General features: G+C 45.6%; 56 protein-coding genes, 1 other RNA gene and 1 riboswitch (1 of these 58 cut by a window edge). Of the genes, 29 read left to right on the forward strand and 28 right to left on the reverse strand.

Features of this window, described 5'->3' with window-relative positions; translation table 11 throughout:
• Both NF543_RS10150 and NF543_RS10155 read right to left on the reverse strand, forming a co-directional pair.
• A protein-coding gene (locus NF543_RS10150) for a hypothetical protein (protein ID WP_257668020.1) crosses the window boundary here: on the reverse strand, nucleotides 1–514 show its 5' portion. 56 nt of this gene lie to the left of the window's left edge; 514 of the gene's 570 nt are visible here — the first part of the coding sequence; its start codon is at nucleotides 512–514; the stop codon falls past the left edge of the window.
• 107 nt (nucleotides 515–621) lie between these two features.
• Complete coding sequence (locus NF543_RS10155) at nucleotides 622–2,013, reverse strand: type III PLP-dependent enzyme domain-containing protein (RefSeq protein ID WP_257668279.1); 1,392 nt, start codon at nucleotides 2,011–2,013, stop codon at nucleotides 622–624.
• Nucleotides 2,014–2,207: 194 nt separating this feature from the next.
• Here NF543_RS10155 and argS point away from each other — a divergent pair, with 194 nt between their 5' ends.
• From argS to NF543_RS10180, 5 genes are all read left to right on the forward strand, one after another.
• Entirely contained in the window at nucleotides 2,208–3,992 is a 1,785-nt protein-coding gene (gene argS / locus NF543_RS10160; RefSeq protein WP_257668021.1) for an arginine--tRNA ligase, read from the forward strand.
• 22 nt (nucleotides 3,993–4,014) lie between these two features.
• Nucleotides 4,015–5,088: an oxidoreductase gene (locus NF543_RS10165; protein ID WP_257668022.1), complete on the forward strand. Its 1,074-nt coding sequence runs from the start codon at nucleotides 4,015–4,017 to the stop codon at nucleotides 5,086–5,088.
• Nucleotides 5,089–5,101: 13 nt separating this feature from the next.
• Nucleotides 5,102–6,313, forward strand: a complete 1,212-nt coding sequence (locus NF543_RS10170) for a BaiN/RdsA family NAD(P)/FAD-dependent oxidoreductase (protein WP_257668023.1) — start codon at nucleotides 5,102–5,104, stop codon at nucleotides 6,311–6,313.
• Between the two features lie 87 nt (nucleotides 6,314–6,400).
• Nucleotides 6,401–6,787: RNase P RNA component class A (gene rnpB / locus NF543_RS10175), an RNA gene on the forward strand.
• A gap of 45 nt (nucleotides 6,788–6,832) precedes the next feature.
• Nucleotides 6,833–8,239, forward strand: coding sequence for a sigma-54-dependent transcriptional regulator (locus tag NF543_RS10180; RefSeq protein ID WP_257668024.1), 1,407 nt, complete (start codon nucleotides 6,833–6,835; stop codon nucleotides 8,237–8,239).
• Between the two features lie 48 nt (nucleotides 8,240–8,287).
• Here the strand turns inward: NF543_RS10180 and NF543_RS10185 are convergent, their stop codons facing one another.
• The 4 genes from NF543_RS10185 to NF543_RS10200 form a co-directional block, all read right to left on the reverse strand.
• Nucleotides 8,288–8,470 (reverse strand): hypothetical protein, encoded by a 183-nt coding sequence (locus NF543_RS10185; RefSeq protein ID WP_257668025.1) that lies wholly within the window; start codon nucleotides 8,468–8,470, stop codon nucleotides 8,288–8,290.
• Between the two features lie 127 nt (nucleotides 8,471–8,597).
• Complete coding sequence (locus tag NF543_RS10190) at nucleotides 8,598–9,779, reverse strand: homoserine dehydrogenase (RefSeq protein WP_257668026.1); 1,182 nt, start codon at nucleotides 9,777–9,779, stop codon at nucleotides 8,598–8,600.
• Nucleotides 9,780–9,858: 79 nt separating this feature from the next.
• A complete protein-coding gene (locus tag NF543_RS10195) occupies nucleotides 9,859–10,917 on the reverse strand; it encodes a homoserine O-acetyltransferase family protein (RefSeq protein ID WP_257668027.1) in 1,059 nt (352 codons plus the stop codon).
• Nucleotides 10,918–10,949: 32 nt separating this feature from the next.
• Nucleotides 10,950–12,254: an O-acetylhomoserine aminocarboxypropyltransferase/cysteine synthase family protein gene (locus NF543_RS10200; protein WP_257668028.1), complete on the reverse strand. Its 1,305-nt coding sequence runs from the start codon at nucleotides 12,252–12,254 to the stop codon at nucleotides 10,950–10,952.
• Between the two features lie 257 nt (nucleotides 12,255–12,511).
• A riboswitch (SAM riboswitch) is annotated at nucleotides 12,512–12,626 on the reverse strand.
• Nucleotides 12,627–12,732: 106 nt separating this feature from the next.
• On the opposite strand from NF543_RS10200, the gene NF543_RS10205 reads away from it, so the two are divergent.
• Nucleotides 12,733–13,194 (forward strand): DUF2721 domain-containing protein, encoded by a 462-nt coding sequence (locus NF543_RS10205; RefSeq protein WP_257668029.1) that lies wholly within the window; start codon nucleotides 12,733–12,735, stop codon nucleotides 13,192–13,194.
• A 33-nt stretch (nucleotides 13,195–13,227) separates the two neighbouring features.
• On the opposite strand, the gene NF543_RS10210 is transcribed toward NF543_RS10205, so the two are convergent.
• On the reverse strand, nucleotides 13,228–15,414 hold the full coding sequence (locus tag NF543_RS10210) for a glutamine synthetase III family protein (protein WP_257668030.1): 2,187 nt from the start codon (nucleotides 15,412–15,414) through the stop codon (nucleotides 13,228–13,230).
• Nucleotides 15,415–15,618: 204 nt separating this feature from the next.
• The gene (locus NF543_RS10215; RefSeq protein ID WP_257957464.1) at nucleotides 15,619–18,438 is read right to left on the reverse strand and encodes an alpha/beta hydrolase family protein; all 2,820 of its coding nucleotides are present in this window, start codon (nucleotides 18,436–18,438) and stop codon (nucleotides 15,619–15,621) included.
• Nucleotides 18,439–18,699: 261 nt separating this feature from the next.
• Here NF543_RS10215 and NF543_RS10220 point away from each other — a divergent pair, with 261 nt between their 5' ends.
• Both NF543_RS10220 and NF543_RS10225 read left to right on the forward strand, forming a co-directional pair.
• Entirely contained in the window at nucleotides 18,700–19,395 is a 696-nt protein-coding gene (locus tag NF543_RS10220) for an ABC transporter ATP-binding protein (protein ID WP_257668032.1), read from the forward strand.
• Nucleotides 19,396–19,397: 2 nt separating this feature from the next.
• Nucleotides 19,398–21,953, forward strand: a complete 2,556-nt coding sequence (locus NF543_RS10225) for an ABC transporter permease (protein WP_257668033.1) — start codon at nucleotides 19,398–19,400, stop codon at nucleotides 21,951–21,953.
• Between the two features lie 2 nt (nucleotides 21,954–21,955).
• Here NF543_RS10225 and NF543_RS10230 read toward each other — a convergent pair whose 3' ends face one another.
• Complete coding sequence (locus NF543_RS10230; protein WP_257668034.1) at nucleotides 21,956–23,728, reverse strand: M14 family zinc carboxypeptidase; 1,773 nt, start codon at nucleotides 23,726–23,728, stop codon at nucleotides 21,956–21,958.
• 122 nt (nucleotides 23,729–23,850) lie between these two features.
• Between NF543_RS10230 and NF543_RS10235 the strand changes: the two genes are divergently transcribed.
• From NF543_RS10235 to NF543_RS10255, 5 genes are all read left to right on the forward strand, one after another.
• Nucleotides 23,851–24,033, forward strand: a complete 183-nt coding sequence (locus NF543_RS10235; protein WP_257957465.1) for a hypothetical protein — start codon at nucleotides 23,851–23,853, stop codon at nucleotides 24,031–24,033.
• Nucleotides 24,034–24,060: 27 nt separating this feature from the next.
• Nucleotides 24,061–24,207 (forward strand): putative oxidoreductase C-terminal domain-containing protein, encoded by a 147-nt coding sequence (locus NF543_RS10240; protein WP_257668036.1) that lies wholly within the window; start codon nucleotides 24,061–24,063, stop codon nucleotides 24,205–24,207.
• 1,050 nt (nucleotides 24,208–25,257) lie between these two features.
• Entirely contained in the window at nucleotides 25,258–25,479 is a 222-nt protein-coding gene (locus tag NF543_RS10245) for a hypothetical protein (RefSeq protein ID WP_257668037.1), read from the forward strand.
• Nucleotides 25,469–25,804, forward strand: a complete 336-nt coding sequence (locus NF543_RS10250; RefSeq protein WP_257668038.1) for a type II toxin-antitoxin system RelE family toxin — start codon at nucleotides 25,469–25,471, stop codon at nucleotides 25,802–25,804. The genes NF543_RS10245 and NF543_RS10250 overlap by 11 nt, the downstream gene beginning before the upstream one ends.
• Before the next feature lie 166 nt (nucleotides 25,805–25,970).
• Nucleotides 25,971–26,465 carry a TlpA family protein disulfide reductase gene (locus NF543_RS10255; protein ID WP_257668039.1) on the forward strand — a complete coding sequence of 165 codons (495 nt, stop codon included), beginning with the start codon at nucleotides 25,971–25,973 and terminating at the stop codon, nucleotides 26,463–26,465.
• A gap of 51 nt (nucleotides 26,466–26,516) precedes the next feature.
• Here the strand turns inward: NF543_RS10255 and NF543_RS10260 are convergent, their stop codons facing one another.
• From NF543_RS10260 to NF543_RS10275, 4 genes are read right to left on the reverse strand one after another with little or no spacing between them, the layout of a single operon-like run.
• Nucleotides 26,517–27,959, reverse strand: a complete 1,443-nt coding sequence (locus tag NF543_RS10260) for a serine hydrolase domain-containing protein (protein ID WP_257668040.1) — start codon at nucleotides 27,957–27,959, stop codon at nucleotides 26,517–26,519.
• A 24-nt stretch (nucleotides 27,960–27,983) separates the two neighbouring features.
• Nucleotides 27,984–28,727 carry a LytR/AlgR family response regulator transcription factor gene (locus NF543_RS10265; RefSeq protein WP_257668041.1) on the reverse strand — a complete coding sequence of 248 codons (744 nt, stop codon included), beginning with the start codon at nucleotides 28,725–28,727 and terminating at the stop codon, nucleotides 27,984–27,986.
• Nucleotides 28,724–29,767 (reverse strand): sensor histidine kinase, encoded by a 1,044-nt coding sequence (locus tag NF543_RS10270; protein ID WP_257668042.1) that lies wholly within the window; start codon nucleotides 29,765–29,767, stop codon nucleotides 28,724–28,726. Before NF543_RS10270 ends, NF543_RS10265 begins: the two co-directional genes overlap by 4 nt.
• Nucleotides 29,768–29,810: 43 nt before the next feature.
• Nucleotides 29,811–30,704: a LiaF transmembrane domain-containing protein gene (locus NF543_RS10275; protein ID WP_257668043.1), complete on the reverse strand. Its 894-nt coding sequence runs from the start codon at nucleotides 30,702–30,704 to the stop codon at nucleotides 29,811–29,813.
• A gap of 354 nt (nucleotides 30,705–31,058) precedes the next feature.
• Between NF543_RS10275 and NF543_RS10280 the strand changes: the two genes are divergently transcribed.
• A complete protein-coding gene (locus tag NF543_RS10280; RefSeq protein ID WP_257668044.1) occupies nucleotides 31,059–31,394 on the forward strand; it encodes a DUF3276 family protein in 336 nt (111 codons plus the stop codon).
• 78 nt (nucleotides 31,395–31,472) lie between these two features.
• Nucleotides 31,473–32,333: a KPN_02809 family neutral zinc metallopeptidase gene (gene ypfJ, locus NF543_RS10285; RefSeq protein ID WP_257668045.1), complete on the forward strand. Its 861-nt coding sequence runs from the start codon at nucleotides 31,473–31,475 to the stop codon at nucleotides 32,331–32,333.
• 3 nt (nucleotides 32,334–32,336) lie between these two features.
• Here the strand turns inward: ypfJ and NF543_RS10290 are convergent, their stop codons facing one another.
• Nucleotides 32,337–33,317, reverse strand: coding sequence for a long-chain-fatty-acid--protein ligase (locus NF543_RS10290; RefSeq protein WP_257668046.1), 981 nt, complete (start codon nucleotides 33,315–33,317; stop codon nucleotides 32,337–32,339).
• A 60-nt stretch (nucleotides 33,318–33,377) separates the two neighbouring features.
• Nucleotides 33,378–34,121, reverse strand: a complete 744-nt coding sequence (gene fabG / locus NF543_RS10295; RefSeq protein ID WP_257668047.1) for a 3-oxoacyl-[acyl-carrier-protein] reductase — start codon at nucleotides 34,119–34,121, stop codon at nucleotides 33,378–33,380.
• Nucleotides 34,122–34,385: 264 nt separating this feature from the next.
• Between fabG and NF543_RS10300 the strand changes: the two genes are divergently transcribed.
• Both NF543_RS10300 and NF543_RS10305 read left to right on the forward strand, forming a co-directional pair.
• Nucleotides 34,386–35,243 (forward strand): energy transducer TonB, encoded by an 858-nt coding sequence (locus NF543_RS10300; protein WP_257668048.1) that lies wholly within the window; start codon nucleotides 34,386–34,388, stop codon nucleotides 35,241–35,243.
• A 4-nt stretch (nucleotides 35,244–35,247) separates the two neighbouring features.
• Nucleotides 35,248–35,427: a hypothetical protein gene (locus NF543_RS10305; protein WP_257668049.1), complete on the forward strand. Its 180-nt coding sequence runs from the start codon at nucleotides 35,248–35,250 to the stop codon at nucleotides 35,425–35,427.
• Between the two features lie 104 nt (nucleotides 35,428–35,531).
• Here NF543_RS10305 and NF543_RS10310 read toward each other — a convergent pair whose 3' ends face one another.
• Nucleotides 35,532–36,179, reverse strand: coding sequence for a hypothetical protein (locus tag NF543_RS10310; protein ID WP_257668050.1), 648 nt, complete (start codon nucleotides 36,177–36,179; stop codon nucleotides 35,532–35,534).
• A gap of 177 nt (nucleotides 36,180–36,356) precedes the next feature.
• Here NF543_RS10310 and NF543_RS10315 point away from each other — a divergent pair, with 177 nt between their 5' ends.
• Nucleotides 36,357–36,992 (forward strand): hypothetical protein, encoded by a 636-nt coding sequence (locus tag NF543_RS10315; protein ID WP_257668051.1) that lies wholly within the window; start codon nucleotides 36,357–36,359, stop codon nucleotides 36,990–36,992.
• 66 nt (nucleotides 36,993–37,058) lie between these two features.
• The gene (locus tag NF543_RS10320; RefSeq protein WP_257668052.1) at nucleotides 37,059–37,847 is read left to right on the forward strand and encodes a M48 family metalloprotease; all 789 of its coding nucleotides are present in this window, start codon (nucleotides 37,059–37,061) and stop codon (nucleotides 37,845–37,847) included.
• A gap of 21 nt (nucleotides 37,848–37,868) precedes the next feature.
• On the opposite strand, the gene NF543_RS10325 is transcribed toward NF543_RS10320, so the two are convergent.
• The 5 genes from NF543_RS10325 to NF543_RS10345 form a co-directional block, all read right to left on the reverse strand.
• Entirely contained in the window at nucleotides 37,869–38,306 is a 438-nt protein-coding gene (locus tag NF543_RS10325; protein ID WP_257668053.1) for a c-type cytochrome, read from the reverse strand.
• On the reverse strand, nucleotides 38,306–38,953 hold the full coding sequence (locus tag NF543_RS10330) for an SCO family protein (protein WP_308378736.1): 648 nt from the start codon (nucleotides 38,951–38,953) through the stop codon (nucleotides 38,306–38,308). Before NF543_RS10330 ends, NF543_RS10325 begins: the two co-directional genes overlap by 1 nt.
• A 43-nt stretch (nucleotides 38,954–38,996) precedes the next feature.
• Nucleotides 38,997–39,440, reverse strand: a complete 444-nt coding sequence (locus NF543_RS10335) for a transposase (protein WP_257668054.1) — start codon at nucleotides 39,438–39,440, stop codon at nucleotides 38,997–38,999.
• Between the two features lie 82 nt (nucleotides 39,441–39,522).
• Nucleotides 39,523–40,149, reverse strand: a complete 627-nt coding sequence (locus NF543_RS10340; RefSeq protein WP_257668055.1) for an AlbA family DNA-binding domain-containing protein — start codon at nucleotides 40,147–40,149, stop codon at nucleotides 39,523–39,525.
• Nucleotides 40,150–40,166: 17 nt separating this feature from the next.
• Nucleotides 40,167–40,655, reverse strand: a complete 489-nt coding sequence (locus NF543_RS10345; protein ID WP_257668056.1) for a DUF4442 domain-containing protein — start codon at nucleotides 40,653–40,655, stop codon at nucleotides 40,167–40,169.
• Nucleotides 40,656–40,820: 165 nt separating this feature from the next.
• Here NF543_RS10345 and NF543_RS10350 point away from each other — a divergent pair, with 165 nt between their 5' ends.
• The 4 genes from NF543_RS10350 (at nucleotide 40,821) to NF543_RS10365 (ending at nucleotide 43,903) form a co-directional block, all read left to right on the forward strand.
• Entirely contained in the window at nucleotides 40,821–42,056 is a 1,236-nt protein-coding gene (locus tag NF543_RS10350; RefSeq protein ID WP_257668281.1) for an MFS transporter, read from the forward strand.
• Between the two features lie 2 nt (nucleotides 42,057–42,058).
• Nucleotides 42,059–42,322, forward strand: coding sequence for a hypothetical protein (locus NF543_RS10355; RefSeq protein ID WP_257668057.1), 264 nt, complete (start codon nucleotides 42,059–42,061; stop codon nucleotides 42,320–42,322).
• Nucleotides 42,323–42,514: 192 nt separating this feature from the next.
• A complete protein-coding gene (locus NF543_RS10360; protein WP_257668058.1) occupies nucleotides 42,515–43,213 on the forward strand; it encodes a CoA transferase subunit A in 699 nt (232 codons plus the stop codon).
• 30 nt (nucleotides 43,214–43,243) lie between these two features.
• Entirely contained in the window at nucleotides 43,244–43,903 is a 660-nt protein-coding gene (locus tag NF543_RS10365) for a 3-oxoacid CoA-transferase subunit B (RefSeq protein WP_257668059.1), read from the forward strand.
• Between the two features lie 11 nt (nucleotides 43,904–43,914).
• Here NF543_RS10365 and NF543_RS10370 read toward each other — a convergent pair whose 3' ends face one another.
• Genes NF543_RS10370 through NF543_RS10380 form a run of 3 tightly spaced genes read right to left on the reverse strand, consistent with a single transcriptional unit; the run spans nucleotide 43,915 to nucleotide 46,250 of the window.
• Entirely contained in the window at nucleotides 43,915–44,550 is a 636-nt protein-coding gene (locus NF543_RS10370) for a uridine kinase family protein (protein WP_257668060.1), read from the reverse strand.
• Between the two features lie 15 nt (nucleotides 44,551–44,565).
• Nucleotides 44,566–45,477 (reverse strand): DPBB and LysM peptidoglycan-binding domain-containing protein, encoded by a 912-nt coding sequence (locus tag NF543_RS10375; RefSeq protein ID WP_257668061.1) that lies wholly within the window; start codon nucleotides 45,475–45,477, stop codon nucleotides 44,566–44,568.
• 17 nt (nucleotides 45,478–45,494) lie between these two features.
• On the reverse strand, nucleotides 45,495–46,250 hold the full coding sequence (locus NF543_RS10380; protein WP_257668062.1) for a DUF4905 domain-containing protein: 756 nt from the start codon (nucleotides 46,248–46,250) through the stop codon (nucleotides 45,495–45,497).
• Between the two features lie 75 nt (nucleotides 46,251–46,325).
• Here NF543_RS10380 and NF543_RS10385 point away from each other — a divergent pair, with 75 nt between their 5' ends.
• A complete protein-coding gene (locus NF543_RS10385) occupies nucleotides 46,326–47,681 on the forward strand; it encodes an NfeD family protein (RefSeq protein WP_257668063.1) in 1,356 nt (451 codons plus the stop codon).
• A 72-nt stretch (nucleotides 47,682–47,753) separates the two neighbouring features.
• A complete protein-coding gene (locus NF543_RS10390; protein ID WP_257668064.1) occupies nucleotides 47,754–48,233 on the forward strand; it encodes a Dps family protein in 480 nt (159 codons plus the stop codon).
• Between the two features lie 236 nt (nucleotides 48,234–48,469).
• On the opposite strand, the gene NF543_RS10395 is transcribed toward NF543_RS10390, so the two are convergent.
• The gene (locus NF543_RS10395) at nucleotides 48,470–50,011 is read right to left on the reverse strand and encodes an OmpP1/FadL family transporter (RefSeq protein WP_257668065.1); all 1,542 of its coding nucleotides are present in this window, start codon (nucleotides 50,009–50,011) and stop codon (nucleotides 48,470–48,472) included.
• 115 nt (nucleotides 50,012–50,126) lie between these two features.
• Nucleotides 50,127–51,311 carry a hypothetical protein gene (locus NF543_RS10400; protein WP_257668288.1) on the reverse strand — a complete coding sequence of 395 codons (1,185 nt, stop codon included), beginning with the start codon at nucleotides 51,309–51,311 and terminating at the stop codon, nucleotides 50,127–50,129.
• A gap of 183 nt (nucleotides 51,312–51,494) precedes the next feature.
• Here NF543_RS10400 and proS point away from each other — a divergent pair, with 183 nt between their 5' ends.
• Nucleotides 51,495–52,967 carry a proline--tRNA ligase gene (gene proS, locus NF543_RS10405; RefSeq protein ID WP_257668066.1) on the forward strand — a complete coding sequence of 491 codons (1,473 nt, stop codon included), beginning with the start codon at nucleotides 51,495–51,497 and terminating at the stop codon, nucleotides 52,965–52,967.
• Nucleotides 52,968–52,978: 11 nt separating this feature from the next.
• Here proS and trhA read toward each other — a convergent pair whose 3' ends face one another.
• Nucleotides 52,979–53,605 carry a PAQR family membrane homeostasis protein TrhA gene (gene trhA / locus NF543_RS10410; protein ID WP_257668067.1) on the reverse strand — a complete coding sequence of 209 codons (627 nt, stop codon included), beginning with the start codon at nucleotides 53,603–53,605 and terminating at the stop codon, nucleotides 52,979–52,981.
• A 192-nt stretch (nucleotides 53,606–53,797) separates the two neighbouring features.
• Between trhA and NF543_RS10415 the strand changes: the two genes are divergently transcribed.
• A complete protein-coding gene (locus tag NF543_RS10415; protein ID WP_257668068.1) occupies nucleotides 53,798–54,943 on the forward strand; it encodes a cystathionine gamma-synthase in 1,146 nt (381 codons plus the stop codon).
• A gap of 38 nt (nucleotides 54,944–54,981) precedes the next feature.
• On the forward strand, nucleotides 54,982–55,854 hold the full coding sequence (locus tag NF543_RS10420) for a TIGR02757 family protein (RefSeq protein WP_257668069.1): 873 nt from the start codon (nucleotides 54,982–54,984) through the stop codon (nucleotides 55,852–55,854).
• A gap of 188 nt (nucleotides 55,855–56,042) precedes the next feature.
• Here the strand turns inward: NF543_RS10420 and NF543_RS10425 are convergent, their stop codons facing one another.
• Nucleotides 56,043–56,342: a hypothetical protein gene (locus tag NF543_RS10425; protein ID WP_257668282.1), complete on the reverse strand. Its 300-nt coding sequence runs from the start codon at nucleotides 56,340–56,342 to the stop codon at nucleotides 56,043–56,045.
• A 121-nt stretch (nucleotides 56,343–56,463) separates the two neighbouring features.
• On the opposite strand from NF543_RS10425, the gene NF543_RS10430 reads away from it, so the two are divergent.
• Nucleotides 56,464–57,621 carry a tetratricopeptide repeat protein gene (locus NF543_RS10430; protein ID WP_257668070.1) on the forward strand — a complete coding sequence of 386 codons (1,158 nt, stop codon included), beginning with the start codon at nucleotides 56,464–56,466 and terminating at the stop codon, nucleotides 57,619–57,621.
• Nucleotides 57,622–57,671: the final 50 nt, after the last annotated feature.

Consider the following 57,671-nt stretch of genomic DNA (forward strand, 5'->3'; position numbering starts at 1 on the left):
TGGTGAATGAGGCATTGTTGCTTGCATCTTTTTTCGCAAGATCGGCAAAGTCGGTTTCAGTTTTTTTAAGTGTCACGGTAGCTTTAGCTCGGTTTTTTCCCGTCTGCTCCACATGTACGCCACCATTGTCATCTAACGTGTATTCGAAGGTTTTCACTGTTGCCTTCTTGTCTGTTTTTTCCAAGACAAAAGGAATGGATTTATCGGTTAGCTTGACGAGATACATAAACGTACTATCTTTGGATAGGAAGCGTTTTCGCTCTTTAAGGAGTTCCAATGTGATATACCCGCCTTTTTCCAATTCCCGATAGACGATCAGTAGGTCGGTGTCCGATTTTTGGCTGAACTTCACTTCGCCGTATTCCATGTCTGCCGTTTCATAAACCGGATTGGACTCCAGGTGGTGGGCCACTTCGCTTAACGCCACGTGTTCACTGATGGATTTGTCGCTGCCACAAGCGATGAATGCCGCCATAAAGAATATAGCTATTGATAGGCGTATATATATTGCCATAAGCGTAATTTATTTTTCAAAGATATTACTTTGCAAAAGTTATTCCAATAAGAAGTTTTTATCGATCCGTACCGCGCTTTTTGTTGATTATCAACAATTACAATTAGCTACTGATACCCCAATAACCTAAGCACCTGTTTGCTGTTCTGTTCTTCCCCGAATACATCAAAGTTGAATGTCTCGTCGCGGTTGCGGCGTATCAGTACATGCTTGGGCGAAGGAAGCAAACAATGATGAATACCCCCATACCCGCTCAGCACCTCTTGGTAAGCGCCTGTATGGAAAAAACCAAGGTATTGCAGCTTGCGGGTTTTGGGCATAAACACACTATTGATATGGGCCTCCTGGCTGTAGTAATCTTGTCCATCACAAGTGATGCCGCCAAGGTTGATCCGTTCGTATTCGGCATCCCAATTGTTGATGGGAAGAAGGATGTACTTTTGGTTGAGTGCCCAAACATCGGGTAGGTTAGTGATGAATGAACCATCAAGCATCAGCCATTTTTCACGGTCGTTTTGCTGCTTGCGGCCGATAACCTTATATAGGATGCCCGATGCCTCTGCCACGGTATGCTTGCCGAACTCCGTGATGATGTCCGGTTCCATAACCTCATTCACCGCGCAGATTTGCTTGATACGGTTCACGATTTCGGTAACCATGTATTCATAATCAAAATCATGTACCAGCGAATCCTTGAAGGGCATGCCACCTCCGATGTCCAACGTGTCTAAGTCGGGGTTAATTTTCTTGAACTTGCAATAAAGTGTCACATACTTTTCCAACTCATTCCAATAATAAGGTGTGTCAGAAATGCCAGAATTGATAAAGAAGTGAAGTAATTTGACCTTGAAATTCGGATTAGGGGCGACTTTATTGTTGTAAAAGTCGAGGATGTCTTCCATCCGGATGCCCAATCGCGAGGTGTAAAAAGGTGAGTCGGGCTGCTCCTCTGCTGCTATACGGATACCAAGATTACAAGGTTCCTCCAGCTCCACCTCATCATCATATATATTGAATTCTTCTTTGTTATCCAATACGGGAACGATGTTTTTGTATCCATCATGCAGCATATCAATGATATATTGCTTATATTGGTACGTCTTGAACCCATTGCAGATGACCGTGATGTCTTTGGTGACAGCGCCTTTCTTTTCCAAGGCATCGATCATAGGCATATCAAAGGCCGATGATGTTTCCAAATGGATGTCGTTTTTCAACGCTTCTTCCACCACATGCCTGAAATGAGAACTTTTGGTGCAGTAGCAATATTTATATGAACCTCGGTAATTATGCTTTAGTATCGCGGTCTGGAACAGGATTTTCGCCTGCTGGATCTTCTTGCTTACGATGGGCAAATACGTAAATCGCAGGGGGGTCCCGTAAGTTTCGATCATTTCCATCAGGTTGAGGTCATGGAAATACAATTCATCGTCGATAATTTCAAATCCGTCCTGCGGAAAACCCACGCTAAGGTCGAGAAATTCCTGATAGCTCTGCATTTTTCTATTTTTTTCTTCTTTAATTACGTGCTCTTCAACGGCGGAAGAGAAATCGATAAGCATGCACTTGCATATTAGTGCGTGTTTATCTAAGTTTGGCAAAGATATGCTTTCGGCATGAAAACGTATATACCTCTGATGTAAATTTACGATTTCGTTTACCGAAGTTAATGGATTAATGCTTAAACACTTACATGGCTCAAACAATACAACAACAACTCGTTTATTATACCAAACAGGCAGTCAAGGAGTTATATGGTGCCGATATGCCGGAAAACCAAATTGCTTTGCAGGAGACAAGGAAGGAATTTGACGGACAGATTACCATCGTGGTATTCCCCATAACCCGTTTTTCAAAAAAAGCGCCCGAAGCCACAGGTACCGAAATCGGCGTGTATTTGCAGCAGCGGATACCTGAAATGACCGCATTTGGAACCATCAAAGGGTTCTTAAACATCAGCCTTTCTGATTCCTATTGGATCAGTTTATTCTCAACACAGATCGTTCAGGAAGGTTTTGGGATATTTCCTGCCAATGGAAGGAAACTGATGGTGGAATATTCCTCCCCTAATACCAACAAACCCTTGCACCTTGGCCATATCCGGAACAACCTGTTGGGCCATTCCGTTTCCGAAATTCTCAAGGCCTATGGCTATGATGTTATCAAAGCCAACCTTGTGAATGACCGTGGCATCCATATATGCAAATCCATGTTGGCCTGGCAACGGTGGGGAAACGGTGAGACACCGAGTAGCAGCGGGCTTAAGGGCGACCACCTCGTAGGTAAATACTATGTGGTATTCGACAAGGAGTATAAAAAAGAAATCAATGAATTGAAGGCGCAGGGCCAAAGCGAGGATGAGGCCAAGAAGAATGCGCCAATTATCCGAGAAGCCCAACGCATGCTCCAGAAGTGGGAAGCTGGCGACCAGGAAGTGATAACCCTGTGGAAAACCATGAATGGTTGGGTATATGCAGGATTCGAGCAAACATACGGTCGGCTAGGCGTTAGGTTTGACCGATATTACTACGAGTCCGATACCTATCTTTTAGGTAAAGATATTATTCAGGAAGGACTGGATAAAGGCGTATTTTTCAAAAAGGAAGATAACTCAATATGGATTGATTTGACTAATGAAGGACTTGACGAAAAATTGGTGTTGCGTGGAGATGGTACCTCTGTTTATATAACCCAGGATTTGGGTACTGCTCAGTTGAAGTATGACGATTTCGGGATGGATGAGTCTATCTATGTGGTAGGCAATGAGCAGGACTACCATTTCAAAGTGTTGTTCCTGATCCTAAAAAAGCTGGGGAAACCTTGGGCCAATGGGTTATATCACCTGTCGTATGGGATGGTTGATTTACCCACGGGTAAAATGAAATCACGCGAGGGTACAGTGGTGGATGCCGATGATCTGATGGATGAAATGACCGATACAGCTAGAAGGCGGACCGAGGAGCTGGGTAAAACCGAAGGATTGTCTGAAGATGAGAAGGCACAGCTATACCATATGATTGGTATGGGTGCGCTTAAGTATTTCCTGCTTAAAGTGGAACCGAAAAAACGCCTGCTCTTTGATCCAAATGAATCCATCGACTTCCAAGGTCATACAGGCCCCTTTATCCAATATACGCATGCGCGTATTAAATCCGTACTGTCCAAAGGTGCATTTACGGATAGCCTACCCCTGCTTTCACCACCATCATTGGCACCCAGCGAGCGTGATCTTATACAAGTGTTAGGCAATTACCCGATGATCATTGAGGCCTCAGCTAAGGAATTCAGTCCAGCACAATTGGCAAATTACGTGTATGAAGTGGCCAAGCAGTACAATAAGTTCTATCACGAGGAGTCGATAACCAAGGCTGAAGATGCGGAGGTGCGAAACTTCAGGCTGTACCTATCCGAGACAACAGCCCGAACCATCGCGAAAGGGATGGGCTTGCTGGGTGTCGAGGTGCCGGAACGGATGTGATGATTTTTTTTGGATTTAAGATATGACTAAAACATTAAATGTTGGCCTAATCGGTTTTGGAATGGCTGGTCAGGTATTCCACGGTCCGGTAATCACCGCAGTGGATGGCCTTCTACTGCATAAGGTAAGCGCTCGCAGACCCGAACAGCAAGAAATCCTGCGTAAACGATACCCGCAAACCATCCCCGTTGGCAATGCGGATGAAATCATTCATGCAGATGACATTGATTTGGTAGTAGTGGCCACTTCCAATAATGTACACCATTCATTTGCCAAAGCCGCACTGTTGGCAGGCAAACATGTGGTTGTTGAAAAACCCTTTACCAATGCCACCGCTGATGCGGATGAGCTTATTGCGTTGGCCAAAGCGCAAAATCGGATATTGAGTGTGCACCACAACGCCCGCTGGAACAGCGATTACCTTACGGTACGCAAAGTCATCCAAAGCGGAAGGCTGGGCAGGTTGGTCTCTTTTGAGGCACGGTATGACCGTTTTCGCAATGCACTGAAGGAAAATGCATGGCGCGAAACGGATTTGCCCGGATCGGGTATCCTCTATGACCTGGGAGCCCATCTCATTGATCAATCCCTCCAGCTGTTCGGCTTGCCAGGGGCCATCAATGCCGATTTACGCAAGCAGCGCCCAGGAGCAGAAGCGGTGGATGACTTCGAACTGATTTTGCATTATCCGCAACTTAAGGTATCCCTCAAAGGGGCGATGTTGGTGAAGGAGCCTTCGCCCCGTTACACGTTGTATGGGTTGAATGGTGCATTTGTGAAATATGGCATTGACCCACAGGAAGCTGCCCTAAAGGCGGGTGAGTCACCAAAAGAAAACCCCGATTGGGGCAAGGAACCTTCAGCAATATGGGGAAAGCTGAATGTGCTGGAAAACGGGCAAGATTGCATCGAACACATCCCGAGTGAGCAAGGAAATTATCCTGCGTTCTATCAAAACATATATGAAACCATTGTAGATAAGCAGGAGCTAGCTGTGAAACCAGCGCAGGCACGCAATGTTATCCGCATCATCGAATTGGCGGAAAAGAGCTGGGATGAAAGACGGACTGTTGATCTCATCGGGGAACTGATATGATTTTAGATTGACGATGACTTTCAATACGGATAACCAATACGATGCCATCATTATCGGTGGTGGGGCCTGTGGGCTAATGTGCGCTGTTCAAGCAGGTATGCTGGGCAAACGGACATTGGTGCTGGAACGGAATGATCGTCCGGGAGCCAAAATACTTATCTCGGGTGGCGGGCGTTGCAATTATACTAACCTATACACCACCGATGAAAATTTCGTGTCATCCAATCCAGCATTCAGCAATCAAGCATTTTCGACGTGGACAGTGGAGGATACTGTTGCTTTCTTTGAACGACAGGGTATTGTAGGCAAGGAAAAGACATTAGGACAGCTTTTCCCCGTGAGCGATAAAGCCAAGGATGTGGTGGCTGTATTCACCCGGTTGATGCTACACCATGGGCAGGAGTTGCGAATTAATAGCAATGGGGTGGCGGTTAAAAAATTGGAAGACGGCCGTTTCCGTGTGTCCTATGAAGATAACGGAACCATTAGCACGGTAATGTCTAATGCCGTGGTGATGGCGAGCGGGGGATTACCCGTAGCAAAACTAGGTGCCAGTGATTTTGCGTTACGGGTTGCCCGGGAGTTCGAATTGGATGTGGTGCCCACCGCTCCGGCGCTGGTGCCCCTTACCATCACAGGAAAGGATGCTGAATGGTTTGCCACGCTCTCAGGCAATAGTGTCTTTTGCCGGGTGTATAATGAAAGCATCAGCTTTGAAGAAAATATGCTGTTCACGCACTGGGGTTTAAGTGGCCCAGCCATTTTACAGATTTCCTCGTATTGGAAGCCGGGTGAAACGATTACGCTCAATCTGCTTCCCCACCACACGATGGAGCAACTTATCAAAACCGAAAGGCAGTCCGGAGGTAAACGGTTGGTGTCGCAGCTGTTGAGTGATTTTTTTTCACGCAAATTGGTGGAGTCCATGGGTAAATTTTTACCTATTGATACCAAAATAGCCTCTTTAAGTAAGGCTGATGCGAATCAGATTGCCACGACGATCCACCGGTTCAACATAAAACCGGCGGGTGATAAAGGTTATGATAAAGCGGAGGTGATGCGTGGCGGGGTTGCCACACACGAACTGAATCCCAAAACGTTGGAATCCAAAAAAGTACCTGGATTGTATTTCGGTGGCGAATGCGTGGACATGACGGGCTGGCTTGGCGGTTACAACTTCCAGTGGGCATGGGCCAGTGGATACGTGATTGCGCAAGCGATTTAAAAAATGCCGTTGACCATGGCATATGGCCGTGATTTTCGGGAAATGCAAAATATAGACATACCAAACTAAAGTAGTATCTTTGCCTGGAAGCAAACCTGTTCTATCGCCCCGACGAATGTCGGGGAGGAAAGTCTGGACAACGCAGAGCACCCCGCTTCCTAACGGGAAGGGTTCCGGTGAAAATTGGGATACGGAAAGTGCCACAGAAAATATACCGTCACGCCACCGGCGTGATAAGGGTGAAAACGTGGGGTAAGAGCCTACGGCTTTGTATGGTGACATGCATTGCGGTAAACCCCGGGGGTTGAAAGGCCAAATAGGTTGCGGATACCAGGGAACTGCTCGTTCCCATCCTGCAAAGGAACCGCAATGGGTAGGCCGCTGGAGCTTGCTAGTGATGGCAAGCCAAGATAAATGATAGAAATCCCGATTTATATCGGGATACAGAATCCGGCTTATAGGGTTTGCTTCTTTTTATATAGGCAGTTGGCAATGGTCTCATGTCTCAAATCTAATTAAATGACCAAGATATTAATTATAGACGACGAACGGGCTATTCGAAGCACATTGAGAGAAATTCTGGAATACGAAGGTTATAAAGTGATGGATACGGATAATGGCATCGATGGATTGGCCATTATCAAAAAGGAAGAAATAGATCTCGTACTCTGCGATATCAAAATGAGCAAGATGGATGGTATGGAAGTACTCACGGAGGCCCTTACCATCATGCCGGATTTGCCCTTCATCATGATATCTGGCCATGGGACGATAGAGACAGCCGTTGAGGCCAGTAAGAAAGGGGCGTATGATTTCATCTCCAAACCACCCGACCTGAATAGGTTATTGATTACTGTCCGCAATGCATTAGAACGCGGCACATTGGTCACCGAAACCAAGGTGCTTAAACGTAAAGTAAGCAAAACTAGAGATATATTGGGTGGTTCAGAGGCTGTCCAACGTATCAAGGAAACAATTGAACGGGTCGCACCTACGGAGGCAAGGGTACTGGTGACAGGTGCCAATGGAAGCGGTAAAGAATTGGTAGCAAGGTGGTTGCATGAGAAATCAGGAAGGGCAAACGCTCCGCTCGTTGAAGTAAACTGCGCAGCCATACCGTCTGAACTGATTGAAAGTGAGCTTTTTGGTCATGAAAAAGGATCTTTCACCTCTGCTGTAAAGCAACGTATCGGCAAATTTGAACAGGCACATAACGGCACCCTGTTCCTTGATGAGATTGGCGATATGAGCCTTTCAGCTCAAGCCAAGGTGCTTAGGGCGCTGCAGGAAAATAAAATCACACGGGTAGGAGGTGAGAAGGAGATAACCGTAAATGTGCGTGTGATTACAGCTACCAATAAGGATTTACTGAAGGAAATAGACGCGGGCAACTTCCGTATGGATTTGTATCATAGATTGAGTGTTATCCTCATTCATGTACCGCCGTTGACCGAAAGAAAGACAGATATCCCTGTGTTGGCTGAACATTTTTGCGAGGAGATCTGCGCCGAATACAGCATGCCCGTAAAGAAAATCACAGAGGAGGCAATCGAAGTGCTGAAATCGCTATCATGGACGGGAAATATCCGTGAATTGCGCAACATGGTGGAGCGCCTGATTATCTTAAGTGATAAATCGATCACGGATAAAGATGTGCGAGCTTTCGCCAATCCTGGTTCTTTTGGTGCAAAGGAAGAAGTAAAAGTCATTGGGAATACGCGTATTGTGCCAACCAATGGGAGTTTGGCCAATTATGATGAGTTTTCCTCCTTTCAGGACTTCAAAGATTACACCGAAAAGGAATACATCAAATACAAACTGGAGAAGAATGCCTGGAATGTATCCAAAACGGCTGATGAAATCGATATCCAGCGTAGCCACCTATATAGCAAGATCGAGAAATACGGGCTGAAAAGAGAGGCATAGCCTATCCCATGTTTAATGCAGGCCCCACAGGCAGCTGGCCATGGTCAATTATTCATTGAATTTGCGATATTGTTTTCGGATTAATACCACAACGACAATAACCAATACGATTACACCCAAACCAACATAACCATAGGTAGGCCAAGGATCCTCCTCAGCGATATCATTTTGTTTAGCGATCAGGGTCATGTTAACTAAAAAAGTTAATAATAAGGTTACTATATTGTACATGATATTGGTTTATATTATTTTCAATATACAAATATAAGTGCACAAATGATCCTTGTGTTTTTATTATTTTATTTTTTAGTGAAACCTGCATGAGCTACCGCTCACAAACCTATGAGGTTTTTTACGTTTACGCAATTTCAGCGACAAACACACCATCACGATCCAGAGCAACCCGGTTCTTTATGATATTGGTAAGGTTAATTCTTCCGATGACATATTTGAAATCCCGTGCATAATACCGCTCAGCAATTGAAGAGAAGCCCAGTAATTCAATCAAGTTTTCGTCGTCGTAACGGAGGTAGATGTCGATTTCCCAATCTGTACTATAGTTTAATCCACCGGCATCAATGTGTTTTTTGTACTCGTATTTGTAACCATATCGTAAAGCGGCAATATCAGACAATACAGCCGATCCGGTTGGGTGTCCACCGGCACCTTTGCCATAGAAAAACTGCTCATCTGCAAACGCCGCTTTGACGAGAACGCCATTGTATTCATTCTCCACATTGTACAGGATGTTATCAGCCGCAACCAGCTTAGGCAATACATAGAGGATCACTGCTTTATCATTGATTTCCCGCGCGGTGGGTACCAATTTGATTTTAAAGTTTTTTTCCCTGGCAAATTGGATATCGGATGCGCCGAGTTTATCGATTCCAATATTAAAAATATCATCAGGGGCTATGTAAAGGCCATAGGCATGCGAGGCCACGATAGCTAACTTGAACTTGGGGTCGAATCCACCTACATCGAGCGTAGGGTCGGTTTCGGCAAACCCTAAATCCTGTGCCTGCTTCAACGCCGTGGAATATGCGAGGTTTTCGTTGAATATCTTGGAGAGAATGTAATTGGACGAACCATTGAAGATACCGCTTACTGAGTGAAGCAATTCATTGTCATAATACTCTTCTAGGTTACGGATAATGGGAATGCTTCCACACACTGCCCCTTCATATAACAAGCTGGTGCCATACTGATGTTGGATATCGACCAATTCTTCCAAATGGCTAGCAACCATCTTTTTATTGGCTGACACAACATTCTTGCCGGATTTGAGTGCCTTTGATACAATGTCAAAGGCAGCATCCGCATCGTCTATCAATTCAACGACAGTATTGATTTCGGGATCGTCTAATATGGCATTTGGGTCTGTGGTGAATAGCTTGGCAGGTAGCGTACGTTTCTTTTCTGGATGTTTGATGACAAATCGTTTGATAGCGAGGTTGAGATTCTTGGTCTTGATGATGTCATGTAATCCTTGCCCCACTACACCAAAACCGAAAATCCCCAAGGTAAGTTTATTGCTCATGTTTGTATGGTAATATAAATATATAGTGTCTTAATTTAATAGGTTTCAAAAACTCATAGACATTAACCATGCGATACGATTAAACCAAATGCTCATAAAAAGTCTCATTTTCCAGTTCGCCGTTACGTTTTAAGAAGCCAGTAAGTTGTGCTGTAATCTGTTTCGTTTCGATAAGGAACCCATCATGTCCATAAAATGAATCAATTTCGACGTAGGAAGCTTCAGGGATATGGTTAGCAAGAAATTTTTGTTCCTCCGCGGGAAACAAAAGGTCTTTACTAATGCCAATGACCAGTGTTTTCGCCTTGACTCGGCGCAAGGCATCGGCTATGCTAGGTTGTCCACGGCCCACATTGTGACTATCCATTGCCTTGCTTAGAAACCAATAGCTATAGGCATTGAATCGTTTGGCTAACTTCTCCCCTTGGTAGTTTTGATAAGACGACGCCTTGAAATCGTCCTGCTTTTCATTCGAAATTTCTAATTGGGTGGCCCCATAGATATCATATCCACGGTACGACAGCAGGGCGATGCTGCGTGCGGTTTTTAACCCTTTGGCACCACCATTGGGTTTATTCGCATAAAAGGTACGGTCGGTACTGATGGCCAGCCGTTGGCTTTCATTGAACGCGATTCCCCAGGGCGAATGTACGGCGTTGGTGGCCACCAAAATGAGCTTCTCGATGCGGTTTGGATCGGCGATGGCCCATTCCAGCGCTTGCTGCCCACCGAGGGAACCGCCAATGGCCAACCCTATTTTTTCGATGCCAAGGTGATTGGCCAACAATTCATGCGCGGCGGCCAAATCTCGGATAGAAAACTGCGGAAAAGACAGGTAATAGGGTTGACCAGTCGTTGGGTTGATGCTCAACGGATTGGTGCTTCCATAGGGCGATCCGATGATGTTGGCACAAACGATAAAATAGTCTTTGGGATTAAACAAATCCTTTTCGCCGAACAAGCCCGGCCACCATTCGAACACATCGGAGTTGGCCGTAAGGGCATGACAAACCCATACAACATTGTCTTTACGGTCATTCAGCTCGCCATAGGTATGGTAAGAAATTTCGAGGTCCTTGATACGTTTTCCGCTCTCAAGTTTAAATGTTTTCGGATGCTTGAATGTCGATATACTCATTGTTTGTTGAATAGTTTGGCGGAGCATTGGCATCACTTGATTTTGTCGAAAGCCTGCTGCAAGTCGGCTTTAATATCATCAATGTGTTCAATACCCACGGAAATACGCAACTGCCCTGGGAACACCCCGGCATTCTGTTGATCGGCTTCGCTCAGTTGCTGATGTGTGGTGGCCGCCGGATGTATGATCAGAGTTTTGGCGTCACCCACATTAGCCAAGTGACTAATCAGTTGCAAGTTGTCGATGAATGCATTAGCTTTTTCCGGTCCGCCTTTTATCACGAATGATAACACACTGCCAAAACCATTTTTGAGGTATTTCTGTGCGTTACCATGATAGGGGCTGCTTTTCAAACCGGGATAATTGACCTTTTCAACCTGTTGATGGTTTTCGAGCCATTTTGCTACTTCAAGGGCATTGTCTACGTGGCGCTGTACACGTAAGGAGAGGGTTTCCAAACCTTGTAGCAACAGGAAAGCATTGAATGGTGATAAGGCAGGCCCGTAATCCCTAAGCCCTTCCACGCGGGCACGGATGGCAAACTGGATATTGCCAAAAGGACCGTCTACACCAAAAACATCACTGAAGATCAAGCCATGGTAACCCTCGGAAGGCTCGCTAAATTGCTTGAACTTGCCATTGCCCCAATTGTAGTTACCCCCGTCAACAATGACGCCGCCGATGCTAGTGCCATGGCCGCCTATCCATTTGGTGGCTGATTCTACCACTACATGGGCGCCATGTTCCAAGGGCTTGAAAAGGTATCCTCCGGCACCGAAGGTGTTGTCTACGATAAAAGGAAGATCGTATTTTTGCGCAATGCTTGCAATGCGTTCAAAATCAGGGATATTGTAACTCGGATTACCAACGGTCTCCACATAGATGGCCTTGGTTCTATCGTCTATAAGTTTCTCGATGTTTTCCGGTGAATCGTCATTGGCAAACCGTGCTTCGATGCCCAAACGCTTGAACGACACCTTGAATTGATTGAATGTGCCACCATATAAGTTGGCGCCGCTTACAAAATTATCACCGCTCTCCAATATATTGGTCAGGGCAATGAATTGAGCTGCCTGTCCGGATGCAACGGCAAGTGCTGCAACACCTCCTTCCAATGCGGCCATACGTTTCTCAAACACATCGGTAGTGGGATTCATGATCCGTGTATAGATGTTGCCAAACTCTTTCAATGCAAATAAATCTGCACCATGCTGCGCATCGTTGAATACATATGAGGTGGTTTGATAAATAGGTACTGCACGGGCGCCCGTGGTCGGATCTACCTCTTGTCCAGCGTGTACTTGCAGTGTTTCAAATTTTATGTTTTCGATAGCCATGGCTCTATTTTTATTTGTGATCATTTAACGTAAATAAACTAAGGGAATATATGCTATATGAGCATACCTGCTGTGTGAAGACAGCAAATGAAATACGGGAGGTACGTCATGTTTGGATTAAGCGCAACAGCACATGCATACCATACCCCCGCACATTCGCATCGTTTGGACGACTTTGTGGGGATGGAACAAACCAGCCGGTTTTCCGGCCATTGACTTACTGTTTCTGTTTGCTAAATGAATGTTCATTGTCTTATCATTTATATGCTCCCAACCGATATTGGTTGGGACAGGAATTGGCACCTTTTCCATCGATTATGGATGGTTGCCAGTGGGTCATTGAGCCAGTCTCTCGCCACTTCTTTATAAACCAAGACCTGTTGAAGAGGAATTGATTTGTGCGTGCATAATCACACAACGGTGCAAATATAAGTCGCATAATTTGGTTGTGCAAAGTTTTTTTGATTTTTTTGCAGACATGAACATCACCTTCAATACTGCAGCGCTGCTTTTTCCCGCCATTAGCTTGATTATGTTGGCTTATACCAACCGTTTTTTGGCATTGGCCGCTTTGGTGCGAAGCTTACATGCCAAATACCTCGAACATAACAAAAGCGGTATATTACACGGGCAAATCAAAAACCTACGTTATCGGCTCAAATTAATTAAGCAGATGCAAGCTATGGGTGTATTAAGTTTTGTCACTTGCATCGTGTGTATGTACTGCATTTATATCGAGCATATCTTCCTCGTCGAGCTTACCTTTGCGCTGAGTTTATTATTCTTCGCCATGTCGCTGATTATCTCATTAATAGAAATACAGGTAAGTAACAAAGCCCTTGAGTTGGAACTGAGTGATATGGAACCAACGGATGATGATTCTTCCTTGGTTGATTATATCAAAAGAAAATTTGATAAGAAAAAAAAAGGCCTCCGATAAGGAGGCCGTGAATCTAAGTTTAGAAGGGTATAGTTATCTTACAAACAAGAGTTCGCGCAATTTTGGCAATGGCCACTTGCGGTCGTCCACAATCTGTTCCAACTTGTTGAGGTGGTAGCGTATTTTATCGAAATAAGGCTTCACCTTTTCATCATAGACGATTGCTTTGTCGCGAAGATCTTCCAATATATTAGCCTTCTTGCGTTCCTGACGCATCGCTTCGGCATCCTCAAGAATGGTGTTGATATGCGTGGAAATACGCTCGATAAGATTGGCCTGTGAACTATACGTTCCAGCTTTGAAGCCAAGATCCTTCAAGCCTTTTACATTGGTAATCAAATCGTTTTGGTAATCGAATACCGATGGTGCTATTAAACTAGTCACGATTTCACCGATGACCCTTGCCTCAATCTGGATTTTCTTGTAGTAATTTTCCAGCAGGATTTCATGACGTGCTTCGCCTTCACGTTTGGAGAAGATACCCAGCCTTTCGAAAAGTGCTTCGCTTTTTTCGTTCACATATACATCTAGCGCTTTCGGTGTGGTTTTGATGTTGGAAAGCCCACGTTTCATGGCTTCCTCTTCCCACTCCTTGCTGTATCCATTCCCTTCGAAACGGATGGCTTTGGACTCCTTGATATATTTGCGTACTACATTCAGCAAGGCCAGGTCCTTTTTGGTTCCTTTCTTGATCTGCTTGTCTACTTCATTTTTGAATTCAATCAATTGGTCGGCGACAATCGCATTCAAAACAGTCATGGGGCTTGCGCAGTTCGATGCGGAGCCAACTGCACGGAATTCAAATTTATTGCCCGTGAAAGCGAATGGGGAGGTACGGTTGCGGTCCGTGTTATCCAATTGCAATTCAGGGATTTTGGGTATGCCATGCCAAAGCAGGGTCTCAGCCTTCACCTTTTTAACCACACGGGCAGTTTCCACTTCATCAAGCACGGCATTAAGCTGGCTTCCCAAAAAGATGGAGATAATGGCGGGAGGAGCTTCGTTCGCTCCCAAACGGTGGTCATTGCCCGCACTGGCGATGGATGCCCTTAGCAAATCTGCATGCTCATACACAGCCTTGATGACATTGGTGAAGAATGTCAAGAACATCAGATTGTTTTTTGGGGTTTTGCCTGGTGACAACAGATTTACACCTGTATTGGTAATGAGCGACCAGTTGTTGTGCTTACCGGAACCGTTGATATCCGCATAGGGTTTTTCGTGGCTCAACACCTTGAATTTGTGCCGAAGGGCTACTTGCTCCATTAAATTGAGCAATAGCTGGTTATGGTCGATGGCGAGGTTAATCTCCTCAAACATGGGGGCACATTCAAACTGTGATGGGGCCACCTCATTGTGACGTGTCTTCAGCGGAATGCCCAATTTTAGTGCTTCTTGCTCTAAATCTACCATAAATGCCAGAACCCGTTCAGGGATGGCTCCGAAATAGTGGTCTTCCAGTTGTTGGCCTTTGGCAGACATGTGCCCAAACAAGGTGCGGCCGGTAAGCTGCAAATCAGGCCTTGCGTTGAACAACGCCAAGTCAACCAAGAAATATTCTTGCTCAACCCCGAGCGACGCGTATACCTTGGTGACGGATTTATCAAAAAAGTTTGCTACATCTACTGCGGCCTTATCCAACGCATGTAACGCCTTCAACAAAGGAGCCTTGTAATCTAAGGCCTCGCCGGTATAGGAAACGAAGATGGTAGGGATGCAAAGTGTTTTGCCACCACCTGTTTCGTAGATGAAAGCAGGAGAGGAGGGATCCCAGCCTGTGTAACCCCTTGCCTCAAAGGTGTTGCGGATACCGCCACTGGGAAAACTTGAAGCATCGGGTTCTTGCTGTACCAATGCGCTGGCCGTGAATTTATCAATTGCCGAACCGTCTGGTAACGGTTCAAAAAAGGCATCGTGTTTTTCAGCGGTTGCTCCTGTAAGCGGCTGAAACCAGTGTGTATAGTGTGTAACACCATTGCTGATAGCCCAGCTTTTCATGGCCTGCGAAATATGTTCAGCGAGATCATGGCTGATGGCTTTGCCCCCATCCACCGTTTCAATGAGTTCTTCATAAGCATTTTTTGGGAGGTACTCCTTCATCTTGGCCGTGGTGAATACGCTTTTTCCGAAATTCAATGAAGGTTTTGTGGTTTCCTTGGTTGTGGTATTGTTTAACCGAGAAATGGCGGTTTCAACCGCCTTGAATCTTAAGCCTGACATTTAATCTGTATTTATTTGTTTGATCCGTTGTGTTGTTTTTTGATTTCGGTTCAATATTCGAAAAAAAAAATGACATTACCTTATTTTTTTTGACAAAAATGTAAATTTTCTAAAAGTTTACTGAAAAAATATACGATTTTATGTTTCCTTGTTATGGTTTTTGTAATTATAATACTTGTTTTATGGGCTATTTTGGCGATTAATCTAATTCCCAAATCCCCAATCGATACCCTTCGTTGTTGCCGGAACACCCTTATCAATCCATCGGGCCGCTGGTTTGCCTTTTAGGAAGTGATCGAAAAATTCCAATTGCCGGCGTTGGATGTCTTTGCGGTTTTGTCGCTGAACAAGGTTGTGCGCTTCCCCATTGTAGTTCAATAGCCAAACGGGTTTCTGCAAGCGCCTAAGTGCGGTGAACATTTCGATACCTTGATACCAGGGCACAGCACCGTCTTCGTCGTTGTGCATGATGACCACCGGCGTAGTGACATTGGGCAAATGGAAGAGCGGGGAATTTTCGATATATAGCTCTGGCTTTTCCCATAATGTAGCGCCGATACGACTTTGTGTCCGCTCGTATTGGAACTGCCTATTCATTCCGCTATCCCATCGGATACCTCCGTATGCCGAAGTCATGTTTACTACGGGAGCGCCGGACCATGCAGCGGCATACATAGGCGTACGGGTGATGAGGTGCGCTACTTGATAGCCCCCCCAGCTTTGGCCTTGAATTGCCAGTTTTTCGCCGTCCACCCAAGATTGTTTTTTCAGTTCTTCCATGCCGGAATTTACATATTCCTCTGCCGATTGGCCAGGATGTCCGATTTCATAGTGGATATCTGGAGCGAACACGAGGTATCCATTGCTCACGAAAAAACTGATGTTCAATCGGGAAGGGGTAGGGGCCGGAGGATTGTAATTGTATAGCCTATCGGATAATCTTTCATAAAAATAAGCAATGACCGGGTATTTTTTGGTTGCATCGAAATCCTCCGGTTTATACAAGATGCCTTCCGCAGCATAGCCTTTTGGAGTAGTCCATTTCACAAGCTCGGCGGTACCCCAATTGTAACCCTGTTGTTGTGGATTGGTACTGCTTAGTTTTGTTTCCTTCACGAAATCCGTTGACATATAAAGGTCTGGTGAAGATGTGAAATTCTCCTTCGTATAGAGATAATAATTGGCGTCCTCAGCCTCTTTTGTTTGCCCATATCGATAAGGAGCGGTCACGATTTCCTTCGGGTCGCGTGGGTTGTGTAAATTGGCGGTGTACCAGCCATTCTCTTTGCTGATATGATTAAATGAAGATAGGATTAGGGGCTTTTTGGTATCGATTACCGATGGAGTGCCCCGTCGGCCAAACATTCCCGAACGTTCTTCTTTCAGATCCCTGTACCGGAAGGTGATTTGATGGTTCCTGCCTGTACCATTGGTGACGAGTTTCCGTTCGGTTCCATCCGGATGAAAGGCCCAGATATCGTATTTGTCATAGATGAACAATTCCTCATCAGATTCACTCCATCCGGCTATCCCGTATCCATTGGGTTCATCGGGCACATCATTATCCTCATCCGCAAAGCTTACGGGCAAATCCTCGTTCAACAGTACCGTCTTGCCAAGCTGAATATCATGGCAATACCAATTGGCATCTAAGCGATTGAACCATACAATGTATTTGCCTGTAGGCGATAAGCCAATGCTTCCCCTGATGTTTTCTGCTATTTTCTTGCGACTTCCATTGATGGATGATACCGCATATATATCTTGAAAAGCGCCTGTTTGCCATTGTGTTTCGATTCGTCTTCCTATATCGGTAGTTGCCAAGGCAAACTCATTGTCGGCATCTTTGGTGAGCCGTGTGTCCGGTAGTTGTTCATCTGCCAGCGGGATGACATTGCGTCCCTGTTTTGGGTATGTGACTGCCAGGTAATTTCTGTTTTGTTCCCTCCTTAAATTGACTAATTGCTGGGTTTGTAAATAGTCATCCTGCCAATGCCAAATGTCTACTTTGGCATGTTCAAATTCAACGAGCGTGGTATCTTTAACGGGCGGGACGGGAGCTATGCCAAAAAAGAGTTTTTCGCCATTTTTGCTGAAACGTACGTTGCCATCACCACTGATATACCAATTTTGCGGGATGCCACTCGTTCCTCGCTGGGCAATAATGATGGCCGTATCTTGGCTAGGGATGTAATAGTACAAGTTGAACGCCTTTTGAAGCGATTTTTCCGGGCTTTTGTCTGCTGTAAAGGCAATTTGCGAAGCTACTTCATCAAACGTTATATTTTTGTACTCACCTTTTCCTGTGCTGATATGCTGGGATTTCTTTGTTTCCAGGTCATAATAATACAGTCCGGCATCCGCGCCTAGGCTATCTTTTTCTTCAGGTTTGCGTGTATACACTAATATTTTGCCATCTTTACTGAAATGATAAGCATCCGCCCGCTCGAATGTAACTTCTTCGCCACTTGTGAGGTGGCGGACATGCAATGTCGGTTGGGGTTTCTTACGTGCTGTTTTCTTGGTTTGGCTAGTATCTGTTTCCGACGTGTCTTTGGGAGCAGTGGCAGGCTCACTGATGTACGCCATGTACTCGCCAGATTCTTCTGGAGTTTTGTAGGATTTCACATGGGGTATTTTATGGAGAGCCGATGTCTCCAATGTAAATATCGCCAATGAATCCTTCGGCATTTCGTCGGGTTTCTTTTTCTTGATTTTGGCTTCTCTGGTGTCGCTATAGAACGGCTTTATTAGTGCTATCAAGAATTTGCCATCAGGCGAAAAGCCTGCATTCACGGCACGGTCAATGTGCCCTACGGGTTTGTTCTCCGGGGTGGTAATGGCTAATTGGGCGTCACCTTCTTGGGGGCTAACTACATAATAGATGAAGTGTCCGTCCTTGGTAATGGCCGATGAACTGACGCTTTGCCAGCCATCATAGACACCATGATCCAACGGTTTTTTTTGGGCCATGGTGGCAGTGCCCACAAAAAGTAATATCAAAAAAGTGGAAATTTTTTGCATGGTTGTAAGGAATTGGATGTTCATTGTACAATATTGGCATAAAAAGGTGTGATAACAAGTGGGTGTAATATCATTTTTACATTTTTTCCCCAAATACTCGGCCAGTATGCCCAATTTCGGGTTATATGATATACACCTCGGGGTTTTAAGGCGTAACAAAGTAGGTGAATTGGAATCAAAACACCATCTGGCCTTATAATTGGATGTTGTTTTGTGTGTTATGGTTGGATAGTTTATTTTACAAAAATAATTGGAGCGTTTGTGGCTAGTATATTAAGTGTAAAAGACGTTGGTAAAACCTACCAAAGTGCAGGGAAGTCCTTGATGGTTTTGCAACAAATAGATTTCGAAGTCGATGAGGCTTCAACGGTCTCCATTGTCGGGCCATCGGGTAGTGGCAAGACCACATTATTAGGCCTCTGTGCGGGGTTGGATCGTACCAGTACTGGGAATATCGTATTGAACGGGATACAGTTGGATAACTTGACGGAAGATGAACGGGCATGGGTACGTAACCAATATGTGGGGTTTATATTCCAGAATTTCCAGTTGCTACCGACATTGACAGCGTTGGAAAACGTAATGGTACCACTTGAACTTCGTGGTGAGCGAAACAGCAAGGCAATTGCGCTTGCTTTACTGGACAAAGTAGGGCTTGCCGACCGTGGCCACCATTATCCCCTGCAGCTTTCGGGTGGTGAACAGCAGCGAGTTTCGATCGCAAGAGCATTCTCCAACGCTCCTAAGATCTTGTTTGCAGATGAACCAACAGGCAATCTTGATGCCGATACCAGCGAAAATATCGAAAAATTATTGTTCGATCTCAATACGGATGCAGGAACTACGTTGGTATTGGTGACGCATGACCTGGAGTTGGCGTCCAAAACCCAACGGATCATCCGAATGAAGGGGGGCACCGTGATTTCAGACACCATGGTACAAGATAAAGAATCGTAGCCATGCAGCCCAAGCAAAACAGGATAGACATCAGGTGGATTGTTCGCATGGCATGGCGTGATAGCAGGAGAAACCGCTCCCGACTGTTCCTCTTTATTTCATCGATCATTATTGGCATCGCGGCATTGGTTGCTATATACTCGTTTGGTGATAATCTCGAAAAAGATATTGACAACCAAGCAGCCACATTGATTGGTGCGGATGTGGTATTACGCAGCAACCGGGAGTTGGAAGAAGAGGGGCAACAAATCGTCGATTCATTGATTGGATTGAGCCAAAGCCATTCCGAGGAGAAAAGCTTCGTGTCGATGGTTATGTTTGCCAATAATGGTGGTACACGACTGGTACAGGTGCGGGCATTGGATGGGGATTTCCCTTATTACGGGCAGTTGGAAACGGTTCCAGTCAGCGCTGGAACCACCTTCAGGAAGGGCCAGCATGCATTGGTTGATAAGACGTTGATGCTACAATTTGATGCCAAGGAGGGTGATTCGGTCAAGGTAGGGGAGGTTCTATTTGAAATTGCAGGAGTTCTTGAACGGGCACCTGGCCAAAGCGGCATTTCCACCGCGGTAGCACCCGCTATATTCATCCCATTGGAATACCTACCTGCCACTGGTCTCAATCAAAAAGGCAGCCGGATTGATTACAATTATTATTTCAATCTGAAGCCAACAGTAGACGCAGATGACCTTACAACTGGCTTGGACTCGCTGTTGGAGGTGCACCGCATCAATTATGATACCATTGCTTCCCGGAAACGGGAAACCGGGAGGTCTTTCTCGGACTTAAACAAATTTCTCTCTTTGGTGGGTTTCGTGGCGCTATTACTGGGCTGTATTGGCGTATCAAGCGCCATACACATCTACATCAAAGAGAAGCTCAATAGCATTGCGATATTACGTTGCCTGGGCGCAAGTTCGCGTCAGGCCTTTTTGATTTATCTCATACAGGTGCTGGGTGTGGGATTCGTGGGGTCAGTGGTGGGGGCGTTGTTAGGTACATTGATACAGCAGTTGCTTCCAATGGTGTTCAGGGATTTCGTGCCCGTGACCATTAGCAGTGACATTTCGTGGGCAGCCATTGTCCAAGGGATCGGCTTGGGGGTATGGATAGCTGTCTTGTTCGCACTCTTGCCCTTGGTTGGCATCCGTAATATTGCTCCGCTTAACACCTTGCGGCTTTCGCTTGATGCGCCAAGCCCCATTAAAGACAAGTGGAGTTGGGTAGTGTATGGATTGATTGCGTTGTTTGTTTTCAGTTACGCATACCTGCAATTGGATGGGGTATGGCAAACCCTCGCGTTCACATTCGGGGTCGGCTTGGCGTTCGCGATACTGTATGCAGCGGCGAGCCTGTTGGTTTGGCTTGTCAAGCGGTTTTTTCCCATTTCATGGAACTATTTATGGCGACAAGGTCTTTCCAATTTGTTCAGGCCTAATAACCAGACCACGATATTGGTAGTGGCCATAGGCCTAGGCACGTTATTTATTGCTACCTTGTTTTTCGTACAGGGCATGCTCATCACAAGGGTATCGCTCTCCGCCAGCGAAAACCAACCTAATATGGTACTGTTTGATATCCAGTCTTCCCAGAAAACAGCAGTAGCTGAATTGGTCAGTGCACAAGGACTGCCCGTGCTGGACGAGGTGCCCATCGTGACGGTGCAATTGGAAGCCATCAATGGCATTACTGCAGCGGATGCCCGACAAGATAGCACGATTGATGTTTCCCGCCGGGCCTTGGGTGGCGAACTGCGTGTTACATACCGGGATGAATTGAGCGATTCGGAGAAAATCACCTCAGGGAAATGGGTCGGCAGCGTGGCGAAGGGAGATACGGCGCTGGTATCGCTTGAGGAAGGCTATGCACGCCGTATCCGAGCGGAGGTGGGGGATAGGCTGGTATTCAATGTGCAGGGAGTACGGATACCTACAGTGGTAGGTAGTTTGAGAGAGGTCGATTGGAACCGTGTACAGACCAATTTCAGGTTGATATTCCCACTGGGTGTTATCGATAATGCTCCGCAATTCCATGTGTTGATGACCCGGGTGCCGGATGAAGGGGTGTCTGCACGGATGCAGCAGGCCATGGTGAGGCAATTCCCCAATGTATCCATTATCGATTTAGGGCTTATTCTGTCCATACTGGATGAAATCCTCGATAGGATTGGTTTCGTAATCCGTTTCATGGGAGGCTTCAGCATCCTTACAGGTTTCGTGGTTCTCGTAGCTTCCGTAATGATCAGTAAATACCAGCGAATCAAGGAAAGCGTATTGCTTCGCACCATGGGCGCCTCTAGACGACAGATTTTGGCAATCACGGCATTGGAATATTTTTTCTTGGGTTTGATTGCGGCTTTTACCGGCGTACTGCTAGCGCTGGGTGGAAGTTGGGCTTTGGCGGCATTCAGTTTTGAGATACCTTTTACACCCGATCTTATCATGATGGTCTTGTTGATAATCGGGATTACCGTACTCACCATATTGGTGGGACTTATCAACAGCCGCGGTATTACTTCGCGCCCACCATTGGAGATTTTGCGGAAAGAGGTGTAGTGCTATTCGAACACGGATGACACTGTTCGAGCGGATGAGCACGTAAATCTGGTCGGACGCGGGCTATGTTCCAATAACCTTCCCACCGGATATCGCAAATGTGTTTTCTCATAATGGGCAGAATGCTTATATATCCAATCCAGTTGAGCACGGCCATTATTGCGTAGTTCCTCATCGGTGGTCTTAGCCTGCTCGAATTGTTTTTTTAATTCCAGATCTTTATTGAGCATCCTGAATGCTTCGTCCTCGAAAATATAGGCCGAGAAGTATTCTTTTTGGCTGAGGATGCTATCGAAGAAATTCCAGCTAAAGAAGGAATCAGCCGCTTGAGGTTCCAATGTCTCCAAGATGTATCGGTTGCCGGATTGGTTGGTTATCACCATATAATCTCCTACGTAACATTGTATTTGCTGAACTTCTGGCCTTACCTTTATGTTGCTGTGCAAGTAATGGCCTTCATAGGGCCCGCGGCCAGTTTGGTAGTCGGTAATGTAATACATTTGGAGGGTAAGTAGCGTGTCTTTCTTCAATTTATTGACGGTTATTCCATTGATTATCAGTAAGTCTACCACTTCTTGCCAAGCTTGTGGGATGACGTAGGCATAGGGCTTTTCCACCACGATGTCCGGTTTATAACGATTATAGTAAGGGATTCCCTTGGTGAATGGTTTGTTGCGGTCATAATATTGGCGGGGAAATCCACTCACGTCGCTTAGTTTTTCCCCTGATTTATAACCTTTGAAGGAGATTTGACGATGTGCTATTGTATCAAGTTTCCAAGTGAGTACAAATTGTTTTTGGGTTTTCGATTGTTCCAAGGCTAATTGCCTACGATCATGGATTTCGGCAGCCCTTTCATCTGCCACGGATATAAAATGCCGCAATATTTCGTAGGTGGAATGTACACGTTGGGGATACGGTTTCCACATGTGTGTCTCTGGCATATAGCCGATGGTATGGTGTAGGGCGGCATATCCGGTTGAATACCTCGGGGTTTCGAGGAATGCTACAAGGCCGGATTCGGGGTTGGAGCCTCGGAAGTTGACATAAGGCACCATTCCAAAATTGCTTTTTTGCATCCGGTTATATAATTCGGATGTAAAAGTAGGGGCGAAATCGCCTAATACTGGATGCAGTTTGTCCGTTTGCGTTTCAATAAGGGTCATCACATACTGGTAGTCGGCACCGTTGCTGGTGTGGGTGTCCATAAAAATATCGGGTTTCCATGTATGGAAGATTTCTTGGAAACTGCGTGTGTTGCGCGAGTCTGTCTTGATGAAATCACGGTTAAGATCGAGGTTACGAGCATTGCCACGGAAGCCATAGGCTTCCGGTCCATTTTGGTTCACACGCGATGCCCCCCGATTGAGCATCCCGCCTACATTGTATACCGGAATGATGCAAACGACCGCATTCCGTGGCAGGTTGTTTTTTTCTAGTAAATCCCTTGCCAACATCATGGAGGCATCGATTCCTTCTGGCTCTCCAGGATGGATGCCATTGTTTATTAGCAGGATGGTTTTGTGTTGCTGATGCAGCTGTTGGGGGTTAAACTGTCCTTCTTTATTTAAAACGAACACGTGTAACGGTTTACCAGAATCCGTTGAGCCATAGGTAAGCAAGGTACAGGCCGCATATTTTTTGTCAAGCTTCTGATAAAAAGCGATCGTCTCGTCATACGTTGTCGTGGTATTGCTATCGCGCTCAAAGGCGATTTGCTGAGCATGGGTGTACTGAAACAGTAGGAGTGAGGCAAAGAAAAGTATCCGTCTCATGTTTTTTTGTTAGTAGATTCAAATATACATGAAGTTTTTTTGAACTCCACACAGACGCATAAAAATGAACGCCCGGGTTTCCGTGGACCGCCTAGAACCGTTTGGAAATACCCAGCTACCGTTTGGAAAAGGCTTATAATAATACGGTTCGGGTGCTTCGGCGTACGCCGGCGGGCTATTTCCGTATGGTATTGGTCTGGAACCGTATGGTAAAGGTGCCCGGTGGATGCCGAGGGGGTATTTCCGTACGGTTAAGCACCATAGACAAACGGTTCCAACCCATTTCCAAACGCCGAAGCTCTTAAGGCAAACGATTCCAGTGCATTTTTTTATTGGTAACCAACCACGAAGAACATTTCGCCAAAGTGACCGAAAAATACCTGACTTTCCTCCAATCCGGTAACATGCCCGATTGGGAGGTGCCGAATATGATTGCCAAGTACTACTTGACGACCAAGGCGTTGGAAGTGGCAAAGTGAAAATGAAACTCAGCTGAAGAGGTTGCCGTTCAACCCATGTCGGCTTACACAGCACCGAACCCTGTCTACACCGGACAGGGTTCGGGTATCATCCACCCAAGTCCGTTCTAACTTCGGATGGTTTGCTGTCCAACGTTTTCCGCCCTCCACGCATGGCCCACGATATTCCGGAAGTCAATCCCATTAAAAAAGTTAAAACTTAATTTGGAATTCTGGAAATGTATCTCTAAACTTATAATGGAAAAGACATGTCGACATCGTTTGAGATAAAGCAAATAAATATGGGCAGTAACACAAAAAATAGGGAAAGGAAAGACGGCATTTTGAATTTTTTACTCTTTGCTGTACCATTGGTTGGTATATTGATTATTTTATTATCAAAAGATCAACACCCTACTATCAAAGTAATTACTTCGATAGCTACCCTTGTTGGGCTAATAGCCGGAGTAATATATTTCAGTAATTATTAAACCTATAGGGTGAAATTGATTAGGTAAATCAAGTTATCAGCCCGACATACCATCAAATATTTTTTCATAAAAGCTGGCTGTTTGTGCCGTCGTGTCTTTAATATTCATTAAATGTTTCTTATAGTGAGTAGTGTTCTTAATTAGTTCATTTCTAAGTTTTTTGTTATTATAAAGTAATTGTATATTATTAAATAAAGATTCAATATTAACACTAATGTTTCCGTTATTAATATTAATTGGTGTCTTGAGTACTTCATTATCTTGGAACACACTAAATCTACTTATATCTGATAATATTAATGGTATATTATTGTGAATCATCTCAATGACAGCGAGGCTTGATTGTTCTGAATGTGAAGGAAGTCTTGCAATCACTTACAGGCCCGGCCTTGGCGTCGGGCTTTTTACGTTACTTGAGTATGGCCTGCATCTTGCTCTTTGAGAGGAACGCGTCGATCAGTGCGAAGCACCCTTGCCAGCTTTTTCGCGGCCTCGATGTCCTTTATTTTTATCACATCCATTATTCGTGAGATTTATTTTCGGATTTGTTTCTAAGGTTCATAATGTCTAATTTTGTGTTATGAACATTCAATATTTAAATGATGCCAAAGGCAGGCGCACGAGTGTATTGGTTCCGTTAAAGGAATGGGATGCCCTAAACAGGGAACGGGAAGATCTCAAACGGAAGCTTCAGGAGGCGGAACTCACTTTACGTTTTAAAAAGACACTATCTGACGTACAGCGATATAAAGTTGGTAAACTGAAAACGCGTTCCGTACAAACGTTATTGGATGAACTTTGAAATAGAAATCAGCGAAGCTTTTAGGAAAGCCGCGAAAAGTTTAGCAAAAAAACATCCGTCCTTTAAGAAGGACCTGACCGAATTTTTGGAAATTTTAGCCGAAAAACCTACAAGCGGTACACCGCTCGGTGGCGGTCTGTATAAGGTTAGGATGTCCATATCAAGTAAGGGAAAAGGGAAATCGGGGGGTGCACGGGTAATTATCTGCGTTATCTTTAAACACGGAAAAATCCTGTTGGCAGATATTTATGACAAGTCGGATTTTGATACGGTTGATGAGAAGCGAATCATCAAGAACCTTCGTTCAGAAGGATTTGATATTTAATTTTCCATTTTCTCGACAGTCTTTATCTTATCAATGCTTTAAAAGCTCATTATCGCGGGGCTAATACAGATCCAAACCACCTAGAACCATTCGCAAAGGCGCTCATGAATCCTTCTCAGTTATTACGTGCGTAGCAACGGAATAAAATTATGCTTATCTTGGCACTATGATTTTGAAACGCACGATATTGATGATGGTTGTGTTGCTGCCTATATTTTATTTAAAGGCGCAGGGTCGTACGCAACCAGTGGAAATCCCAGCCTTTACCTTTTTCAAGCTCGGAGACAATAGTTTATTTACACAACAAGACCTTAGCTCCAAAGGTAAAATAGTATTGATTTTCTTCGACCCGGGTTGTGGTCATTGCCAGGAAGAGGTCGAGGCCATTGGCGACAACGTCGATAAGTTCAAGGATGCCTCGTTTTATTTCATCACCATGCAAGATAAACCGCTGATTCAGGAGTTTGTGGATAAATATGGTAAAAAGCTAAAGGGTAGAAGCAATGTAACTTTCTTGCATGATGGAAAATATGAATTTATCACGAAGTTTAATCCTTCAGAATACCCCTCACTTTATGTTTATTCGGCCAACAAACGATTGCTTAAGTACCTGCATGGGCCTAAGAATGTCAATACAATCGTTGCGGTGGTGAATCAATGAAACATGTCCGATTTGTGAAGCATCAGGCTGCTCGGTGTCCATGATTCCATTTCAATCCGTTGATAAAATATGCCTTATAATGGCCATGCCTGTGGGTTCTACCGTTTCAGCGGCATTGGAAAGAACTACCACAGCCACCTTTTTATCAGGGGAGAAGGCAATGAAGCTGCTGCTGCCATAGGTCTCGCCTACATGCCGGTAGACTAACTCTCCACCTATTAAAGTCATGTGCCAAGCTAAGCCGATGTCTGTGTCGGGCGGGTTGAAATAGGTGAATTGCCGGGTAAGCGCCAAGGCGTTTTCCAAATCCGTTTCGGGCATTTTGAAGTGAGCCTTCGCATAAGTAAGGAGGTCTGGCACAGTGGATTTGAGTGATCCATGCGCTGTAATCGCATTAAAAGTCCAAAGTGGGGTTTCCACCCCCTTTTTATTGTATACTTTAGCCACGTACTGTGTATCAGTGTCGGGATGCTCCGTGGTGTTTTTGAGGCCCAGCGGCTGACAGATGATTTCCTGTATCATCTCATTGAACGGTTTTCCGTAAATGCTGGACAGGATATCACCTAGTATTCCGAAGCCTAGGTTACTGTATTGATATATGGAATCTGGGGCAATGGCTGCCTTGTATGTTTTCAGGTAGGTGTACAAATGTTCTTTTGTATATCCTTTGTAAGGATTCAACGAGTCGGTTGCTGTAGCATTTATATTGGTAGGGAGGCGGGGCAAACCCGATGTGTGATTGGCCAATTGCTTCAGGGTGATCCGTTTCAAGTCGACATTTCCAACTACCGAATCCGGTAAGTATTTGGTGATGGTGTCGTCGAGGTTCAGCTGTTGCGTCTCTGAAAGATATGCAAGCAATGTAGCAGTGAATGTTTTGCTGATGGACCCAATTTCAAACAAGGTGTTTTCATCAGGGAGCCGTTTGTTGTCCTTTTCTGTTTCACCGTAGTAATAACTGCTCGTTTTACCGGCGTTTACGATGCCTATTGCCAATGCATAGGTGTTGTTTTTTCGGCTATAACTCAGTGCTACGGAATCTACGAATCGATTAAAATTAGCGGCAGTGTTGCCACTTGGTGCCACAGCCGCTGGTTTATCAGCAACGGGTTCTTTATAGGGTTGGAAGAGGAAAGTTTCAATTTTATTGAGGCTATCCAGGCTCAAAACCAACTGTAATGGTGTGCTGATGAAATTCAGCTTATAGATTCCTTGTCCCTTTTCGTAAGTTACCAGTTCTGCCGACTGTATTTGGCCCAATGGATACATTTGCTGAGTCATCACTGTCTGGAATGCTTGGGGCGAAAGTGATTGCGTGAATTTTTTGCCAGCCAAGGCATAAATTGAATCGGTTTCCTGCAAGTTGAAGTGGTATTCTATTTTGTTGAAAACGGCTTGATTGATTCGTTTTTTATCTTCGTTTTCTTGTGCAATGACTGAAAATATGGGCAGTAATATGAGGATGCAACTAATTCTATTTATGGTTCCGAACATTTGGCAAAATTACACGAAACTCAACTACATTCCTAATAATTGTTTTAAGCGTGAATAACCACTTTTGCTCACGCTGGCATTTATGCCATTGGACAATACAGCGGTGTAACCGTCCTTTTCGTAGGGTTCCAAGCGGACGATATGCTCTATTTTGACGATGAAGGATCGATGTACGCGAATAAAATGAAGCGGATCGAGTTGCTGTTCGAATGAAGCCATTGTTTTGCTTTTCAGGAAAGTGCCTTCATCGGTATGGATTTTCACATAATCGTCATCTGCTTCAAGGCAAATGATGCTGTCTACAGGGATGATTTTGATTTTAGTACCTGTTTTTACGACCACGCGGTCCAGTCTGCCGTGCGTGCTGTGCATGTTTTCCAGCAATTTCCGGGTATTTTCCTTATCGACTTCCACTTGTTTGTTGTCAAGGAATTTGGCCATAGCCCGGTCAAATCGAGCCTTGGTGATGGGTTTCAGTAAATAATCTATCGCATGTTGCTCGAATGCTCGGATGGCATATTCATCAAAAGCGGTAGTGAAAATAACGGCTGGCTGCTTATCGATGATTTCAAGCATTTCGAAACCATTGATTTTGGGCATCTGTATGTCTAGGAAGACGATGTCCGGTTGGTATTGCATGATGGCTTTGGCGCCTTCAAACCCATCGTTGCATTCGGCTACAACATGTACTTGGGGATAACTTTCCAAGTACTCGGTTACGATGCTCCGTGCCAAAGGTTCGTCATCTACCAATACAGCCTTGATCATAATTGGGGTATCTTTATTATGCTGGTAAAGATATGTTTTGTTGCTTTAGTTTCCAATAAATCGGTACGTCCAAATAATAAAAATAGGCGACGTTGTACCCCTCGAAGCCCAAATCCAGTGCCCCTTCGAGGCTTAATGCTTTGGCTATCGTAGGGGTTTTTTATCGCGATCTCCAAAAGTTTGTTACTGCATGTACAGACGATGCTTATGGCCACATTCTCGGTGGTATCATAAAGGCCATGCTTGATGGCGTTTTCCACTAGTGGCTGTATGATCATGGCAGGTAGCGTCATCATCAGGCAGTCCTCGTCATGATTGATTTGCGTCTCCAGCCGATGGCCAAAACGTACCTTTTCAATTCCGAGGTAAAGTTGCAGGTGGTCCAATTCATCCTTGAGTGGAATGAGTTGCTGGTCGTCCTTACGCAATGTACCCCTAAGGAAATCAGATAATTGAAAGGTCATGTTTCGAGCTTCATCCGGTTTTCGGCCGATGAGGGCAATAATGGAATTGAGACTATTGAAAAGGAAGTGAGGTTGGAGCTGCTGGCGGAGGTTGTATAGCTCGGCTTCGCGCGCGAGTCGCTCGGCATCGGCTTTGCGCTGCTCATTTTCCTTGTACTCCTGTTGGATGTTCCATAGGATATTGATAATGGCCATCCATGCGATGAGTAGCGCATTGATGAAAAAACGCAAAGGGAGTGATAGGTCAATTTGATTGAGATAAGGTTTGTCCGTAATGACATATTGCAGAATCCACCTGCTTAGTGAAATGCTTATTGCAGCCAATACCAGCCCCCATATGACTACATAAAAGTATTTCTCTTTGCGGGGTAAATAATGGTTCAAGGCATTTGCGATGACGTAGCAACATAGTGTAATTACCGTTGCACTGACTAGGCTGTCGTTCAGTGCGAGCTCAAAATCTACCTCAAACCACCAAAGCAAAGCGGTTTGGATCAATGCATACGCCATCCAAATGATGAAGCAGCTGATGTTGACTAGTCTTTGCTTGGATGAAGTATAGGATGGGGTGCTCACTTACTTATGTTTGTCGGTTTCCTGATTTATAGTTCTTTATCAATCAGATGTTTTTGATGGTAATCCCTCCAAATATGGAGGTACCCTTGATGTACACGATCTTCTGCTCATCCTGTGGTACGCCTTGCATAAAACGCCTATCGTCCACATCGCCAAACACGGATATCACATCAGACTGTATCTTCCAGTGGGCTGGGACAATGATTTTCGTGCCAGCGAAAATCTGGAATACATCAATGACAATGGGGTGTTGGATATCTGCTTGAATAAGGTTGATATCTGTACCCCCAAAGATGTTGACAATCTCTCCGCCTTTGAAATTTTTGGAAATCAGTGTTTTCTTCACGTCGCTGAAAATGGCTGTAGACTTAATGTAATCGTCACTGGTAAAATTACCCCGATAATTATCTTGGTTATCAGTCTCGTTAAATGCAGCAGCCCCGCTGGATGCAGGGCCATCTGATTCGTTATCTGGCTTTTGGTAATTTTCCGGATCTGCCTCATCGACTACCCGTTTATCCCATTCATAATCCCCCGTTCGTTTGCGGAACTCCTTGGTTCCGCCGGGTCCGCTAGTATGTGGCCCCGTTCTTCCCCTTCCAAGCAATAGCCACAGGCCGATTCCGATAATAATGGCCGGCCAAAGAAATGGGCCGATATTGAAATGGCTGATGTTCTTGGCAAAGAAAAAGGCGCCAATACCGAGCAATATGAAAGATGCCGGATTCCTGAAGTTGGAATTTCCGCCGATAATCAACCCAACGACGATGAGTACCATGGGCCACATGTTATGCCAACTGAATATCCAATGAGGGAAGAGCCAATCGAAGCCGAGTTTCCCGGCAAGCAATACCGCCCCAATGCTTACGATGATTATTCCTGCCCACATTCTGCCTGCATTGGCATTGTTATGTATCGGACGACGCTTATTATTCATGCTATTGATGTATTAAAGTTCCTTAAAATATGAGGTTCAAAAATTTCCTGATGAGCCTATGTCCCAAAGGTAAGTTGATTTGATGCCAACCACAACAGGGATTAGGTAATGGGTGTTTTTTTTTCGGTGAATGGCCGGTTTTTTCCGGTAAAAGTGGGTGCCCATTGATACACTCGCGCTATATCCGCAACAAATGCTGCAATAAGATCGTACGTAAAGATTCTCCCAATAGGTGATTGATTTGACATATCGAAAATTAATTTTTACATTTTGTATCAAACATTTGTATTAATTAACGAAATTCTTTTATATTTATCCCGATTCTTGAGAATAAAAATATAAAAAAACTTAACAATGGGAGATTTTGACAACAAAGAGCGTGAAGAGGTTTTTTCAAAAAAAGTAAGAGCAGGTAAGCGTACCTATTTTTTCGATGTAAAGGAGACCCGTTCCAACGATTACTACGTTATCATCACTGAAAGTAAAAAAAGGTTTGAAGATGGCGTGTTCATCAAACACAAGATATTCTTATACAAGGAAGATTTTGAAAAATTTGCCGAAGGGCTGAACGATGTGGTGGAGTACATCAAAGCCAATCAGGAGGTTGTCGAAAAACGTTATGAGCCCGGCTTTGACAATCATACGGTTTCAGTGGAAAATACAGATTCCAAGGATAATTTTTCTTTTTAGTCAATAAGAAGAAACACGAGAATGATATAGAGCCTTGCTTTGATGTGGGGCTTTTTTTATGCCTAAATAAATTGCATTATGCGTTGGAAAGGTGGTAGAAAAAGTGGGAATTTTGAAGATCGCCGGGGGATGTCTTCAGGCGGGAAGCTCGCCCTAGGTGGCATAGGCGGTATCATCATACTGGTCGTTGGTTTACTATTTGGTGGCGATCCACAAGAATTGCTACAGCAAATGCAGACCACAGACATGCAGCAGTCCAGCGGACCGGTTGAAACCAGTGCAGAGGAGAATGAGCTCGTTGAGTTTGCTCAAGTGATACATACGAGTACGGGAGATGTGTGGAGGGCGGTTTTCCGCTCAGAGGGATTGGAATTCCGGTCTGATACATTAGTGGTATATTGGGATAGGACACCGACAGATGGCTGTGGGATGGGAGCTGCCGCTTACGGGCCGTTTTATTGCCCAGCAGATGAAAAAGTATACATTGACCTCAGCTTCAACAATGAGTTGAAAGAACGGTTTGGTGCAACTGGAGAGTTTGCCATGGCTTATGTGCTTGCCCATGAAGTGGGGCACCATGTCCAAAAACTTACGGGAGCCATGGACAAGGTAAATTCCATGCGGGGGCGTTTAAGTGAACGTGAGTATAATAAATTAACGGTCAAGCTGGAGCTTCAAGCAGATTTTTACGCAGGCATATGGGCACATCATGCCAATAAAATGTCAGATGTCTACCTTGAATTTGATGACATCATAGAAGGCATGAAAGCAGCGGAAGCCGTAGGTGATGATCGTCTGCAGATGCAGACCCAAGGAAAGGTGGTGCCAGAAGCCTTTACGCATGGTACATCCGAACAGCGAGCGTATTGGTTCAAAAAGGGATATGATACAGGTGATATCCGCCAGGGTGATACCTTCAATGATCCGAGCTTGCAATGAGGGTTACTGTACCAATAAATTACAACCCCTGATATCGCTTTGATCAAAGCGCCCCAACACTTCGAAGCTGTCATCGGAGTAGGCTTTCCCCAGGTCTTGTGTGGCAATAAATGAACAGGAATGTACATTGGCCAAATCGATAACGTTGATTGCGCCTGTGCGGCCAGCGGGAAGTAATGTAAACGGGTCGTTGGTATCCCTGATGCTTATTTTCATCCACGGAGGGCAATGAAAGAATCCCTTGCCCTGTGAATAAGCCTGCGAAAGCAATTCAGTCATGCCATATTCGGAATGTATCGTATTTACGTGGAATCCCTCACAAAGCAAATGATGCACTTGTTCACGAATCATTTCACGCCTTTTGCCCTTCATGCCACCCGTTTCCATCACGATTAGATTTGGAAAGTCGATTTCGTAATGTTCCACGAAATCCAGGAGGGCATATGTAACACCAAGAAGTATGGTTTTTGTCCCGCTTGCCTTCAAACCATGCAGTGTATGATGTAATTCATCGTGATTATATAGAAAATACCCACTCAATGGGTGGATGCTGTGGCGGATGAGGTCGTCTACCATGTAGATAAGCGATGACCCCTCCCGCTCAGCGTAAGCGGGGAGAAGCGCGAGTATCGCTATGTTTTCTGGATAGCCGTAAAACCGTTCAAATGCCTCCCTAAAGCTTTGCTCATAAATCGCTACATCCACTACATAATGCTTACTTTGTGTACTACCCGTGGTGCCCGAACTACTAAAGACAATTTGGGGTTCTTGTATAGATGCGGTGACATGATGGTTTTTGAAAAGCTCGATGGGTAGGAAAGGGATGTCTTCCACCCGGGTGATGGTTCCCGGCAGTATACCAAGCAGTGAAAGGTATTCGGTATACACGCTGCAATGGGCTGCCTGAAAAGCAAAGATTTCCAAGCAGGTTTCTTCAAATTCCACGGCGGAACTGATGGAAAATATACGATCGGTTAATACCATATCGGTAAGTACATGGTTGGTGATCTGTTTGAACCACAATTGTTTATCAAGTGTGTTTTATTAAAGCATGCCTCCGCACACTGAAAGCACCTGCCCATTGATGTAGGAAGCCATGTCAGAAGCAAGGAACAAGCAGGCATTGGCCACGTCCTCCGTTTCGCCAGCGCGTTTCAACGGGATACCCTGTTCCCAACCTTCTACCACTTTGGGGTCCAAAACCTCGGTCATTTCCGTACGGATGAAGCCTGGGGCAATCACATTGGTACGGATATTCCTTGAACCCAATTCCTTTGCTATGGATTTGGAAAAACCGATGATACCAGCTTTGGAGGCCGCATAATTGGATTGGCCGGCATTGCCCTGTACACCTACCACTGAACTCATGTTGATGAATGCCCCCTTACGGTTTTTCATCATGATTTTGGACGCAGCCTTAGTGACATTGAATACCGATTTGAGGTTGATATCGAGCACATCATCCCATTGGTCTTCAGTCATCCGGAGCAATAATCCGTCTTTGGTGATGCCCGCATTGTTGACCACAATGTCTACCGTACCAAACTCCACGACAATATCGCCGATGAGTTTCTCAGCTTCGTCAAATTTAGAAGCATCCGAACGGTAACCTTTTATCTTGGTGCCATACGTTTGTAATTCCTTTTCAAGGGCTTGCCCCTGTTCCACGGAAGAGAGGTAAGTGAACGCGACGTTTGCCCCTTGTTCTGCAAACTTTTCGGCTATTTTCCGGCCAATCCCCTTTGATGCGCCAGTGACAAGTGCCGTCTTTCCTTCAAGTAATTTCATTTTTTGTCTTTACTTTATCTGTTCATAAGCTTTTGCGCAAACTTAGCTAAAAAGCACGGTATTTGCGAACGGAGGACTTAATCTAGCTTGAAATCTGCAGTGGGTACTGTACCTTGGACGAACATTGAAAAACCCCTGAATATCGGTATTTTACAATTCGCTGTTTACGGATACCTTTGGAAGGTCTGCAGGATAGTTGTTTTTTCAAACAAGTGTAGACACTGATATGATGGACATATTTTAAATTAACGGAATGATAACGGAATGTTGAAAAGTTTATTTTATTTAGAGGCACAACGCTGGGTGTTGGATGCTTTATTCGTTTGCTTGAGTATGTTGCTTGCCGGCCCACTTTGCAGCAGGGCGTATGCAGAAATCGGTGGTGGAGTCGATACGACGATTCATACAGCCGTAGAAGTCACACCTGAACCATTTGGAGGAAAAGAATGGTATTTAGATCAATTCGTAAAAGATTATCGGATACCCAAGGAAGCTATCGAAGCTAGGGCGGCAGGTTTATTGGAAATCAATTTTGTAGTAGAGCGTGATGGTCGTTTCTCGCAGATCGAGGTGCCTCGAAGTCCCGGATATGGTACGGCAGAAGAAGCGCTCCGGCTACTCAAAAAATCGGAGAGATGGAAACCCGGATTGATGAATGGCCGGCCGGTTCGGGTGGCCTGCAGTTTCCTATTCCGGGTCAATAGCCTTAACGGGTATATCCGGCGGGCAAGGATTGATGAATCGGATGATGAGGTTGCAGTTGAAGTACCGCCCGCGGCTTCTAACGATACGGTAGGCGGAGAAACGGAAATTTATCAAATGGTGGAGGTCATGCCTGAACCCCCTGGCGGACTGAATGCTTTTATGCAATGGGTGGGACAACAGTATAGATTCCCGAAAGCGGCTATAGAAGCTAATGTAGCTGGGAGATTGCAAATTTCTTTCGTGGTGAACCATGATGGAAAACTGACCGACCTTAAAGTCGTCAGGGATCTAGGGTACGGTACTGGCGAAGAAGCTATCCGGGTGTTGAAAACATCGCCCCGCTGGAAACCGGGTGTACAAGAAGGGCGGGCCGTCAGGGTCAGCTATAGCTTACCCATCATCTTGAGTCTACAATAGCGCAATGGATTTTATCGTTGATATGGACTGGAAGTGCAGCTGGCATATCCTAAGGGATTTCATGCTATCGAACCTGGGGAATGTTTTCATCAAGTCCGTGCTTCACGGAGGAGAAGAGGAGCTGGCGATCAATTACTCCACGCTATTCCGGTACATAAAACAGGGACGGGAGGTGTTGGTTTAATTTGGTAAAGCCCACACACGCAAGAAGGGAGCCGCCTCCGCGACTCCCTATGGTGTATTATTTCCGCTGCTGCCAACGTTGCAGCAACAGCATTGCGGTAAAGCTTACCCTTGGGTTAGAGCGCGATGCATGATACCGGTTCGCTCCATTCCGATTTGCCATAGCCATTGCACGCACGGGCCTGCGCATAATAGCGCACCGTCTCCGTTGCCGGAGCGATTACATTGCCCACGGACGAGGTCGTCACGAATAGCTCCCCCCACCGAGGGTTCGGCATCGCCTTCCGCTTTCGTGCCGTAGCGGTATTCGTAATAGAGTTTACCCGGCACTTTCTGCACGCTGAACACCAGCTGGCCCGATTGGCGCCCGCGTACCAGCCGGCCACCGAAGGGCTGCTCCGGCACCCGCCCCTGCTGCGGGTAAGCCGAGATGCGAAATCCGGAACTGAGCAATACCGTCAGGTTGCCCCGAGCTGTAGTGTTTACGTGGAAAGCCAACCGCTTCATCAAGTCGGCCAACACGAGCCGGGCATCGTTCTTGGCCGATGTTTCCTCCGGGCCACTGCGTTTGCGGGCAATCGCCAGTTTGGCCGAGAAGTCGTCGCACGCGGTGGCGACCTCGGCCAGATCGGGCACCGGTGCCGGATAGTGGGTGTTGTCGGTCATGGCCTGCAGGACCGTGTTGGATTGCACCAACAATTCGTTGTCTGGGACATTTGAGAAGCCTCCCAGGGCTTGCTGCTTAAAGTTCATAACTTTAAAAATTAAAAGTGAAACCATGGTGACCGGGACCGCCCCGGTCTATAAGAGCAAATTACTACGGCATGGAAGGCCGGGACGAATTTTGGCGGCAAATGGCGGGAATTGGCGGAGATTCCCGCCATTTACCGCCACTTCCTGCTAGCTACGTAGCACTAACGGTCGGCTGTCATGGGCAACGGCGATACCCGCCATGGGTGCCTTGCACGCTTCCATGGGCTACCGCCCCGCGCCGTGGGCCAAGCGATCGTTAACATGATACGGGCTTGCCGCTCCTTGGGGGTAGCCTCTGGCAGCCATGGTATAGAAAGCGGCGTCCATGGGCTAGAAAACGGCGACCATGGTATAGGAGCAGCAATCCATGGAATAGAAAACCCAAGCAAGGGGCTACGAAAACGCTTCCTGGGGGTAGGGAGCGGTGTCCTTGGGCTAGGAAACAGCAACCATGGTGCACGAAGTGACGTCCATGGGGTAGATCGGCAGCTCCGTGGTGTAGCAAGCCGCCCCCATGGGTGGGCCATCCGCGGGAAGGCACATGGCACCGGCAGCATAGGGGTAGCTTGCCGCGGCCACGGGCTAGCGAACGTTATCCACGGGGTAGGAAGCCGCTGGCACGGCCGAGCGCGTGACTTCGGAACCCTAAGCCATCGATCCGAGGTTCTACGCCGCTGGGGAGAAGTCCTACGCGGGCCGCGCCTACTGCGTGGAAATGACGGTATCCAGATATATCCGCTCCAGATAAAAGAGGCCGCCGTATTGGATACGGTGCCCGATTGGTTTTTTACAACCCCTGTTTTCAGGGATTGAACCCTGCCTGCTGATTGTTTAACTTTGGGACGTTAAACGTAATAAACTTGTAATTTATTAGAGTATATGAAAACGACGATTATTTCCATGTGTACTATTGCTTGTTTGTTGTTGGTACAACAAGCTGAAGCACAGATCAAGATCCGGAATGCGACCAAAGCCACGGGCGCGGTTACCAATGCGGCAAAGGCCGCCACGTTCAGTGATGAGGACGCCGCAAGCTTGGCTAAGGAGGCTGTCGACTGGATGGACGAACACAATCCGGTGGCGGAAGGTGACGACCCGTATGCTGCACGGTTACGTAAATTGACCCAAGGGTTAGAAAGCGAAGATGGCCTAAGCCTCAACTTCAAAGTGTATAAAGTGATTGACGTCAATGCTTTTGCCTGTGCGGACGGAAGCATCCGTATATTTTCTTCGTTGATGGATATGATGGATGATGACGAATTGCTGGGTATCATTGGGCATGAGATCGGCCATATAAAAAATAAGGATACCCGCGACGCCATCCGCCAAGCGTATACCCGGGCGGCCATCGGCGATGCCGCTGCAGCTACCTCCAATGAGGCCGCTACCCTGTCAGACACCGAGCTAGGCAAGCTGGCCGACGAGATACTGGGTGCGAAATACAGCCGCAAACAGGAAGATGAGGCCGATAAATATGCTTATGAATTCCTTAAGCGGCACGGACACGACGTGATGGGGCTGATTTCGACATTCAATAAGTTCACCGAGATGGCGGGCGACGAAGAGCGTAGGAAGATGTCGCGTATGCTAAGTTCCCATCCGGACAGCAAGGACAGGGCGGCGGCTATCGAAAAAATGGCAAAGGCCGACGGTCTGTACAAAGAGTGATGCTTGTGAAATTGGCCTGGGTTAACGGTTGGCAGTGGAGCATGTTTCCAGCGAACGCTGTATTTCCTCAAGAGTAAACATGTCCATGTCATTGCCGAACGAGTTGCCGATGTAAGTAAGCACATAAGCGATTTCAATGGGGGTAAGTTGAGGGTTTGGGGGCATCTCGGTGTCAAATACCTGATTGTTTATTGCTATTGGTCCGGACAGGCCATTTTTAACCATGCAGGCGAGTTGCTCCCGATGGTTAGTCAAGAAAATACTGTCAGTAAGGGGTGGGTATAGGCCCCCAAGCCCTTCTCCCTTGGTACCATGGCAGTTTTGGCAATGCGCCACATAGAGCTTTTGTCCATTCACCGTGTATTGTGCCGTGCGGATGGCTTGTTCACTTTGGCAGGAGTGGAGTACGCAATACACCGATAAGAGGGCAAAGCACATATATAGGCATGTGTTCCGCATCACTCATATTCCTTCAAGAGGATTTCCAATTCATTGAATAATAGTTGTACCTGCTCATCTTCCGTGCCGTCATATGCGCCACGGATGTGTTTGTCCTTGTCGACCAAGATGAAATATCCGGAATGGTCATAACCCCCTGGAACACCGCTATCTTCCTTGGTATAAACCATGTAGCTGTCGGCAATGCCATAGATATCGGCTTTGCTGCCGGTCACAAATTGCCACTGGTCATTGGTAACTCCCAGTTTATCGGCATACGCTTTGAGCACGGAGGGGGAGTCGTGTCGGAAATCGATGCTATGCGAAAGGAATCGTACTCGCTCGTCTCCTTTATATTTTTCGTATACCTTCAGTAAATTACGCTGCATGGTGGGGCAGATACTCGGACAATGGGTAAAAAAGAAATTAGCAATATAAACACCGTTGTCGAATGTATGGCTGGTGATGTATACGCTATCTTGGTTTAAGAATTGAAAATCAGGTATGCGATGGTATAAGGTGTCTATAATGGTGTCGCCATTTACCAGTTTCGATACCGGTTCGCGCGACCCCAGTATGGGAAGTGTTTTTGTCCGTTGGTCCATGCCACAGCCAACGATGGCCAGCAGCAGATATAGGCTTGGCAATAAAAGAATGATACGCATCATATTAGCTGATTTATTGATAAGGAATATGCAGTAACGCGGCATATCAGAACTGTGCCAATTTATCAGTGCTTTCCTTGGATACTTGGTCGAATAGCTGTTTCATATCCTTTACTTTGCCGACTTCCTCTTCATAATATTCCTTGATTTCTGTGGTGGATTTATCCTGGGGATCGACGTCAAATTCCGTCATCCAGTCCATCATGGAATCGGTGGCCTGCTCCAGCTTGGCTTTCAATGCAGACAGATCAACTCGGGTTTGTGTGGTATCCAAATCCGGATAAGCAGTCTGTAATTGAGGTAAATTGGCCAGTAGTGAATCGATTTTTACACTGTTACGGTCGAAAACACTGATTTGGGGCATAATTTCATCGTGGATGGCGATGGCTTCTCCACGTAATTGCTCAATTTTGTTTGCGCCATCACCTCCGCCGTTGCATGCGGAAAGCAATATGGCGACAGTACTGGCCAGAAACATCATCTTCTTCATGGTCTTCTATTGTTGTTTACTTGCAAAGATAGGGAAAACTATAGGTAACTATGCCGGTTTCCACTGAGCTTGTTTAAATTGGTCATAAGGTTTCGGTATAGTATTCATCGCGATCACCACTATGTACTTTAATAACACCTGCCACGATGAGGTTGACGAGGATACGTTGTGTTTTGCGTCTGGAGAGCCGGAGGTGTTTGCACAATTCGGGTAATTGCGGTTTTGCGTGGGCATGTACATAATTAAGTAATTCCTTCTCCTTATCCGTATAGTTGACGAATATGCCATCAGGTTGGTTGCCACGATGCAGCACGTCCACCACCACCTTGCCGGCCAAGATGCTTTTGTCCTTCACCCGTACGTACACCCACCATTTTTTATCATCGCCAAGGGCATAATGGGGCTTGGTATCACTCGCTACCACCTCCGCCACCAGCACCAGTTTGTCATCCACATATATTTCATCGAAATGGAGTTCGATGGCCGGACGGCAATATTGATGTCCGGCGCGCTGGAGCATGTATTTTTCCTCTTCCTCGTTTTTTACTCCTTTGATATGACCGTTGTCTGCGACACCCACCAGCAGTTTGCCGCCCTTATTGTTAGCAAATGCAACCAATGTTTTGGCTATTTTTCCACAACTGCTGATTTTGTTTTTGAAATCGAGTCGTTCGCCTTCTCCTTGCAATATTAATGTCTTGATAGTCACTATTGTATACTTGGTTGTTAGGTATTTATCGTTTGCTTTTTTGCTTGGTATCGAATGTCCTTTATATACACTTCATTCTTCATGATAGCACAGGTTTCCCCGTTTTTATCCGCTATGGTTATGGGATAGGTCTTCATGAACTTGCCCTTGTTTGTCAGCGCCGTTTCAACTTCTTGGATATCTTTTGAATGGATTACAATGTTGAAATACAATGCCGAACGTGCGGGTTTGATATATTGGATGGAAGCACTCTTGAGCCACACCACGGTACTGAATCCTTTCCGTTGGAAGATTTGGTCAAATATAAGGGCATAGAATGGGTCGGCCGCTGCAAAGATGGTACCACCAAAGATGGACGCATTATAGTTGCGGTTGAGGAGGCTTCGATTAATTTTGACCTCCACGCCCATGAAACCTTTGTGGAAATGACGCACCCAAATCCGCTGGAAGAAAAAGGGGGGATACAACCGCATGACCCATTTCAGTGCATTCTCCGATAATCGCATACGACTACTAAGGTAGCCAGAAATTTTGAAGAATGAAAATTTTGTCGACAATCGGTGTTGGCCCTATGTCATGTACCTCTTTACAGGATAATTTTTAAAACCGACCGCTACGACGTTTTGGATTTCAATTAAAATTATAATTTAGCGATGTAATTCTATTTCATGATGGCCAAAGAGAACCTAACCATAGCTAGCACCAGAAACGCATGGCTATTGGTAATTGTAGCCGCATTGGGCTATTTTGTGGATATTTATGACCTTGTAGTCTTTTCCATCGTCCGCGTGCAGAGTTTCCATGACATTGGCATTCCGGAAGCGGAGATGCGTACCGACGGGGAGTATGTGCTCAACATGCAGATGGGCGGCTTGTTGCTTGGAGGCTTGCTATGGGGGGTATTGGGCGATAAATTTGGCCGTATCAAGGTGCTTTTTGGTTCCATTTTGATGTATTCGCTCGCTAACATTGCCAATGGATTCGTGCAGGATATCCATTCGTATGCCATCATTCGCCTCATTGCAGGTATTGGCTTGGCAGGAGAACTGGGAGCGGGCATTACCTTGGTGAGTGAGAGCATGAGCAAAAGCAAACGCGGATATGGTACCATGATTGTGGCAGCGGTAGGTGTATTGGGGGCTGTTGCAGCCTATTATGTTTCCGAAATTTTCGATTGGCGCAATGCATATTTTGTGGGAGGGGGAATGGGCTTGCTGTTGCTTATCCTTAGGGTAGGCACGTTTGAGTCAGGCATGTTTAGAGGGGTTGCCAATAAACCGGTTGAAAAAGGTAAGCTTAGCATGCTGTTTACAAACAAGGAACGGTTTAAGCGATATGTCTACTGCCTACTAATCGGATTGCCGATATGGTTTGTGGTCGGTATTTTGATAACCCAAGCACCCGAGTTTGGAAAAGCGCTGAATGCGCCCACTACATTGAGTGCAGGCAAGGGGATTCTGTTTACCTACTTGGGGCTTTCGCTTGGTGATATACTCGCGGGGTTGTTTGCCCAAATTACGAAATCACGTAGGTTGGCGGTATTTATATTCCAGGTATTAATCATTGTTTCCACGATATGGTATTTGCATAGTGAGGGACTTACTGAGCAACGCTTTCATTGGATAGCGTTTTTCATGGGCATCGCCATCGGCTATTGGGCTACATTTGTGACGATTGCATCGGAACAATTCGGTACCAACCTCCGGGCTACCGTTACAACCACCGCCCCAAATTTTGTCCGCGGAGCTTTGATACCTTCCACCTTGCTGTTCGAATTTTTTGTTGGGTATTCCGATATCATCATAGCGGCATATATCATGGTCTTCCTACTTACAGGGATTGCCATATTTGCCCTCAGTCAATTGAAGGAGAGTTTCAGTAAGGATTTAGATTATGTGGAGGAATAGAGGTGATTCAATCATTGTTTAGGGCATTTCCTGCAGCGCTTACCCCGTTTGTATTTCTTGCAGCATTTCTTGAAATCACAGCCGGAACCATCGGTATATGGATTCAACCCCTTAAAGTTTTGCGGATCTGTCGCGTGGAACAAGGGGCAGGCCAATTGATCCGTCATGCAAAAATAGTTCTCTTCACCCATGGCGCTGCAAAGATAGCAATTGTATTTTATTTAGAAGAATTCTTAATTAATATTAAATGCGTTTGTCTTGGCTGATGCTCCAAAAATATTGGAAGGATGTATTTGTTATCAGCTTAATTTGTGTAATTAATAGCCCCATTTCTCTATGGGAATGTAAGTATGAGGAGGGTGATTTGCTGAAATTTTTCTTGCTGTTATTAGTACATTTACGTAACTTGTGAACATCTCGAAAGAGGGATAATACCAATTCATTAAATGAGCTAATCCATGATTAATAAAGTAGTAAACCATGCTGAGGAAGCCATAGAAGGTATGACGGATGGCATGACGCTCATGCTAGGCGGTTTTGGGTTGTGCGGTATTCCCGAAAACTGTATCAGTGAAATTGTAAAAAAAGGCATCACCGGACTTACCTGTATTTCAAACAATGCAGGTGTGGATGATTTCGGTATCGGCTTGATGCTCCACAAGCGGCAAGTGAAAAAAATGATTGCCTCCTATGTTGGCGAAAATGCGGAATTTGAACGCCAATTGCTGAGCGGCGAGTTGGAGGTGGAGCTTATCCCCCAAGGAACGCTGGCCACACGTTGTCTTGCGGCAGGTTATGGTATGCCTGCCATCTTTACGCCTGCGGGCGTTGGAACGGAACTAGCCGAAGGTAAAGAGGTGCGTGATTTCGGCGGCAAGGACTACCTGATGGAAATGGCTTTTGAAGCCGATTTTGCCATCGTGAAGGCGTGGAAAGGCGATACCGCTGGTAACCTGATCTATCGGAAAACTGCCCGTAACTTCAACCCCGTTATGGCCATGGCCGGCAAAATCACGATCGCTGAAGTGGAAGAATTGGTGGAGGTAGGTGAATTGGATCCCGACCAAATCCATACCCCCGGTGTCTTTGTGCACCGAATCTTCCAAGGAAACAGTTATGAGAAACGGATTGAACAGCGTACTGTTCGTTCGGTTTGAACGTCAGCAAATAAACAAATAAAAAAGAACATGCTTGACAAAAACGGAATAGCAAAGCGTATTGCCAAAGAAATAAAGGATGGGTATTATGTCAATTTAGGAATAGGCATCCCCACGTTGGTAGCCAATTATATACCCGATAATATCAATGTAGTATTACAATCGGAAAATGGCCTGCTGGGCATGGGGCCATTTCCTTTCGAAGGGGAGGAAGACGCCGATCTCATCAACGCAGGCAAACAAACCATTACCATGTTGCCAGGGTCGGCCGTGTTCGACTCGGCGATGAGCTTCGGAATGATTAGGGCCCAAAAAGTGGATTTGACCATCTTAGGAGCAATGGAAGTATCGGAGTATGGCGATATCGCCAATTGGAAGATTCCTGGAAAGTTGGTCAAGGGAATGGGAGGGGCCATGGATTTGGTTGCCTCGGCTAAAAATATCATCGTGGCCATGCAGCAGGTGAATAAAGCTGGTGAAAGTAAGTTGCTTCCCCAATGTACCCTGCCGCTGACAGGCGTGAAATGTATCCGTAAAATCGTTACCGAGATGGCTGTATTTGAAGTGGATGTTGAAAATGGGGGCTTCCACTTGGTAGAACGGGCACCGGGGATAAGCGTCGAGCAGGTACGGAATGCGACGGCTGGTCGATTCATTGCCAATAACGATGTGCCTGAGATGCAGCTGTGAGAAAGCAACGGTTAAAGCACCTTGGTGCGTAACTCAGCCGATATCTCATCGGTAATGGCAATGATAGGAGCGGGGTCATCCGTATTGTTGATGATGATACGGTCACACTGCTCTCTGAAAGGAAACAAGTATTCATGATAGGCCGGCATCACATGGTTTACCCATTTGTATCGTACATCTTCTTCATCGTATCCACGCTCCACTAAATCCCTTTTGAGTCGTCTTTGTAAAGCGATTTCCTCCTCAGCATGCAAAAAAATGCGGTGGTCGAGCAGGGCATTCACTTCCTCGTAGTAAAAAATAAATAACCCTTCAACAATTAGGATAGAGGCGGGCTTGGTTTCGAGCATTTTTGGTTTCAGCGCAGGATTATTGAAGGTGTATTCCTCTCGGTATACTGTATTCCCTTCAAAAAGCAAACCGATATCACGATGAAAAACAGCCCTATCAATAGCCGTGGGCACATCAAAATTATAAAGCTTATTCTCCTCCTGAGTCTTAGTGTTGGCGGGGATATAATAGTCGTCTTGAGAAATAAGTGCCACCTCATGGGGGGCAAAGTGGTTGAGGAAACAGTTTAGAAAAAATGTTTTTCCTGATCCGCTGCTGCCAGCAATGCCAACTACATAGGGGGGGTCGGCCCTCATTTAATTTGTTTTTAACTACTTATCAAGTGGTTCATTTGGTGTGCCATAGGCAATCTCTACCTGAAAACGCCTGTCCAATACACCAATGAGTGAGGCGGCAGATTTGGAGATGACAATGATGGCGTTTTGCGTTTCGGCAGTGTCAGCAAATTTCCCTACTACCTTAGCATACGTAGTGTGATTAGTCATGGGATTGGTAATCTTGATGACGGTACCTATGGGAGCTGTCTTGTGCAAAGCCAACATGCTACCCCCGTCTTGGCTGAGGTCGTCAATCCATACTCCGACACCTTTTTCCGTCATTTCCCGGATTCCATATTTGTTTGCAGGGACATCCAGTGCGTCTTGCGCAGCGGTGGAATCAATGATATTGCCAGACACGATTAGCTGGCTTGCGGTAGGGATGGGGGGAGGCAGTTCCTTGTGGGGTATTTTCAGGAGGCTTCCTTCCTTTGCCGCATCATCTGTGAGACCGTTTGCACGCTTGATACTCTCAACCGAGATGATAAACCGTTTAGAAATCGTTTGTAATGTTTCACCTTTTCCCACTTTATATTGGGTGTAGTCTTGTTGGCTCAGCGTGGGGGGCGTAGGTGCAGTTATAGCTGTAGGCTGGGAAGAGGTGGTACTAGCCACCGTTTGGGATGATTCTGTAGGGATGCGCAGGGTATCGCCCATCTTCAAGGGTTTGTTGTTGTTGGCAGCAATGATGTTCTTTGCCGGTATATTATAGTGCCTTCCCAATCCGAAATAAGTTTCCTTAGCCTCCAGTTTATGGATGATAATTTTTTTGCCGTTCTCGAATTCCACACCAATGGAATCGGCAGGCATCGAGGCAGCTTCCAATGAAAGGCAAGTACTGCCCATCAGTATGGCTACGAAAAAAGATGCACGATGATGTATGTATGATTTATTTGTTATGCTCATGTTAAAATCCGATGCAATTATACTAAATACGACACAATTTTCCGTTTATTATTACCAATTAAGAATATCTGCTTATTTATCATGAAGAACAATTCCGGTATCATCTTAGCTAAGCCTGATATCACCACCTTATCGGCCAACACGCCAGAATCGCTGGATACCACCAACCTTATACGGTATAGTTGATCATCCCTTTCATGGAATGCATAGACGTTATTTTGACCTGCAGTGCAATGGAACAAGTCGCCATATATGTCATAATTTTCCAAAAACGCTGGGATGTACCCATCATGTCGTTGAGGTATGACAATATTTTGGCGCATAGGTTTATTCAAAGCTTCGGTTTTTTGTGTTAAATTTCCGTGGTGTATAGCTAAGTACTGCTCATGGCCATCGGCAAAATTACGGTGCCGTACAATAATTGCCTCATCTTGTATGGCAAGAAATGCATAGTTAAATTGTTCCCACTGGACATCACCACTAAGGGCATCGATACAGGCTATTCCCGCACTGTCCGGACTGTTTTGGCCATATGCCCGTAAGATTAACTTATTGTCTACGATTGCGGCTAATGTCCAATACCGGTCGCCGTATGGCATTTCATGAATTAAAGATATACCTGTGGTATAGCGGAATACCGAAAACAGCGGAGCACCTGTGTCCTTGTTGCGGGTTTCCACGGCGAGTAAACCGTTGGCTACATCAGTCTCAATGCGCCACACGAGCCCTAAAAAACTTTTTTCGAATGCGGTTTTTAATGTATATTTATCCATTGATAGTTAACGGGTCATTGCCAATTCGAACATTTTACCCTTAATGGTCTCAAAATTATAAACGATCTGAACAATATGTGCAAAAAAACACAATTATTGAAACTATGGGCCACATTGTCACTGATTGTTTCCATGGTGCTTGTTGCTTTTGTAGCACAGTCACAGCATGTTTACCGATTTGATTTGAAGGAAGACATTGGACCAAACGCATGGAGGACGGTCAAAAATGCTTATACCCTGGCTGAGGAAGCTAAGGTAGACGTAGTGCTGATCGAGATGAACACCTATGGTGGGATGGTGAACTTTGCGGATTCCATCCGGAGCCGGATATTGGGTTCACCTCTGGAAACAGTGGTCTTCATCAACCATAATGCAGCTTCAGCCGGTGCATTGATATCACTGGCCACAGACCGCATTTACATGAGCAAGGGTTCTAGTATTGGGGCTGCTAGTGTGGTCGATCAATCAGGTCAGGTAATGCCTGAAAAACACCAGTCCTATATGCGGGGGTTAATGCGCGCCACCGCCGAGGCAAAGGGACGTGATCCAAAGGTGGCAGAGGCCTTTGTGGATGCCGATGTGGACCTGCCCAATATCAAGCCGGCAGGAAAAATCCTGACACTTACCTCATCAGAAGCCGTGAAGATCAAACTGGCTGAGGCCGAAGCAGCTTCCATGGCTGATGTGCTGGTGGCTGAGGGATTTGACAATGCGCAGATCACGGTCCATAAGACCACTGCCATCGATAAGATTATTGCTTTCCTCATCAATCCGGCGGTAAATGGGGTTTTAATTCTGTTGATCATGGGGGGCATTTATTTCGAAATGCAGACCCCCGGTGTGGGCTTTGCGTTGATAGTGGCTATCACTGCCGCCGTACTATTCTTTGCTCCACTATATATTCAGGGACTTGCCGATAATTGGGAGATTGCCTTGTTTGTGGTGGGTGTTGTTTTGATATCGCTTGAGGTGTTTGTAATCCCTGGTTTCGGTGTGGCTGGTATATTGGGGATTATCTGCTTGGTGAGTGGTTTGGCTTTCAGTATGGTGAACAATGATTATTTTGATTTTACAATAACAGAACCGGGGATGGTATTTAATTCGTTTCTATTGGTAATCGCTTCCATGGTGGTGGCGACCGTTTTAGCGGTGATTTTTGGCAAGAGTTTTCTCAAAACCCGAGCATTCAAACGCTTGATTTTGCAGGATGAACAACGCTCGGATGCTGGATACACTTCATCGAAAACGCATACGGAGCTGGTTAATAAAGAAGGGGTGGCTAAAACCGTGCTTCGCCCATCCGGTAAGGTGGAAATTGACGGTAAGTGGTATGACGCCGTGGCACTCGATGGATTTATCGATATAGGGGAAGATATATATGTAGAGAAACATGAAAATTATAGTCTTTTCGTCAGAAAAAAGCGCGTATGATAGGGAGGATGTAAACTTTTTGTAGCTTTAGCTGTTCTATCTTTATCAACGGAACATATAAATTGAAAGATCATGAATCCAAAATCAATCAGTCTGGAAGCGAAAAAATTAAGACCAGTGGTCGACCATTTGAATGACCTTTTGGCCAATTACCATATCCACTATCAGAAATTGAGGGGTTGCCATTGGAATGTCCGCGGAAATCATTTCTTTACGCTGCATGTTAAGTTTGAGGAGCTATATACCAACGCGTTAACCACCATTGACGAATTGGCTGAACGCATCCTCACATTGGGAAAATCGCCTTTCAGCACATTCAAGGATTATGCAGAAAATGCTGAAATCAAGGAAGTGAACACCATTGGCATGAATGATACGGACATGGTGAAGGCCATTATTGATGATTTGGAAATGCTCATTAATATGCAGCGTGATTTACTTGAAATCACCTCGGAAGCAGGGGATGAAGGGACGAATGACATGATTAATGCGTTCATGCAATTCAACGAAAAACAACACTGGATGTTGCGCGCATTTGTGAACAAGGGTTAGGTCATATAACCCGAACTTCTGCGTCTAAAATAAAGAGGGGTATTCACCCGACTTCGATAGCAAATAGTGTTATTGGAAGTCCCCTGAAGCAAGAAAACCCTAGATTAATCTAGGGTTTTCTTGCTTCAATAACAAAATTTTTATCAGTTTCTCGTTGCTGTTCCCATGGGAAAATAAGTCCATCGGGAGCATTTTGCAAGTAATTAAGGGATAGCAAATAACTAAAAAGTAAATAGCTAAAACTTTACACCCACCGACAGCAGCACATTATGCCGTTGATTTTTTACATCCACGACCGGGCTGTATAATCCAGCGGCATCATCCAGCAGATAAGGGATCATACTATAATTTCGTTGGAAGTTCTGGTACGTTAAATCTACATATACATTATTAATGCGGTAGCCCAAGCCACCAGATACGGTTTTACCCGTGTAGTCTATGGCATCATCCTTATAAGGATTACCCGTAAAACCATAGCCCGCTCTTACAAGCAACTGGGGGGCGATTAAATATTCGCCTCCAACCCTAAAGTTTACTGCTTCGGCATAGGTGGCTTTAATTCCATCATTGAATTCGCCATCATCGGCGGCATTTGTAGAAGACATGGACATACTGGCATAATCCACATAATCCACATCCGCACTTAGCAATCCCCCGCCGAAGATATAGGCCAAGCCGGCACTCAGCTTATAAGGGGTACGCAAATCGTAATCGTAATAGATGGGATCGCCGGGATCCTCAGTAGGACTGTCAGTTCCGTCTGTCAAATAATTCGTTATGCCAAAATAATCTTCATAGTCATTGGTGAGGCTGTACCAGGTCGGTGTAGCGGCCGTCAATCCGATTTGAAATTGTGGCACAGGCTTGAAAATTACACCGAGTTTCGCGTTAATACCGTTTCCGGTAGTGTTCGACCAATATTCATCATCAAATTCATAGTCAGACTCCAGCAACGGATTATATGTTCCATATTCGGCGTTTGCGGGGTTTACAAAGCGGGAATCCGGATTCAAACTATAGATATAACCGTAATCTTCGATGGTGCCGTCTTCCATAAACAACCGATTCATCTGGTGGTTTATCCGTGTGAAACCTACACTACCGCCGATATACAATCTATTTGAATAGTTGGCGCCAAATGAAAGGTTTGTCTCTGATTGGCCGCCTCCTTCCCGGTAGTAGGCAGTTTGTACGTTATTGGGTGTGGTCATCGAGACCAGCTGCCCGTTAGCATTTTCGTCTACCATGCCAAAATTCCAACCGATGTCGCCGAACAGATTGCCGTCTTCAAGCGCCATGAAATCGCCATAACTGCTTTCATCGTTTATGCCAGTGAACCCGAGTGTCGAATTGAAATTAGCAGTCCGGTGATAACCTATTCCGACATTGAAGTTTAGCCATCCGCTTGAGAGGTTGCTGCCTCGTGCTTTCTGGGTTGGGAAATTAAAGACAGCACCCGCTTGGTTGATAGCAAATTTATCTTTAGTGTTCGTGCTATTGCTGCCGAAATATAAGGCCTTATTGACATCACTGCTGAAATTAAACGACAGACCGATGTCCGATTGCGCAAAAAAGCCAAGGCCCGCGGGATTTCCTGAGATGGAGCTGAGATCGCCTCCTAATGCTGTTTGGGCGTTGCCCAATGCTTTAAAGCGGGTGGAAGCACCCTGTTCTGGTTGCGAAAACCTCAAAAATTCATCAAGCGATTGTGCTTGGATTGTGGTAAAGGAACATCCTATTAAAAAACCTGAAATTAATACGCTTTTCAACCTTGTCATATTATCACTATGCTGTAAAACTATTTATAAATAAGGCCAGCCAATCTATTAGGCAGATTGTGGCTGGCCTACCATATTTGTATGTGCGAATCCAAATTGGGCATGAAGGGCTTATTTACCTTCCCCTACCGCCTCCACGGCTACTACTACCACGGCTGCTGCTTCCACTTGATGAAGAAGAACCCGAAGACCTTGAAGGAGGTGATACGGATGAGCCGCGTGAGCTGCTTCCGGACGATCGGGGTGCCACGCTGCTTGGCCGCCGCGAAGCAGGAGCTGGTCTTGCGCTGCTACCTGATGGTCGCCGTGACGTAGGCGCCGGTCTTGCACTGCTACCTGATGGTCGCCGTGATGTAGGCGCCGGTCTTGCGCTGCTACCTGATGGTCGCCGTGACGTAGGCGCCGGTCTTGCACTGCTACCTGATGGCCGTCGTGACGTAGGTGCAGGCCTTGCACTCTGGCCAGCTGGTCTACGTGTGGTTGTGCCGCTTCTTACCCCTTCGGAACCACGTGTTGTTCCCCTCGTGGTGCCGCTTGGACGAACCGCTTCACGGGTACCGCTCCTCGTACCGGAGGTAGCGCTTCCACGCGTGGCCGAAGTGCGGGTAGAAATTCGGCCGTTTGCATCCCTGCTGATAGCTGTTCTAGAAGATCCAGCAACCCTGCTTGATGAGCGACCTGTCCTTACATCCATGCGTGATCGCGAAGCCGAACGGATACCTCTTGTGCGGTTGTCAACAATAATGGTTCCGGGATAATAACCACCGCCCCATCCGCCCCAGCCCCAACGGCTGTACGAATAGGGGCCACCAAAGCCTCTGCCATAATAGGGAGAACCCCAACCCCAATAACCGCCATAATAGGGGTTATACCAACTGCTGCCCCAACCGAGGCCCCATCCGCCACCCCAACCAAAACCGAAACTAGGGCCATACCATGAGTTAAACCCATACCATGGATCGAACCAGGGGTCGTAATAAGCCATCCCTGGTGAGTAATAATGGAAACGGTTTATCCGGTTGGTGTATTCACTGTCGGCATATTCATCGGCATAATAGCCACTATCATAGCCCTCATCCACATATTCATCATCATAATAGCCTTCATCATCCGCATATTGTTCCTCCTGTGGCTCTTCCTCATAATAATAATCGGGGCTTTGGTAGCTTTTTTCTACCGCCCGAGTATTATTATTGTAGACATCGTCGCGAAAAGCGGCTTCCCTTGAAGCACTACAGGAACCCAATAACAAGACACTTGCTAAAACTACTGTGCTGATTATCAATTTATTGGTTCTCATTTTAATTATCCTTTCATTTGATTAAAGCTTATGCTTTTACTAGTATAGACGATATTTTGGCCGATTGGTTTAACCAACCAATGATTTTTTATGTGAGTAATTTGTTAAAACCATCTACCTTTGCTGACGGAATCTTAAGTGCAAATGTTACAAATATTACAAAAAAATTATTAGAAATCAACAATGAGCAAAGGAATTATAAGTCGCGAAACCGATTATTCTCAATGGTATAATGAACTTGTCATGAAGGCTGACCTCGCAGAGCACTCCGCTGTACGGGGTTGCATGGTCATCAAACCCTATGGTTATGCCATTTGGGAGAAAATGCAAGCCGCACTAGATAAGATGTTTAAGGACACCGGCCATAGCAATGCTTATTTCCCTTTGTTTATCCCAAAATCGTTTTTCACCAAGGAAGCTTCCCATGTGGAGGGATTTGCCACGGAGTGTGCCGTGGTGACACATTATCGTCTAAAAAATGATGGCAACGGAAACATCGTGGTAGATGAGGAGGCAAAATTGGAAGAGGAACTCATCGTTCGCCCTACCTCGGAAACCATAATCTGGAACACCTACAAGGGGTGGATAGAGTCCTACAGAGACTTGCCCATCTTGGTCAACCAATGGGCTAACGTGGTCCGCTGGGAAATGCGTACACGCCTGTTTCTACGTACGGCAGAATTTCTATGGCAGGAGGGACATACCGCCCATGCCACAGAAGAGGAAGCCGTGGAAGAGGCCGAACGAATGCTGAACGTATATGCCGATTTTGCCGAAAATTGGATGGCCCTACCGGTGGTGAAGGGCCGGAAGACCGAAAACGAACGGTTTGCAGGGGCACTGGATACGTTATGCATCGAGGCGTTGATGCAAGATGGCAAAGCATTGCAGGCTGGAACCTCGCATTTTCTTGGGCAGAATTTTGCTAAAGCATTTGACGTGAAATTCACAGCCAAGGATGGGAAGGTTGATTATGTATGGGCTACATCATGGGGCGTATCCACCCGCCTGATGGGTGCATTGATCATGGCCCACTCAGATGATAATGGGTTGGTGTTGCCACCTAAATTGGCCCCTATACAAGTGGTGATCGTACCGATATATAAAACCATGGAAGAGCGAGAGGCGATAGGGGAGTTGGTTGACGCACTTCATGGCGAATTGAAATCCAAGGGCATTGCTGTAAAGTATGACGATCGGGATACTCATCGCCCGGGCTTCAAATTCGCAGAATGGGAGCTCAAGGGTGTTCCTGTCCGCATTGCCATCGGTTCGCGCGATATGCAAAACGGTACCGTAGAAATCGCCCGCCGTGATATCCAAACGAAGGAAACAGTACCGCAAGAAGGATTGGCCGATCACATAGAACGGCTACTGGAAAACATTCAGCGCAACATTTATGACAAGGCGGCGGCATTCCGTGAGGCCAGCATGGTGGAAGTTGATTCCTACGAGGAATTCAAGAGGGTGCTCGAAGAAAAGGGCGGTTTTGTATCTGCCCATTGGGATGGAACAGTAGCGACCGAAAAACGTATCAAGGAAGAAACCAAGGCTACCATCCGGTGTATTCCACTAGCTAATAAGGAAGAAGCAGGGGTGTGTATACTGACCGGAAAACCTTCGAAACAGCGTGTTTTATTCGCCAAAGCTTACTAGTAAAACTGGGATTACATCGCCAATAGTATCGCGACATAATGGCAAATGGCTGCTATGAGTACAAAAGTGTGCCAGATAGCATGTGCGTGTATGCTTTTCCGATAGATATAAAAAATTATACCCAGGGAATACAAGCCAGCGCCAATGAAGATTAGGGTCAGTACTGCGGTGGGCAAATAGGTGAAGAACCTATTCCCGCCTGCTACCATAATCCAACCCATTAGGAAATAGACAATGGTAGAAATGATGTTAAATCTGCCGGTAAACCAAATCTTGAAACAAGCGCCCATTAACGTAAGCCCCCATAGGATAGCTAACAGGGCAATGCCAAAAGCATCATTCATGTATATCAGCAGGAAGGGTGTATAAGTGCCGGCAATAAGAAAGTAGATGCTGATATGGTCAAATATTTCGAAAACACGCTTTAAGGATATATCTCTTGAGAGATGAAATACCGTGGAACAGGTGAAAAGTAGCAGCAAACAAAAACCATAGATTCCAGACCCGATGATACCGGGTGTATTGCCATTAGCCGTAGCAATCCCAGTTAAAACGGGGAGGCCACTGACACTAAAAAGAATCCCCACCCCATGTATAAGACCGTTAACCACGTCTTGTTTTCGGGTGTAAATAGTCATTGGTGTGTTTTATGATTTCTTTTTTTATTATCTACACTTAATAATAGATAATGTTTGGTAAGCTTTATATTACAAACGGCTATTGGGGTAACCCCCATCCATGGTCGATTGTTCCCTAGTTGGGGGTTCGTTTCTTCGGTAAAGTTTGATAACTTTACCCACATTCATCAATACAATTTTCACTGCATTATTATGGGATATAAATTCGCAACAAAAGCCATACATGCCGGACAACATGCCGATCCCACTACCGGGGCGGTGATGACTCCAATATACCAAACCTCCACATATCAACAGGCAGCCCCAGGAGACCATAAGGGATATGAATATTCGCGAGGAACCAATCCTACCCGTAAGGCGTTGGAGGATTGCCTGGCCGCATTGGAAAATGGCAAATACGGACTTGCTTTCTCAAGCGGAATGGCGGCGACAGAAACTGTGCTCAAATTGCTGAGGCCTGGTGATGAGGTGATTACTGGTGATGACCTTTATGGTGGCTCATACCGCATTTTTACCAAGGTGTTCGAACACTACGGCATCAAATTCCACTTTGTCAATACCTCCAAGCCAGAGCAGATAAGCAAAAAAATCAACAGCAATACTCGCCTGATATGGATTGAAACGCCCACGAATCCCACATTGAAACTTGCGGACATTGCAATAATCGGGGGGATTGCCAAGGCCGCGGGAGTACTTTTTGCCGTGGATAATACGTTTGCGTCACCTTACCTACAGAATCCGTTGGATATGGGGGCGGATATCGTAATGCATTCGGTGACAAAATATATTGGTGGGCATTCGGATGTGGTGATGGGTGCTTTGGTGGTGAATGACAAGGAACTGTATGATGAACTCTTCTTTTACTACAATGCTTGTGGGGGTACACCGGGCCCGCAGGATAGTTTTCTGGTGCTACGTGGCATCAAAACCCTACACCTACGGATGAAAGCGCATTGTGAAAATGGCCGCCGAGTGGCCGAATACCTCAAAAGCCATCGCAAAATAGCTAAAATCTATTGGCCGGGCTTGGAGGATCATGAGGGCCATGATGTAGCAAAGAAACAGATGCGCGACTTCGGTGGAATGGTGTCCATCGTGCTGAAGGATGCGACACTTCAAGACACCTTTAAGGTGGTTTCTTCATTTAGGGTATTCACGTTGGCCGAATCCTTGGGCGGGGTGGAATCGCTGATTAATCACCCAGCCACCATGACCCATGGTTCTATTCCGAAAGAGGCTAGGGAAAAAGTCGGTGTGGTAGACAATCTCATCCGCATTAGCGTAGGTGTGGAAGACATTGACGATTTATTGGTGGATTTGGAACAGGCGCTGGCGTGATTTTGTAGATGAATATGGAACGCGAATTCTGATAGCAAATGTCTTTCAATATCAAAGATTTCCTTGACCGTAAGGTAGATGAATATAACCGTCCGGGTTTCATCGAGAACGACCCGATATGCATTCCCCATCGGTTTACGCTCAAGCAAGACGTAGAGATTATAGGTTTTTTTGCTGCTATATTGGCTTGGGGACAGCGAAAAACCATTATCAATAAGTGCACTGAACTCATTGTCCGTATGGATGGTGAGCCTTTTGATTTTATCAAAAATCATCAAGAAGGCGATTTGAAACGGCTTCTGGGGTTCAAACACCGGACGTTCAATGATACGGACTTACGCTATTTCATCGGTTTTTTCCAAGCGCATTATACCCGGCATGATTCGTTGGAAAATGCCTTTCTTCCTAATGCCCTTAGCCAAGAATATAGGACCGAATACAGGGAGGTTCATTCGATGCCTCAGGATGTTACGACTCTCTCCAGTTCTTCCGCTGTTTGCTATTTGAACGCATTGAGTAAACCGGCATTTGATGTGGAGCATGCATTGAACCATTTCCGCGGATATTTTTTCAGCCTACCCGATTTTCCCCTTCGCACACGGAAACACATCAGCTCACCCCTGCAAAATTCCGCTTGCAAACGGTTAAATATGTTCCTGCGTTGGATGGTTCGACGGGATGACAGCGGAGTGGATTTTGGGTTGTGGAAACGGATTATGCCTGCCCAGTTGATTTGCCCCTGTGATGTGCATGTGGAGCGCGTAGCACGTAAACTTGGCTTGATTAACCGTAAGCAGTCCGATTGGAAAACAGCCATCGAGTTGACTGAACACCTGCGGTTGTTGGATGCCAATGACCCTATAAAATATGATTTTGCGTTATTTGGCCTCGGTGTGGAAGGGGAGATGTAAAAATATACCCGAATTTGCCAATAATTTTTTCTCACATGCTATCCATGGGATAGAGAAGGAAGCTAGATCACGCAACCCGCATTTGATATGTGGGCCAAAGCAGCTACGGTACTGTTCGAAGCACTTAAAGATGGCCGGCACGCTCATGCTGCCTTGCGGCAGTTTTCGTATAGGTAGCACGGGACAAATTACCCATTCCGATTGCCTTCCATATCTTGCTGCTGCTTGAGCTGCTCTACGTTGTTTTTCTCAGCGAAATCATCGGTCTTTTCGGCGAATGCATCCAGTAATTCACCAATGGCATCCGAATTTTCGGCCGTGCGTTGGTAGATTTCAGGTAACACTTTTTCCAAGCGACCATCGCCCAATTCGATGTTGTCTACTTCCACCTTACCTATTTTTTCCAATACAGCCTGCTGGCTTCGTTTCAAATCCTCCAATTCGCGGACGATTTTTTCCATCAATTCGAATTTCTTCAGTTTGTCCATCATTTCAACGTTGTTATTTTGTTAGAAACAAAAAAAAGGCAAAAAGGTTTTATTTAAACTAATTAATTAGTTACATTGCAGATGTTTTAGTTGTGATCAAGACCGATATAGTGATATAGTCATGAGGAAAATCTTTTATTTCATTATGCTGTTTTGTTTGTTGGACACCATGGGGTATGCTCAAGAGCGCCAACCAAACAATGATAAGTTGCTTGAACTCTACCAAACCCACCAATACCGGGAAGCCGCGGCGTATCTCAAAAGTTTTTACCCCGATACAGTTTCGGATCCATCTATCCTCAATCGCCTGGGTTATTGCTACCGTATGGCGGGCGATCATCGGCAAGCCGAGCAGTATTACCTGCAATTGTATGCGTTAGACAGTCTAGATGTTTCCACATTATTGAATTTAGCAGCGATAAATACGCAAAGGAGGCTTTACCCTTCGGCCATGGATTATTACCAGCGGGTCATCGCTATAGATAGCAACCATGTATCCGCTTACACTGCGCTCTCAGGAATCATGAGAAGGCAAGGAGATATGGAAGCGGCATACCATTATTTGGAGCTTGCCAACCAGCTGCAACCCTTAAATAGCGACATCGTATTCGATTTTGCACAAGTATGCATGGATTTAAAGGAAGAGGAGGCATATCGTCGGGCCGATACTGCTTTGCATGTGGCACTGCAAGTCGATTCGCTGAATGGCCTTTTGCTTTTGGCCAAAGCCCAAGTCGCCGAAAAACTGAAGAATTACATGGAGATTGTGCTGCGAGGTGAACAATTGATTGAACTCGGAGACGAAAGCAAACAGGTCTTGGTATTGTTGGCAAAAGGATATTTCCATATCGATGATTTCATTGGTTGTCAAGAGACCTACGAACAGGTTTTGGAGCTTTATGAAAATATGGGGGAAATCGATTACTATTATCTTGCCATGGCCTACAAAGCCTTGAAGCGTTATAAAGAAGGACTGGAATGTATGGATAAGGTATTGGAGCTTGCCATCTCGCCGAATACCGCTTTCTATTACGGCCGAAAGGCCGACTTACATGATTTGGCCAATCAACCATCGGCATCGGCGTCGAGCTATTTGCGTAGTTTTCAGTTTGCACCCATTTCCTTGCACTATTATAGCCTTGCCGTGCTGTATGATCGCAAGCTCAATGATCCGCGTAATGCTTTACGATATTACCGCCTGTACCTCAAGCAGGAAACGACACCGGATGAAAAGGTTTATATAGAATATGTGCAAAAGCGGATCAAGGAATTGGAATAAACGACCGGAACAGTTTGGGCTGCAAAATTATTTGCATGACATGTTATAAA

The sequence above is a fragment of the Parapedobacter tibetensis genome (assembly GCF_024704835.1).
Lineage (GTDB): Bacteria > Bacteroidota > Bacteroidia > Sphingobacteriales > Sphingobacteriaceae > Parapedobacter > Parapedobacter tibetensis.

Bases quoted from the DNA above. Each gene is read 5' to 3' on its own strand.
- NF543_RS10390 (WP_257668064.1), top strand. From the start codon at position 47,754: ATGAATCCAAAATCAATCAGTCTGGAAGCGAAAAAATTAAGACCAGTG.
- NF543_RS10400 (WP_257668288.1), bottom strand. From the start codon at position 51,311: ATGAGAACCAATAAATTGATAATCAGCACAGTAGTTTTAGCAAGTGTC.
- NF543_RS10375 (WP_257668061.1), bottom strand. From the start codon at position 45,477: ATGAGCATAACAAATAAATCATACATACATCATCGTGCATCTTTTTTC.
- proS (WP_257668066.1), top strand. From the start codon at position 51,495: ATGAGCAAAGGAATTATAAGTCGCGAAACCGATTATTCTCAATGGTAT.
- NF543_RS10200 (WP_257668028.1), bottom strand. From the start codon at position 12,254: ATGGCTATCGAAAACATAAAATTTGAAACACTGCAAGTACACGCTGGA.
- NF543_RS10325 (WP_257668053.1), bottom strand. From the start codon at position 38,306: ATGCGGAACACATGCCTATATATGTGCTTTGCCCTCTTATCGGTGTAT.
- NF543_RS10360 (WP_257668058.1), top strand. From the start codon at position 42,515: ATGATTAATAAAGTAGTAAACCATGCTGAGGAAGCCATAGAAGGTATG.
- NF543_RS10185 (WP_257668025.1), bottom strand. From the start codon at position 8,470: ATGTACAATATAGTAACCTTATTATTAACTTTTTTAGTTAACATGACC.
- NF543_RS10230 (WP_257668034.1), bottom strand. From the start codon at position 23,728: ATGAGACGGATACTTTTCTTTGCCTCACTCCTACTGTTTCAGTACACC.
- NF543_RS10350 (WP_257668281.1), top strand. From the start codon at position 40,821: ATGGCCAAAGAGAACCTAACCATAGCTAGCACCAGAAACGCATGGCTA.
- fabG (WP_257668047.1), bottom strand. From the start codon at position 34,121: ATGAAATTACTTGAAGGAAAGACGGCACTTGTCACTGGCGCATCAAAG.
- NF543_RS10280 (WP_257668044.1), top strand. From the start codon at position 31,059: ATGGGAGATTTTGACAACAAAGAGCGTGAAGAGGTTTTTTCAAAAAAA.
- NF543_RS10260 (WP_257668040.1), bottom strand. From the start codon at position 27,959: ATGTTCGGAACCATAAATAGAATTAGTTGCATCCTCATATTACTGCCC.
- argS (WP_257668021.1), top strand. From the start codon at position 2,208: ATGGCTCAAACAATACAACAACAACTCGTTTATTATACCAAACAGGCA.
- NF543_RS10275 (WP_257668043.1), bottom strand. From the start codon at position 30,704: ATGAATAATAAGCGTCGTCCGATACATAACAATGCCAATGCAGGCAGA.
- NF543_RS10215 (WP_257957464.1), bottom strand. From the start codon at position 18,438: ATGCAAAAAATTTCCACTTTTTTGATATTACTTTTTGTGGGCACTGCC.
- NF543_RS10320 (WP_257668052.1), top strand. From the start codon at position 37,059: ATGAAAACGACGATTATTTCCATGTGTACTATTGCTTGTTTGTTGTTG.
- NF543_RS10380 (WP_257668062.1), bottom strand. From the start codon at position 46,250: ATGGATAAATATACATTAAAAACCGCATTCGAAAAAAGTTTTTTAGGG.
- NF543_RS10190 (WP_257668026.1), bottom strand. From the start codon at position 9,779: ATGAGCAATAAACTTACCTTGGGGATTTTCGGTTTTGGTGTAGTGGGG.
- NF543_RS10180 (WP_257668024.1), top strand. From the start codon at position 6,833: ATGACCAAGATATTAATTATAGACGACGAACGGGCTATTCGAAGCACA.
- NF543_RS10330 (WP_308378736.1), bottom strand. From the start codon at position 38,953: ATGATGCGTATCATTCTTTTATTGCCAAGCCTATATCTGCTGCTGGCC.
- NF543_RS10335 (WP_257668054.1), bottom strand. From the start codon at position 39,440: ATGAAGAAGATGATGTTTCTGGCCAGTACTGTCGCCATATTGCTTTCC.
- NF543_RS10265 (WP_257668041.1), bottom strand. From the start codon at position 28,727: ATGATCAAGGCTGTATTGGTAGATGACGAACCTTTGGCACGGAGCATC.
- NF543_RS10420 (WP_257668069.1), top strand. From the start codon at position 54,982: ATGTCTTTCAATATCAAAGATTTCCTTGACCGTAAGGTAGATGAATAT.
- NF543_RS10305 (WP_257668049.1), top strand. From the start codon at position 35,248: ATGGATTTTATCGTTGATATGGACTGGAAGTGCAGCTGGCATATCCTA.
- NF543_RS10415 (WP_257668068.1), top strand. From the start codon at position 53,798: ATGGGATATAAATTCGCAACAAAAGCCATACATGCCGGACAACATGCC.
- NF543_RS10345 (WP_257668056.1), bottom strand. From the start codon at position 40,655: ATGCGATTATCGGAGAATGCACTGAAATGGGTCATGCGGTTGTATCCC.
- NF543_RS10225 (WP_257668033.1), top strand. From the start codon at position 19,398: ATGCAGCCCAAGCAAAACAGGATAGACATCAGGTGGATTGTTCGCATG.
- NF543_RS10165 (WP_257668022.1), top strand. From the start codon at position 4,015: ATGACTAAAACATTAAATGTTGGCCTAATCGGTTTTGGAATGGCTGGT.
- NF543_RS10290 (WP_257668046.1), bottom strand. From the start codon at position 33,317: ATGGTATTAACCGATCGTATATTTTCCATCAGTTCCGCCGTGGAATTT.
- NF543_RS10245 (WP_257668037.1), top strand. From the start codon at position 25,258: ATGAACATTCAATATTTAAATGATGCCAAAGGCAGGCGCACGAGTGTA.
- NF543_RS10300 (WP_257668048.1), top strand. From the start codon at position 34,386: ATGTTGAAAAGTTTATTTTATTTAGAGGCACAACGCTGGGTGTTGGAT.
- NF543_RS10255 (WP_257668039.1), top strand. From the start codon at position 25,971: ATGATTTTGAAACGCACGATATTGATGATGGTTGTGTTGCTGCCTATA.
- ypfJ (WP_257668045.1), top strand. From the start codon at position 31,473: ATGCGTTGGAAAGGTGGTAGAAAAAGTGGGAATTTTGAAGATCGCCGG.
- NF543_RS10205 (WP_257668029.1), top strand. From the start codon at position 12,733: ATGAACATCACCTTCAATACTGCAGCGCTGCTTTTTCCCGCCATTAGC.
- NF543_RS10315 (WP_257668051.1), top strand. From the start codon at position 36,357: ATGGGCAACGGCGATACCCGCCATGGGTGCCTTGCACGCTTCCATGGG.
- NF543_RS10155 (WP_257668279.1), bottom strand. From the start codon at position 2,013: ATGCAGAGCTATCAGGAATTTCTCGACCTTAGCGTGGGTTTTCCGCAG.
- NF543_RS10210 (WP_257668030.1), bottom strand. From the start codon at position 15,414: ATGTCAGGCTTAAGATTCAAGGCGGTTGAAACCGCCATTTCTCGGTTA.
- NF543_RS10365 (WP_257668059.1), top strand. From the start codon at position 43,244: ATGCTTGACAAAAACGGAATAGCAAAGCGTATTGCCAAAGAAATAAAG.
- NF543_RS10425 (WP_257668282.1), bottom strand. From the start codon at position 56,342: ATGGACAAACTGAAGAAATTCGAATTGATGGAAAAAATCGTCCGCGAA.
- NF543_RS10170 (WP_257668023.1), top strand. From the start codon at position 5,102: ATGACTTTCAATACGGATAACCAATACGATGCCATCATTATCGGTGGT.
- NF543_RS10430 (WP_257668070.1), top strand. From the start codon at position 56,464: ATGAGGAAAATCTTTTATTTCATTATGCTGTTTTGTTTGTTGGACACC.
- NF543_RS10385 (WP_257668063.1), top strand. From the start codon at position 46,326: ATGTGCAAAAAAACACAATTATTGAAACTATGGGCCACATTGTCACTG.
- NF543_RS10195 (WP_257668027.1), bottom strand. From the start codon at position 10,917: ATGAGTATATCGACATTCAAGCATCCGAAAACATTTAAACTTGAGAGC.
- NF543_RS10395 (WP_257668065.1), bottom strand. From the start codon at position 50,011: ATGACAAGGTTGAAAAGCGTATTAATTTCAGGTTTTTTAATAGGATGT.
- NF543_RS10310 (WP_257668050.1), bottom strand. From the start codon at position 36,179: ATGAACTTTAAGCAGCAAGCCCTGGGAGGCTTCTCAAATGTCCCAGAC.
- NF543_RS10370 (WP_257668060.1), bottom strand. From the start codon at position 44,550: ATGAGGGCCGACCCCCCCTATGTAGTTGGCATTGCTGGCAGCAGCGGA.
- trhA (WP_257668067.1), bottom strand. From the start codon at position 53,605: ATGACTATTTACACCCGAAAACAAGACGTGGTTAACGGTCTTATACAT.
- NF543_RS10250 (WP_257668038.1), top strand. From the start codon at position 25,469: ATGAACTTTGAAATAGAAATCAGCGAAGCTTTTAGGAAAGCCGCGAAA.